Genomic DNA, 55,392 nt, shown 5'->3' on the forward strand with positions numbered 1-55,392 from the left:
ACCCCTCGGCGGTGAGGAGCGAGCTCGAGGAGCCCGAACTCGAACTCGACTCCGTCGAACCTTCCATCGACTCGCCGCTGCTCTCGGTCGATTCGCTCTCGCCGCCGCTGCTCGCTTCGGTTCCCCCGCCCCCGTCGCCCGACTGCCCGCTGCATCCCGCGAGACCGGCTGCGCCGACCGCGCCAGTCGTTGCGATGAAGTTCCGCCGCGATACCAGGTCGCTCAGACGATTACCCTCGTCCGTCATCACCTGAGTGAAGCCGAGATTTGATTAAAGCGGTTTATAATACCCGTATCGAGTCCTCACCGGCGTTCGGGAGCAGAAAGTTCGAACAGAGACGACCCCATCGATATATCACGAACATACGACTCACTCTCACTCATACGTCTCGATACTCTATATACACGCTCTCGTCACACGCCGTCACGACTGGCGCGGTGTGTCGGAGCGCCGCAGGCAGAAGCCGAACGACGGGCGCGCACACGACAGACGCGGACGAGTCGAGTCGCGTGGTGGGCCGTTACTGGAAGCCGATCCGGCCGTCACGCCGCTCGGTGAACGACTCGCGGCCGCCACCTTTGAACTGGTCCTGCATCCGCTCGTAGTAGTCCATCAGGTCGTCGGTGATGGTCGGCCGCACCGACTCCAGCGCCTTCCGGAAGTGACGCATCTCGATCTCGTCGGCGTCGGTGTCCTCGCGGAGTGCTTCGATGGCCGCTTCGCGCGCGATGGACTCGAGGTCGGAGCCGACGTACCCTTCCGTGATCTCGCTGATCTCACGCAGGCTGACGTCCGGCGCGAGCGGGCTGTTGCCCGTGTGAATCTTGAGGATCTCTTCTCGACCCTCCTCGCTCGGTTCGCCGACGAGGACGAGCCGGTCGAACCGGCCCGACCGGATGAGCGCCGGGTCGATCATATCTGGTCTGTTCGTCGCACCGATGACCATCACGTCGCCCATGTCTTCGAGGCCGTCGAGTTCGGTCAGCAGCTGGTTGACGACGCGCTCGGAGACGTTGTTCCCCATCTCCTGTCCGCGCGAGGGGGCGAGCGAGTCGAGTTCGTCGAAGAAGATGACCGTCGGCGCGACCTGCCGGGCCTTCCGGAACGTCTGCCTGATGGCCTTCTCCGACTCGCCGACCCACTTCGAGAGGAGCTGCGGTCCCCTGACGGAGATGAAGTTGGCGTTCGTCTCGTTGGCGACGGCCTTCGCGATGAGCGTCTTCCCCGTCCCGGGGGGGCCGTAGAGGAGCACGCCCTTCGGCGGTTCGATGCCCATCCGCTCGAACCGTTCGCGTTCGCGCAACGGCCACTCGATGCTCTCTTCGACCTGCTGTTTCGCCGCCTCTAGCCCGCCGACGTCGTCCCACGATATCTTGGGCAGTTCGACGAGGACCTCCCGCATCGCCGAGGGCTCCACCTCACCGAGCGCGCCGTTGAAGTCCGCGCGCTTGACGATCATCCGGTCGATGAGCGAGGGCGGGATGTCCTCCTCGTCGAGGTCGATCTCGGGGAGGTAGCGGCGAAGCGCCTTCATCGCCGCCTCCTTGGTGAGCGACTCGATGTCGGCGCCGACGAAGCCGTGGGTCTCGTCTGCGAGGTTGTCGAGGCTCACGTCGTCCGACAGCGGCATCCCGCGGGTGTGGATCTGCAGTATCTCCTTGCGCCCCTCCTCGTCGGGGACACCGATCTCGATCTCGCGGTCGAACCGACCGGGGCGACGGAGCGCGGGGTCGACGGAGTCGACGCGGTTCGTGGCCGCGATGACGATGACCTGGCCTCTCGTCTCCAACCCGTCCATCATCGTCAGCAGCTGGGCGACGACGCGGCGTTCGACCTCGCCCGTGACGTCCTCGCGTTTGGGGGCGATGGAGTCGAGTTCGTCGATGAAGATGATGGAGGGCGCTTCCTCGTTGGCGTCCTCGAAGATCTCTCGCAGCTGTTGTTCGGACTCCCCGTAGTACTTCGAGATGATCTCGGGGCCGGCGATGGAGAAGAAACTCGCGGAGGTCTCGTTGGCGACGGCCTTCGCCAGCAAGGTCTTCCCAGTCCCGGGCGGGCCGTGCAGGAGCACGCCCTGCGGCGGTTCGATGCCCAGCTTCTTGAATATCTGGGGGTGTTTCATCGGGAGTTCGACCATCTCCCGCACGCGCTGAATCTCGCCCTGGAGGCCGCCGATGTCCTCGTACGTGATGCCGCCGCCGGTCTTCTCGAAGCCCGAGATGGGCTCCTCGCGGAGTTCGACGTCGGTGTCCTCGGTGACGAGACAGACCCCGTCGGGTTCGGTCTCGACGGCGATGAGCGGAATCGCCTGCCCCGGCGACCGCATGAACGGGTGGTTCGTCGAACTCATCACCGGGACGATGTCGCGTTCGACGACGGGCCGTTTCAGTATCTGTCGCTTCACCATGCCCGCGGCGTCGGAGCCGAACTGGACCGACGCCTCTTCGGGCGGGGCGAGGACGAGTTTGTCCGCCTTTTTCGCTTCGGCCTTCCGGATGGTCACGCGCTCGCCGATACCGACGTCGGCGTTTTGCCGTGTGAAACCGTCGATTCTGACGGTATCGGTGTTCCAGTCCTGCCGGTCCGCGCGCCACACCTTCGCCGCCGTCGTCTCACCACCTTCGATCTCGATGATGTCACCAGGGGAGAGCTTGAGATGGAGCAACGTGTCCGGGTCAAGACGGGCGATACCACGACCCGAGTCGTTCGGGTACGCTTTCGCCACTTCGAGTTGCACTTCGTTCATGATTGATCCGCGAGGATTCCTCCGTAGATGTCCGTTTTTCGGCGACGCCGCTTCATAAGTGCTTTGTTAGGGGGGGTACCGGCCGTCTTCGCGGCCGTTCGCGTGTGTGTCACCGTATATCACGGTATGTGTGGACGGTATTAATCCCTACCGACAGGGGCACCGACTGCACGTATCGAGACCGCGTCGTGTCGGGCGCGACGCGATGCCCGACAGTATTTGAGCCTCGGTCGTCTCCACTCGCCTATGCGAACGCTCGCCTTCGACGGTCGGACCGGGGCCAGCGGTGACATGATACTCGCCGCACTCGTCGCGACCGGTGCCGACCCGGCCGTCTTGTCGCCCGTCGAGGACAGCCTCGACGTCGAGTATCAAATCGGGGAGACGACGCGCAACGGCATCGCGGCGACCACCGTCGACGTCGTCGTCTCGGGGGCGTCGACGGACGAGGTCCGTGGGGCGAACAGGGGTCACGACCACGACCACGACCACGGCCACGACCACACGCACGACCACGACCACGGCCACAGCCACACGCACGACACGGACACTGCCGAGGGTGCCGGCCCCGTCCGAACTCACGCCGCGGTCCTCGACATCGTCGCCGGCATGGACCTCGACGACGAGGTCGCTCGGCGCGCCCGCGCAGTCGTCGACCGACTCGCGGAGGCCGAGGCGACGGTTCACGGGACGTCCGTCGACGACATCCACTTCCACGAGGTCGGGGCCGACGACGCCATCGCCGACATCGTCGGCTGCTGTCTCCTCCTCGACGACCTCGACGTCGACCGCGTCGTGACGTCCCCCGTCGCGGGCGGCGGCGGTTCCGTCGCGATGAGCCACGGGACCTACCCCGTGCCCGCCCCCGCCGTCGTCGAACTCGCCGCCGGCGCGGCGTGGCGACTCGTCGGCGGCCCCGTCGAGCGCGAACTGCTCACCCCGACGGGGGCGGCGCTCCTGGCCGAGTTCGCCGAGGGGGTCGACGCGCTCCCCTCGCTGAACGTTTCGGCGTCGGGCTACGGTGCGGGGACGAAGTCGTTCGAGGAGCATCCGAACGTCCTCCGGGCCGTCGTCGGTGACGGCGCTGGGAGGTTGCGACGTGACGACATCACCGTCCTCGAGACGAATCTCGACGACGCTGCACCCGAGGTTCTCGGTGGACTCCAGGAGTCGCTCGTGGCGGCGGGCGCCCGGGACGTCTCCGTCCTCCCGGCGACGATGAAGAAGTCCCGCCCCGGCCACCTCGTGAAGGTCATCACAAAGCCGGAAGACGCCGAGCGGGTCGCACATCGACTCGCGGTCGAGACGGGTACCCTCGGCATCCGCGAGCACGGTGCGGGTCACCGCTGGGTCGCCGAGCGTGCGTTCGAGACGGTCACGCTCGATATCGCAGGCGAAGCGTACGACGTCTCGGTCAAGGTCGCCTCGACGACGGACGGGGAGGTGTACGACGTCAGCGCGGAGTACGACGACGCGGCCGCCGTCGCCCGAGAGACCGACCTCCCCGTCCGAACGGTCGTCCAGCGGGCCGAGGCCGCGGCGAGAGAACGCCTCGACTGACTACGCCGTCTCGTCGCGGTGTTCGTCGAGCGCCTCGTCGACGTCCAGTTCGCCCCTGGCGACGCGGCGGGCGAGTTCCTCGTCGATGGTCCGGTCGCCGCCCGAGCGCTGTCGCGACTCGTCTTTGATCCGCTGGAGTTCGCCCGCCGTCGGCTCGACCTCGCGCGAGTCGACGCGTTCGCCGTCGAGTCGGGCGATGTTCACGGCTGCGAGGACGTCGCCCATGCCGCGCGCGCCGGTGCCGAGGTAGGGGGTCGTCCCCGTCTCGTCGACGAGTTCGACGGGCACGTCGTCGAGTTCGTTGACGATGCGGCTCCCCTGCAACCGGGCCCCGTCGCCGACCCGGACGAGCGGGTCGGCCTCGCCGTCGACCTCGCGGCGGATGACCGCCACGGCGTCGGCGAGCGGGACGTGGAACGCGGCCACGACGACCGCACCCGAGAGGACGGCGATGCCCGGCCGGGTTCCGGGGTCCACGCCGACGACCGTCCGACCGCCGCCCCCGCGGAGGACAGCGAGCGCCTCTTCCACTGCGCGCCGGGCGTCGTCGCCGCCGCTCGCCACGACTCGCTCGACACCGTCGGGCACGTCGACGTCGTCGACGTCGTCGTGAGCGACGATAACCACGCGCGTCCGGTCGGGGAGAGCGCCGCCCGGTTCGACCGTGGTGAAGACGGTCCCGCGGTCCCGGAGTTCGGCGACGGCCTCGTGGTAGAGTTCGAAATCGGCGGTGGCGACGACGATCACACTCCGCAGTTCGTCGGCGCTCGAATAAAACGTACCGAGCGAGACGCGTCGCTCCGCGCGTGGGCGACGGCGAAAAGTGGTGTCTCGTCTTACTTCGTGTCCGCGCGGACGAACGTCACCGGGCACGGCGCCGAGAGCATGACCTCTTGGGCGACGCTGCCGAAGACGGCCTTCCCGGTCGGCGAGCGCTTGCGTCCCCCGACGAGCACGAGGTCCGTGTCGAGTTCCTCGGCGACCTCGACGACCTTCTCACCGTAGTGGCCGATGGCACCGCGAATCTCGTAGTCGACGCCCGCCTCGTCGAGCAGGTCGGCCAGTTCGCGGACCGGCGAGTACCGGACGGCCACCGCGTCGGGGCTGACGTCCGCCGCGTCGCGGTCGAACCCGAGCGTGTCGACGCGCGAGTCGAACTCCTCACGGGTGAACACGTGCGTGATGACGACTGTCGCCCCGGCGGGGCCGGCGATGTCGACCGCCTCCTCGCCGAGTCGGGTCACGCGTTCCGCGTCCTTCGGCCCGAGGGCCACGAGGACGCTGTTCAGACCGGTCTGCGCTGTCTTCGTCTGCGGTACTGGCTGTTGGCTCATATTTCACTATACCTGCCCCGACGCAATAAACCTTCCGAGTAATTTACTCGAATTTGAGTAAAAAATTATAATGTTCGTTCGTGTCGTTCACCCGTTCATCCGAGGTGTTCTGGACGGGATTTGTGGACATGTCTACACGTCTGGGCCACCGAGGTGCGCTGTTCGCCCCCCGGCGACAGCGCCGTCACGACCGGGGTGTCGGTTCGTCGCTCGTCCGGCCCGTACGGGTACACGCACCACTGGTCTGGAAGCCCGTTGATGCGAGGGATTAAATCGGGCTGCGATGCTACCTCTCCCTGTGAGCGACCCCCTTCCGACCGGCTGTCAGCCGCTCGACGACCTCCTCGGTGGCGGACTCGAACGCGGGACCGTCACACAGGTGTACGGCCCGCCTGCCGCCGGCAAGACCAACGTCGCGCTCTGTGCCGCCGTGCGTGCCGCCGCAGACGGTCTGGCGGTCTACGTCGATACCGAGGGACTGTCGCCGGCGCGCTTCGAGCAGGTCGCCGCCGCCGTGGGGGACGTCGACGACATCGCCTCCCGGGTCATCGTCTCGAACGCCCACGACTTCGAAGAGCAAGAACAGGCGGTCCGGGACGTCGCGGAGTTCGCCGAGCGCGCCGACGTCGTCGTAGTGGACTCGGCGACGGGCTTCTACCGGCTGGAGCGTCACGATGGCGACGAAGGCGAGGTGCTCCGGCGGGTCGCCCGGCAGGTCACCCACCTCCTCTCTCTGGCGCGCCGCCACGACCTCGCCGTCGTGCTGACGAACCAGGTGTTCACCGACCCCGACGCCGACCGAGTGCGGCCGCTCGGCGGGAACACGCTCGAACACTGGACGGGCGTCGTCCTCCGACTGGACCGCTTCCGTGGGGGGAAACGACGGGCCACGCTCGAGAAACACGGGTCGAAGCCGGCGGGCGAGACGGCGACGTTTCAGATTACGGACGCGGGGCTCGAGGCCGTCGAGGAGTTCTGAGTCGGATGAAAACGGCGGTGTGACGCGCTTACAGGTCGCCCAGCTTGCGGAGGAGCTGACCGCGGTAGCGCTCGTCGGCGTTGACGCCCTTCATCTCCAGCACGTTCCGCTCGAGTTTGTCGAGCGCGACGTGGAAGGCGTGTTCGGCGCCGTACCCCTCACCGGAGCCGGCCACCTGCCCGTGGCTCGTGCGGAGCCGGATCTGACACTGGATGAGCGGCGTCCCGCGGAGCTTCTCCTTGTGCTCGTGGAACCGGACGTGCGCGTGGTGGACCTGCATCTGCTGGTACTTGTCGGCCACCTCGGTGATCGAGTTCGTGATCTCGTCGCGGGAGATGGTGTCGAGCAACGAGACGTTCGTGACCTGGACGTCCATGCGCTCTTCTTCGGTGAAGGTCAGCGCGCGGAGCACGTCCGTCTTCGTCACCACGCCCGCGACGACGCCGTCGTCCTCCTCGGGCGTGACGATGAGTCCGGCGATGTCGTTCTCGAGCATCCGTGCGACCGCGTCGCGGACGGACGTGTCGGGCGCCGTGGTCAGGACGGGGCTCGTCATCAGGTCGTACACCGGCAGGTCGAGCATCCGGTCGATGTCGCCGCGACGGTCGTGTCGCCCCTGTCGGCTGTCGTTGCGCACGACGAAGTCGACGATGTCGTGCGTCGTGATGACGCCGGCGAGGCGGCCGTCCCCGTCGGTGACCGGCATGCGGGAGATGCCGTGCTCGCGGAGGAGGTTGATGGCGCGCCCGACGCGGTCCTTCTCGCCGATCTGGACCACGTCCTCGGTGAATATCTGTTCGACCACCAGCGCGTCGAGGTTCTCGATGACCGCCTCGAGGATGGCGTCCTCGGTGATGACGCCGACGAGTTTCTCGCCCTCGTAGACGGGCGCGAGCTTCACGTCGCCCTCGACGAGCATCCGCGCCACCTCCCGGACGTCCTCGTGTCGGTCGATCTTCGGTGCCGAGCGCACCAGCGCAGCCGCCTTGGTGTTGTCCTCGACGTGGGACTTCACGAGCTGCTTCTCGCCGATGACACCGACGTAGCTCCCGTCGTTGGTCACGATGAGGCCCTTCGGGTTCTCCCGGTCGAAGATGGACCGGATCTTGCCGAGTCGCTTGTCCGCGTCGACCTCGATGAAATCAGGAAGGGCGATGTCAGAGATATCCATAGTCCAATCCGACTCTACACCACGGGCACTCTTGAAGCTTCGTTCCGTTTCCACCGCGCAACACTGACTCGCTGTTCTCTTGTCGCCCGAGCAGCGCCCCGACACCGACCGGTCCGGCGCGGGCGGGCCGACACCGCCCCAGGTCCGTGTCAGCGCACGCTCTCACCACCGCCAGCTGTGACCCTCAGAACAGCGGTGGTCTCCCGTGTGGTCGTGGCGCTGCCACTCGCAGTATTTGGTGTACGAACAGACCGGACAGACCTGGAGACACTCGCTCATCGACACTCTGAGACGACATAACGACCCGAGAGTAGATAACAGCGGCGTACGCCCCCGCCTGATACGCAGCGAACTCGACGACTCTGCCGGTGGGCCGAACGTTCCGGCCGCCTGCTCGCTTCAGTCTCGCTTGACGCCGGGGTTGGTGACGGCGCCGTTCGCCGCGGAGTCGAACGCCTGGCCGTACTTCGCGAGCACGCCGCCCGTGTAGGTCGGCGGGTCCGGCTCCCACGCCTCTCGACGACGCGCCATCTCCTCGTCGGAGACGTCGACGGAGAGCTCTCGGCTGGGGATGTCGACGGTGATCTCGTCGCCGTCTTCGAGGAGGGCGATGGGGCCGCCCACCGACGCCTCGGGCGCGACGTGCCCGATCATCGGTCCGCGCGTCCCGCCCGAGAACCGCCCGTCGGTGATGAGCGCGACGTCCTCCTCGTGACCCTGACCGACGACGGCCGCGGTGACACCGAGCATCTCGCGCATCCCCGGCCCACCCTGTGGCCCCTCGTTCCGAATGATGATGACGTCGCCAGACTCGATCTCGCCCTCCTGGACGTACTCCATGGCCGCCTCCTCGTTCTCGAACAGACGGGCCGGGCCGACGTGGTGGAACGCGTCGTCGCCGGTCACCTTCAGGACCGCCCCGTCGGGTGCGAGGTTCCCCTTCAGGATCTTGATCGCTCCCTCCTCCTGTTTGGGTTCGTCGACGGTGTAGAGGAAGTCCGCGTCGATGTCGTCGTCGTCCCGGAGGTCGAGCGTCGCCAGTTCCTCCTCGATGGTCCGTCCGGTGACGGTCATCGCGTCGCCGTGGAACAGCCCCGCGTCGAGGAGTCGGCGGACGACGACGGGGACGCCGCCGATCTCGAAGAGGTCGTTCATGACGCGCTGGCCGCCGGGCTGGAGGTCGGCGATCTTCGGGGTTCTTCTGCTGATCTCGTCGAAGTCGTCGATCTCGAGGTCGATTCCCGCCTCGCGCGCGAGCGCGAGCAGGTGAAGCACACCGTTCGTCGACCCGCCGATGGCTGTCTGCAGCGCGATGGCGTTCTCGAAGGACTTCCGGGAGAGGATGTCGGACGGACGGCGGTCGTTCTCGATACAGTCGAGGACCAGTTCGCCGGCCTCGCGGGCGACGTCGTACCGCTCCTCGTGTTCGGCGGGTGCGCCGGCGCTTCCGAGCGGTGCCAGGCCAAGGGCTTCGGAAATCGAAGCCATGGTGTTCGCGGTGAACATCCCGCCGCACGAGCCGGCACCGGGACAGGCGTGGCGCTCGAGGTCGTCGAGTTCCTCCGCGCTCATCTCGCCCTGTGCGTAGCCCCCGACCCCCTCGAACACCTGGACGATGGTGACGTCGCGGCCGCCGTGGTGTCCGGGCATGATGGAACCGCCGTAGAGGAAGACGGAGGGCAGGTCGGTTCGGATCGCGGCCATCATCATTCCGGGGAGGTTCTTGTCACAGCCCGCGACGGTCACGAGGCCGTCCATCCGCTCGCCGAAGGCGACGAGTTCGACCGAGTCGGCGATGACTTCGCGGGAGATGAGCGAGGCCTTCATCCCCTCGGTCCCCATCGAGATGGCGTCGGAGATGGTGATGGTACCGAACTCGATAGGCATCCCGCCCGCGCCGTCGACGCCGCCGATGGCCGCGTCGGCGACGTCGTCGAGGTGGACGTTACACGGCGTGATGTCCGCGGCGGGGTTGGCCACGCCGACCATCGGCGAGGAGAGGTCCTCGTCGTCGAACCCCATCGCGCGGAACATCGCACGGTGGGGTGCGCGCTCGGCACCCTCTGTCACGTCGCGACTCGGGAGGTCGGCCTCCTTCCGCCCGGAGAACTGTTCGGCGTCGTCCCGGTCCCGCTCGGGAGATTCCTGCTGGCTCATAGTCGGGGGTTGCGCCGCGGACGCTTAAATGACCGTCACTGCCGGCAACGTCCGTCGCCCCGCACGCCTCACTCCTCCTCTTCGTCCTCGTCTCGCCGCGCCAGTCCCGCGAGGTGGCCCGCCGCCTCGACGGCGATGTCGCCCCCGAGTCGGGCCGCGTTCTCGCTCCCCGGCAGACAGAACACGGGGGTCGACTCGACGATGCCCGCCGTCGCGCGTGTCGCGACCACCATGACGCCGACCTCGTCGTACGACTCTCTTCTGAACAGTTCGCCGAACCCGGGGAGCCGCTTCGAGAACAGCCGTTCTGCGGCCTCGACGGTCACGTCGTCGGGCGTCACGCCCGTCCCGCCGGTCGTCACGACGACGTCGACGTCGTCACGCTTCGAGAGCTGTGACAGCACCGACTGGACGTTGTCGTACTCGTCTGTGACGAGGTCGCGTGTGGCGACCTCGTGCCCTGCGTCCTCGAACGCCGCGGCGATGGCGTCACCCGCCGGGTCGTCGTCGAGCGACCGTGAGGTGGAGACGGTGACGACCGCCGCACCCAGCGTCTCGACGTCATGGTGGTGGTGACCGTGTGCGTGGTCGTGTGCGTCACCGTGTGCGTGGTTGTGGTTGCCGTGTGAGTGCGACTCGTCGCCGTGTCCGCCGTCGAGTTCGTGCTCGTCGCGCCCGGTGAGTGGCCTGTCGTCGCTCATGACCATCCGTTCTGGGTCCCTCGACAAAACTCCCATCCCTCGGGCGAGTTCGACAGTGGTCGAACTACCGGACGACGATACGCGTAACCATACTGTTTTATCACTGTGGTTTGACCGCCCCGATGATGAAGGCCGTTCAGTTCTCGGAGCACGGCGACCGTGACGTCATCGAGTACGGCGACTTTCCCGACCCCGAAATCGACAGCGACGAGGTCCTCGTCGACATCAAGGCGGGTGGGCTGAACCACCTCGATATCTGGACCCGTCGGGGGATGCCCATCCTCGACCTCGACTTCCCGCACATCCCGGGGAGCGACGGCGCGGGTGTCGTCCAGGATATCGGCGACGAAGTAACCCGATTCGAGGTCGGCGACCACGTCGCCGTCCAGCCGGGCAAGTACTGCGGGAAGTGTGAGTTCTGCCGCGACGGCGAGGAGTCGATGTGCGTCTCGTATCACCTCATCGGTGAGCACATCAGAGGCGTCCATTCCGAACTCGCCGCGGTCCCCGAGGAGAACCTCGTCAAGGTCCCCGACCACGTCGACTGGGAGACGGCGGCGTCGGCGTCGCTGGTGTTCCAGACCGCGTGGCGGATGCTCATCTCGCAGGGTGAACTCGGGCCGACCGAGAAGGTGCTCGTCCTCGGTGCGTCGGGTGGCGTGGGCCACGCGGCCGTCCAGATCGCCGACTACGTCGGTGCCGAGGTGTACGCGACCGCCTCCACGGAGGAGAAACTGGGCTACGCCGAGGACTGTGGTGCCGACCACGTCATCAACTACGAGGAGGACGACTTCGCGGCCGAGATTCGCGACCTGACCGGCAAACGCGGCGTCGACATGGTCGTCGACCACATCGGCGAGGCCACCTACCCGAACTCGCTGAAGTCGCTCGCGAAGGGCGGCCGCATCGTCACCTGCGGGGCCACGACCGGCGGGAATCCCGGTGCCGGCCTCAACCGAATCTTCTGGAACCAGCTGAAGGTCATCGGGTCGACGATGGCCACCCCTGGCGAGATCGACGACGTCCTGCCGCTGGTGTGGGACGGCACCTTCGAATCGCACGTCCGTGCGAGCCTGCCGATGAGCGAGGCGGCCCGCGCACACGAGATGCTCGAGAACCGTGAGGGCTTTGGCAGCGTGGTCGTAAAGCCCGATAGTGAGCTCTGAGACGGACGACGGATACGTTCACCGACCGGACGCAGGCGACGACTCCGAGCGACCGGTCGGGGACGAACGTGAGGAACGCGCCCCGCTCCCGGGTCCCGAACCGACCGGCTTCGGCGACCGCGGCTGGGTACTCGTCGCCACCGTCGTCCTCTGTTTCCTCGTTATCCCCGGTGTCATCTATCTCCGTCCCGCCCTCCCCGGCGAGGCCGGGCTGTCGTTCATTGTCGCCATGCTCATCCTCCCGCTCGTGCCGGCGGTCCTTTTGGGCCTCACCGCAGTGTGGTCTATGCGCGAGAGCCGCCGGCGGTGAACTGGCCGCGGCTCCCCGACCTCTGTCTCGGGCTCCGTGGGCGCGGACGTCGGTGTCGGGCCGCCTCTCGGTCTGGTGTCGGGCCGTTCGTCGTCCGTCCGTCAGGCACGGACCACCGCACGGCGCACGCTCGCCGTCGACGACACACCCCGACTATCTCTCCCCGGTCTCCTCGGTCACGCTGTTACACCGCAGACAGAGCACCGTCTCGGCGACGTAGTTCACGTCGTGCGAGCCGCAGTCGGGACAGGTGAATCGGCCCACGCCGTACTCCGTCGACCCACGAGGCGCGTACAGCATTCCCTCCTCGACCCGTGCCGCTAGCAGTTCCCGGACGCGGCTCCGAACGAACCGGATCCGTCGAGCGAGCGCGTCGCTCCCAGTCCCGTGAATGTCGTCCCAGCCCACGTCGTCGGGGCGAGAGAGGTGGGTGACGAGGTCGGTCCCGGCCTGCAACAGCGGGCGCGTCGTCGCGCCCGCCGGGTCGTCGACCGCGGCGGCCGCGTACCCCTCGGCGGCCCGGTCGTACGCCTCGGTCGCCCGCTCGTCGTCGCCCGCGAGGCTTCGGCAGTGTCCGAGCAACTCGTCGCAGGCGGCGGCGTCAACCCCGTCGCGGACCCGCTTTTGGTCGACGGCGACGAGTGCGCCCTGCATCGCCCGGTTACGCGCGGCGTCCTCGACGCCTGCGAGCCGGTAACACAGGCCCGCTCGGACGAGGTGGCAGACGGCCCTTCCCGCCGAGGGGCGCTCCGCGTCGAAGGCCTCGCGCCGGAAGCCCTCGTGGCCGGCGAGCGTCCCGTACGCCGCGAGCGTGTACTGTCTTCCCGCCGTCTGCCACGCCGCCGTCGCCGTCGCGCGAATCGCCCGGTCGGCGTGGTCGAGGTCGGTTTCGGGGTCCATGCCCGGACCGAGGACGCCGAAGACATGTGGGTTTCGGTCACCGTTCGCGCCCCCGGGTGTGAGTATCGTTTTTACGGCGGCACGAACACTACTCAGGTGATGACCACGCGTCTCCCCGCCCCCGGAGGATGTCGGTGCGAGTGACTACTCGGCGCACGGGCCGCCCACCGTCGGCACTCCGCACCCTTCGTCGATGAGGACCCGTATCGACTGGCGCGTCAGCTGTCGGCTGGTCGGGACCATCCTCAAGTGGCTGTGGGTGCCGCTCGCGCTCCCGCTCGCCCTCGCGCTCCTCGACGGCACCTCGCCGCTCCCCTTCCTGGCCCCGATGGCCGGCACGCTCGTCCTCGGCACGGCCCTCGAACAGCTGACCGACTCGACCGAACTCGGGCTGCGAGAGGGCTTCCTGATGGTCTCTCTGACCTGGCTGAGTGTCGCCCTCGTCGGCAGCGTGCCGTTCGTCCTCGCGGGCGAGGGTGCGCTCGGAGAGCCGGTGAACGCGCTGTTCGAGAGCATGAGCGGCATCACCACGACCGGGGCGACGGTAATCGTCGACTTCGAGATTCACTCGCGAGCGGTGCTCCTCTGGCGAGCGACACTCCAGTGGCTCGGCGGAATCGGCATCCTCGTCGTCGCGACGGCCGTCCTCTCGCAACTCTCGGTCGGGGGCGCACAGCTCATGGAGACCGAGACGCAGGTCAAAGACGTCAACAAACTCACGCCCCGAATCTCCGAGACGGCCGCTCTCCTCTGGAAGCTCTACCTCGGGCTGACCGCGCTGCAGGTCGCCGTCCTCTACGGACTCCACCTCGTCGGACTGGCCCCCGAGATGACGCTCTACGACGCCGTCGCCCACGCCTTTACCACCATCTCGACGAGTGGGTTCTCGCCGCGCGGGGAGAGCATCGCCGCCTTCTCCCCGGCGGTCCAGTGGGCCGTCATCCCGTTCATGATCCTCGGGGCGACGAGCTTCGTCCTCATCTACTTCGTCCTCCGAGGCAACACCAACCGCCTGCGCGAGAGCGACGAGTTCCGTTTCTACATCGGGGTGCTCGCGTTCTTCTCGCTCTCTATCGCCGGCATCCTCTTCGTCGACGGCGCGCCCCACACCTCCGTCGAGTCCATCGCCCGCCACTCGCTGTTTCAGGTGGTCTCCATCGTGACCACCACGGGATACGCGACCACGGACTTCAACCTCTGGTCGTCGGCCGCCAAACACCTGCTGTTCGTCTGTATGTTCATCGGGGGGATGGCCGGCAGCACCACCTGTTCCATCAAGGCGCTTCGGTGGCTCGTCGTCCTGAAGGCGTTTCGGCGTGACCTGTTCACCGTCGCCAACCCCTCCGTCGTTCGTCCCGTCAGGCTGAGTGGACGGGTCGTCGCCGAGTCCACCATCCGTGACATCTACGCGTACACCCTCGTCTCGCTCGTCTTCTTCATCTTCGCCACCATCTTCGTCGTCGTCGACGCCTCACGGGTGCAGTTGACCGTCACCGAGTTCGAGGCGATGGGCGCGGCGGCCGCGACGTTCTTCAACGTCGGGCCGGGCTTCGGCATCGCCGGCCCCTTCGCGAATTACGAGTCGTTCCCCTCCAGCACCAAGCTCGTCATGACGTTCCTCATGTGGCTCGGCCGCATCGAAATCATCCCCGTTCTGGTCGTCCTCACGCCGTCGTACTGGCGGTCGTGAGTCGCCTCGTCGCCTCTTCGTCGTTCACTCGGCCCGCTCGCCTGTCAGCCACGCCTCGACTCGCTCCGCGATGAACGCGTGGCCGGCATCGTTCGGATGGACGCCGTCTTCGGTCCGCCCGAGCCACTCGTCGACGGGCCGCGCCACCGGGAGGTGTGTGGCCACGACCGCAGCCAGCGCGTCGTCGTACGCGAGCGACCGGTCGGGCTGGCTCTCGTCGAAGGGGACGCTTCCGGGGCGGTCCAGTCGCAGGAGCGGTACGAGGCCGACGAACGCGTGGCGGTCGACCCGGACGTCCGTGTCAAGGAACGCGTCGAGGTCCGCCGCCGCGTCGCGGAAGGTCGTCTCGGGGACCCGCGGTTCACCGCCGCTCAGTTGTGCGTCGTTGTGGCCGGCGTGGACGAGCACGACCGTCTCCGTCTCCCGACCTTCGTCTTCAGCCACGCTCTCGTGGAGGGCGAGGTCACCAGCCGTCGCTCGCTCGGAGAGTGACGTCAGCGAGACGCCCATCCCGCCGTGCCGTTCGACGGCCCTGACGCCGCCGAGCCGGTCGGGCCACCCCGTGTCGCTCGTTCGCTCGCCGTGCGGGACGCTGTCGCCGAGGACGTACAGAGTCGTCACGACTCGACCGTGGGACCGCCCCGTCTAAGCGGTTCTCACCGCGGGCACGCTCGCGGTGTGCGTACTCCCGATTCGTCTCGATTTCTGCGAGTCTGATTCTCGATTCGGATACTCGAAGCCGGTAGAACAGTGGTTCTATAAAAATCGTCGCGGCAACGCTTTTCACGATGCGTAATGTGACAACATGTTGCACAGCATGTTCGAACAGTTCTCAAGCGGATACTACCTCGGACGACTGTACGTCGAACCCCACGACGGCGACCACGCCGTCATCCACCGTGACGACCACGTCCGGGTGAACGAACACCTCTACACCACGGGCGAGGGAGTCGAGCGCACGGACGCCCCGCTGGTGATGAAACTGGAGAGCGGCGGTCACTTCCCCGTTCTCGGCGACGAGACCGTCCCGACGGGGACACTCGCGGTCCCCGAACCGCTCGCCCCCGGTGACCTCCCCGACCGGCGAGAGGTCCTGCTCGCCAAGGCCGACCGGGCCGCCGAGCTACTCCGATACGCCGGCTGGTCCCCGGCCGAGGGTCGCTGACCCGGCCGGATATCAGTCGTCGATACCGGGGACGGACGGTATAAGTGCCCTCCCCGACCTTCCTCGTGTATGCTCGACGAGTTGCTCGGTCGCGCCGAGTTGAAAGAGCGTATCGCCGACCTCGAAGCGGAGGTCGGCCACCTCGAAGCCCGGTACGAGGCCGAATCCGACCGCCGAGCGGAGGCGGTCCGGGCGCGACAGGAAGCCGAAGAGCGCGTCAACCGCCTCGAGGACCGCATCGCCGACCTCGAGGGGCGACTGGAGGCGGTCGACGACGACGACGAGGTGTCCTTCCGCGGTCGTGAGACGCTCGCCGGCGAGCGCCTCCACTCGGTCCTCGCCCGCCTCCGTTCGCTGGAGACCGACGCGGAGGGAGCGCTCACGGCCTTCGTCGCCCCCGACTCGCTTCCCGACGTCGTCGCGGACGCCGTCGGCGACGGCGCGCCGCTCGTGCGCCGCGCCGCCCCGTGTCTCGTCTGCGTCGACGACGCCGGCCTCGTCGCTGTCACGCTCGCCCCGCCGGCACCGCCCGACCCGTTCGCGACGTGGAGCGACGGCTTCGAACTCGACGACGGGTGGTTCCTCCCACGGACCGGCGACGTACTCGCGCTCGTCCGTTCGGACCTGTTCGTCGTCGGGCAGTACGGGAGTGACCGCGACGGGGAGTGGTCCGTCGTCGACACTATCGAGAGCGACGTCAAGAGCACTCACTCGAAGGGCGGCTTCTCGCAGGGACGCTTCGAGCGCCGTCGCGACGCGCAGGTCGACGAACACGTCGACCAGTCGCTCGACGCGCTCGATGCGCTCGCCCCCGCTCCCGGTCGACTCGTCGTCGTCGGCGAGAAGACCGTCCTCGGTGCCTTCGAAGCGCGAGCGGACTACGTCGCGCGGGTCGACGCCACCGGCGACCCCCGAGCGGCGTTCGAAGCCGCCGTCGACGACTTCTTTACGACACGGCTGTCGCTGTTGTGAGCCGTCTCTGGGCAGGTGTGGCTGTCAGTCGGCACTCGCGACATCGCACGGCGTCGTGCCGAACACCCGCGGGCACCGTGCGGCGGTCGTCAGGTCACACGCCGCGATGGCCGCGTGCTCGTACGTGAACGTTCGGTCGGGTCGGCTCGTCCGTCCCCGACCGCGACCACGATGAACTGAATTTAAGAACAGCCTCCTCGTGGGGCCGATATGAACGCCAGACCCACCCGAGTCGCGGTCCTCGCGCACGACCTCTTTCCGCATCGTGCGAAGACGGCGACCGGCGTCATCCGTTACGCCGACTACGACGTCGCCGCCGTCGTCGACCGCGCCAACCCCGGCAGCCGAGCCAGTGACCACCTCTCGCTCGCTGCCGACCGCGACGCGCCCGTCGTCGAGTCGATGGAGGCGGCGCTCGCCGTGGACGAGGAGATCGACGCGCTCGTCATCGGTATCGCTCCCATCGGCGGCGGCTTCGACGAGTCCTGGCGGCCGGACGTCGAACACGCCCTCGAACAGGGAGTCGACGTTATCGCCGGCCTCCACTACTTCCTCGCCGAGGACGACGCGTTCGCGACACTGGCCGACGAACACGGCGCGACCATCTACGACGTCCGCAAGCCACACCCCGACCTCACCGTCGCGGAGGGGCGGGCGGACGAGGTCGACGCCGACGTCGTCCTCACGGTCGGGACGGACTGCTCTGTCGGCAAGATGACCGTCTCGCTCGAACTCACCCGCGCGGCACAGGAACGCGGTGTCGACGCCGCGTTCATCCCGACGGGACAGACCGGCATCATGATCGCCGGGTGGGGTAACCCCATCGACCGGGTCGTGAGCGACTTCACCGCGGGTGCCGTCGAGGAGATGATTCTCGAGAAGGGCGACGAGCACGACGTGCTGTTCGTCGAGGGGCAGGGGAGCATCGTCCACCCCGCCTACTCCGCCGTCACCTGCGGTATCCTCCACGGGTCGATGCCCGACGCGATGGTGCTGTGTCACGTCGCTGGCCGCGACGCCATCCACGGCTACGAGGACACTGCGATTCCCGACCCGGAGACCTACGTCGACCTCTACGAGGACCTCGCCGCGCCCGTCCACCGCGGCGAGGTCGTCGCCGGCGCGGTCAACACCGCCTCGCTCGACTCGGACGAGGAGGCCCGCGCGGCACTCGAGGCGTTCGGGTCGAGCATCGACGGCCCCGCCACGGACCCCATCCGCTTCGACGCGGACGAGGTGCTCGATGCCGTTCTGGGTGACGACGAACCATGATCTCGGGCGAGTTCGAGCGGGTCTCGCTCCCGCTCGCGGACGCCTTCACCATCTCCCGAGGGACACAGGAGGAAGCCGAAAACGTCGTCGTCCGCCTCACCGACGAGGGCGGGATGACGGGTCACGGCGCGGCCGCGCCCTCCCCACACTACGGCGAGACCGTCGAGACCGTCGAGGCCGTCCTCCCGGCGCTCCTCGAGGAGGTCGAATCCGTCGGCGACCCACACGCCATCGCGCGCATCGAGCGCCGAATAGAAGCGCGGGTCCGGAAGAACCCGGCCGCCCGCGCGGCCGTCTCCATCGCCCTGCACGACCTCGCGGCGAAGCGACTCGGGGTGCCGCTCTACCGGCTGTGGGGCCTCGACGCCGACGAGTGTCCGCCCACGTCGTTCACTATCGGGCTCGATTCCACGGAGCGAGTGCGCGAGAAGACCGAAGCGGCCGTCGAGGCGGGCTATCCGGTCTTGAAGCTCAAACTCGGGACGGACCGGGACGAAGAGTTGCTCGACGCCGTCCGCGAGGCCGCCCCCGACGCGACGCTCCGCGTCGACGCCAACGAGGCGTGGACGCCCCGCGAGGCGGTCGAGAAGTCCCACCTCCTCGCCGACCACGACGTCGAGTTCGTCGAACAGCCGGTCCCCGCAGAACACCCCGACGGACTCCGGTACGTCTACGAGCGCTCGCAGGTGCCGGTCGCCGTCGACGAGTCGGTCGAAACACTCGCCGACGTCCCGCAGGTCGCAGACTCCTGTGACATCGTGAACCTGAAGCTGATGAAGTGCGGCGGGCTCGTCGAGGCCCGACGGATGATACACGCGGCGCGCGCCCACGGCCTGGAAGTGATGCTCGGCTGTATGGTCGAGACGAACGCCGCCATCGCCGCGGCCTGCCATCTCGCGCCGCTGCTCGACTACGCCGACCTCGACGGGGCGCTCCTGCTCGACGAGGACGTCTACGACGGCCTCGACCTCTCCGACGGCGAGATTCGGCTCCCCGACGACCGGAGCGGGACGGGTGCGAGCCCCATCTGAGACCCGGCCGACACCTCACTCCCAGTCGATGGACTCGTCGCGGTCGGTCGGTCGGAGGATGAACGGGCCGATGGAGAGGGTCCGCTTCGCCACCGTCGCGATGCGGAGCACGTACGAGAAAAGCAGCATGAACGGGACGAGCGAGACGGCGGCGGCGGCGACGACGACCCAGACGAGGGCGTCGACACCGAGGAACGTTCCGGTGATCGTCTCGGGGTTGTCCAGATAGAGGACACCGCCGATGCTCACGACCAGCGCGGGCACCGCCGAGAGCAGGATGCCGCGCGAGAGGTTGACCAGTTCCCACTGGAAGTACAGCGTCTTGATGTGTTCGCGTGCGGGGCCGAAGAACCGGAGTGTCTCGACGAGCGCGTCGAGCGCGTCGAGTGCCTCCTCGGACAGCGCCGTCTCGTACTCACCGCTGATTCGCTGTGCTTCGTATATCTTCCACGAGTAGTTGAAGTTCAGCGCCGCGCTCAACACGTCGAAGGTGCCGAACTGTTCGCCCTCGAGCGCCTCGGTCACCTCGTCGGCGTTCTCCGCGAGGCTGGTGGCGTACGCCGAGACGCGCTCGCAGGCGTCGGCGTCGTCACAGTCGTCCACGAGGTCGTCGAGGCGGCGCGCCCGGGTGCCGATTCCGTCGACGAGCGACCGGAGGAACGCCGAGGGCTCCGGCGGACTCGCCGGGACGTCGAGGGCTGACGCCACGTCCCGACGGAACTGGACGGTCCCCTGCATCCGGTCGCGCTGGTCGCCGAGCGGGCCGAGTTCCTGTGAGAGCACGAGCTGGTTGAGCGAGACGACGAGCGTCACGCCCGTGATGAGCGCCGTCGTCAGCGCCTGGAACAGCGTCTCGATGGGGTCTTTGGCGTTGGCCGAGGCACGCAGCGGTGCGGGGTCGACTGCGCCGAGCACGACGAGTGCGGCTGCGACCAACAACAGGGGGATGCCGGCGACGAGACGCCGGTCTGCACCGAGAAGCAGCCAGAGCTTCACGCGGTTCCCGCCGGCTCGTTCCCGGAGGGTGTCACTCGGCGCGTCGTCGCTCTTGGCGGGCATGCGGACCGATTATGTGGGGCGTGTGAAAGCTTCGGTGGTTCACGTCCTGTGGTTACGCCCACTCGATTCGGGGGACAGCACCCGCATCGTCGTCTCGATGTCGTCCGCGGTCGCGCCACGCGGGAACGCGATGGCCACCTCGTCGAGGCCGTCGACGGCCCGGAACCTCGCCAGTGCCGCCTGCGCGTCGTCGGGTGTCCCCGATACGGCGAGGTCGTCGACGAACGTCTCGACCACGTCGCGCGCCGCGTCGCGGTCGCCGTCCTGCCACGCCGCGTGTGCGCTCGCGGCCGGGTAGCCCTGACGTTCGAGTGCGTCCCGGTAGAACGTGCCCATCCCGCCGACGTAGAACGCGACGTGGGTGGTGACGAGACGCCGGGCGTGTTCTGCTCGCTCGCTCACCGCACAGGGGAGGACGAGCGTCGTGTGCACGTCGTCGACCGCCCGCCCGCCGAGCGACGCGCCCCGCTCGAGGTCGGCGAACCGACTGCGGAGTCCGTCGGGTGAACACATGATCGCGTGCCAGCCGTCGGCGAACCGCCCCGCGAGTTCGACCGCCTTCGGGCCCATCCCACCCACGTCGACCGGCGGCGGCGTCTCTGGCGGGTCACACCGGAGCCGAAACCCGTCGAGTTCGAAACAGTCGCCGTCGTAGCTCACCCGCTCGCCCGAGAGGACCTGCCGAACGATGTCGACGTACTCGCGGGTCCGGCGCAGGGGCCGTTCGAAGTCGACGCCGTGCCACTGTTCGACGACCGCCGGACCGCTCGGCCCGAGGCCGACGCGGAACCGCCCGCCAGCGGCCTCCTGAAGGGTGGCCGCAGTCTGTCCGACGAGCGCCGGCGACCGCGAGTAGACGGTGAACAGGCTGGACCCGAGCCCGATACGCTCTGTTCGCTCGGCCAGTACGGCGAGTGTCGTCACCGCGTCTCGCCCCCACGTCTCGGGGAGCCAGACGCGTCCGTAGCCGAGTCGTTCCGCACGAACCCCCAGGTCGACGAGTCTGTCGAGCGACGACTGTGCGGCGACCGGGAGGTGGACCGCGAGGGACGCCGCCGTCTCGCGCTTCATCGCTCGGACTCGCCCACCGCACCGGTGTCGGGCCACGGCCACTCGACGACCGGAGCGCCGCCCGCGTGGTCGTAGTACTCCCGCTGCATCCCGACGATGGCGTCGGGCAGTGAGTCGCCGTCCGCGATGCGGGCGCGGACGGCGGCTTTCTTCCACCGGCTCGGCGTCCGTCCCGTCTCGTACCGTCGTTCGACCGGCCGGAGGAACTCGTCGGCCGTCGCCCGGTCGAACCCCGCGTCGGCGAGCCCGCGACGGGCGTACTCGAACACCTCGTCGTAGACGTGCTCCCGCTCGTCGGTCCGCTCGCCCGCGGCGTCGACCCACGCGAGGTCGGCGCTCAGCCCCGCGTCGACTGCGCGGTAGAACGTCTCCTCCGCGTCGGTCCACGGGAGCGCCGGCAGCGGGTGTTCGCCCGTGACGAGTCCGCGGAGCAAGCCGACGACGAGCGCGTCCAGCGCCATCGTCTCGTCGACCGTCGGCTGCGTCGGGAGCGGGCGGTACTCGAGGCGGACGGAGGCCCGGAGGTCGTCGCCGTCGGCACCCTTCGGAATCTCCCCCCCGAGGACTGCACGCACCCACCGCCAGTACGTCCCCCGTTTGTGCGTCAGCTCCGGGAACGGGTCGGGGTACTCCTCCGCGGGGTCCGGCTCGGAGAGGAACGGCGCGTACGTCTCGTCGGCGACCAGTCGCGTGACCACCTCCTCGAGGGTCTCGAGGTCTGGCGGGACCCTGACCTTGCCGGCCCCGGGCGGTGCTGCGGCGTTCATCGAGCCCTCGAACACCGCCACCCGCAGTTCGTGCGGCGTCTCGTCGACGATTCGGGTCGCGGCGTCACCGTCGACCGACTCGTACAGGTCCGCGGGGAGGAACGGGGAGTTGGTCGCCAGCGCGAGGACGGGACCCAGCGTACGGATGGCGACGTTGAAGTAGGTCGGAAAGTCCTCGCCCGAGGGGACCTGGAGGTGCGGCTGCATCGACGTCGCGAGCGACTCCACCAGGATGGAGGGGAAGTCGTGTTCGACGCCGGGGACCGAGAGGGTCACCGCGCCCCCCGCCCGCCGGATAGTCTCGTTGTCCAGCGCGTGGTAACGGGCGTCGGTCCGCATGTTCCGCGCGACACGGACCCCGTCGGTCTCTTCGACGCGCCCGAGGTACGCCGCGCTCCCTCCCGTGGGTGGAACGGTCCACATCGCGTCGAGGACGAGTTCGCAGTCGTGCGCCGCGAGGCTGTCGCGGGTCCGCTCGTACCGTTCTTCGAGCGCCGCGCGCTGGTGCCGGAGTCCCGCCGCGGTGAAGCGGTCGGGCTCCGTGTGGAGTTCGACGTTGTGGACGCCGAGTTCCTTTCCGCACTCGCTCTCTTCGAACACCTGCTCGGGGACGGTCGTCGGCCGCCCCTCGCTGTCGACGGCGTACGCCTCGAGTTCGATGCCGACGGCGTACCCGCCGGTGTCGAGGCGGCCCTCCCGACAGTGACGCGCGAGCCGGAGTGCCTGCTCGGCCACTCGTCTGTCGAACTCGACCCGCGTCTCGGCGTCGAGCGACCGGACGATGGTGTCGACGAGTCCCGTCTCCGACGTCGTCTCCGCGGTCTCACGCTGTCCGCGCGGTCCTGCTCCGTCTCGCCCGGCGGCGTCTCCTGTCATCGCCTCGGCTCAGTTGTCTTCCTCGTTCTTCAGTTCCTCCAGCTCCGCCTCGACGGCCGGGTCGTCGGTCTCGACGTCGGCCTCGGCGTCGGCTTCGCTCTCTCCTTCGGGTTCGGCCTCGACGTCGGCCTCGGCGGTGGACTTCCCGAGTTCCGCCTTCAGCGTCTCCAGTTCGGTGTCGACCTCGCTGGAGGCGCGACCGGCTTCGAGTTCGCGGTCGATGGAGTCCTTGTCCGAGAGCGCGCTGTCGAACGCGCCGGTGTCCTCGAGTTCGTCCATCGCCGCCGCGCGTGCTTCCATCTCGTCCGTCCGCTCCTCCGCGCGTTCGATGGCCCGCGAGACGTCTTCCATCTCGTCGCCCGCACCGGTCATCGCCTCGGACACTCGCGACGAGGCCTCGGCGGCCTCGTAGCGGGCCTTCATCGTCTCCTTCTTCGTGCGGAACTCCTCGATGCGCGACTGGAGTTTGTCCTTCTTCTCGACGAGGTCGTCCTGTGTCCCCTGCAGATCGGCGATCTGCGTCTCCAGCTGCTCGATCTGCTCCATCTTCGACTGCTTCTTCTCCAGCGCCTGCCGCGCGAGGTCTTCTCTGTCCTGGCGCACGGCCTCGCGTGCCTGCTCGTTGTGCTTCTCGACGTTCTCCTCCAGCCGGCGCTTCTGTATCTCCAGTCGTTTCTTCTGTGTCGTCAGGTCCGCGATTCCCTGTTTGACCTGCTGGAGTTCGTCTCGCATCTTCTCGTAGGAGTAGTCCAGCGTCTCGGAGGGGTCTTCGGCCCGGTTGAGGACGGCGTTGAGCTTCGACCGGATGACGTACGACGCGCGTGAGAGGATTCCCATATGCCCTCTGTTGGGTACCCCTGGGTTAAAACCTCACGCGGCCAATACGACGGGGCCGCCCCGTCGGTCTCCGCGCTTCCCGCTCGTCGGAGCGGCTTTCACGCCCCCGCTCGTTCGACCCGCATGGAGGTCCTCGTGCACGGTGGGAGGGACGTGCGTGCGACGCTCGACGGCGACGTGGGCGACGCCTGCGTCGTCGCCTGCCCACCCCACCCCCAGCACCGCGGTTCGCGAAGCGACGAGCGGCTCCGAGCCGTCTCCCGCGCCCTCGTCGACGCCGGCGTCGACTGTCTCCGCATCGACTACGGCCCGTGGGCCGAGGGCGTCGGCGAGGTCACCGACGCCATCAACGCCGTCTCTCACGCCCACGACGAACTGGGCTACGGTCGCGTGGGCCTGTTCGGATACAGCTTCGGTGGAGCCGTCTCACTGCTCGCGGCCACCGAGTGCGCGGCCGACGTGCGGGCGGTGAGCGTCGTCGCGCCCGCGGACCGCCTCTCCTCGGAACTGGACGCCGTCGCCGCCGTGAAGACGCTCTCGATTCCGCTGCAGGTCGTCGCCGGGCGTCGCGACACGACCGTCGAGTGGGAGCGGGTGGCCGCGGCCGCTCGCGAACAGGGTGGTGACGTGGTCGAACTCCCGGCCGACCACTTCTTCGTCGGGCAGGCGGGCACAGTCGCCGACCGGGTCGGGCCGTTTCTGGTGGACGCACTCGGCTGACTTTTTGTCCCGCTCGTCCGTAGCCCACGGTGTGCCCCCCGCTCACGACACCACCCCCCGGTACGAGACGACCATCCCGCTCGTCTCCCGCGGCCTCACGCTCTTTCTCGTCGTCACCTCCCTGCCGGTGCTCGGACTCATCGCGTTTCTCACCGCCACCGAGAACGACCCGTGGTGGGTCGTCGCGCTCGCGGCGCTCCTCCTCTTCGGCCCGCTGTTCGTCGTGGGACAGCTCCGACTCCACGTCGAACTGTTCGAAAACGAGCTTCGCTACCGGGTCCGACCCTGGCACCGCCGCGACCGGGTGCTCGCGGTCGACGACGTCGCGAGGGTCGAGCGGCTGTTCCAGCGGCCTCGGTCGAAGGTCACGCTCCGCCGCGTCAACCTCGGCCGCGACTGGATCGACTGGAACGGCGACGAGGTGCGATACGTGCTCTCGGGCGACTCGGGGCTCAGACTCGAACGGGACGGGGACCGTGACCTCGTGTTCTGGTTCGAAGCGGCGGACGAACTGGCCCGGGCCTTGGAAGACGCGCGGGACTGACGATCAGTTGTACTCGCGCCAGCGGTACCCGCACTCCTTGCACTTGAAGAAGCGCGTCGGCGGTTCGTCCGCCGCGCCGGTCTGCTTGATGGTGTACCACGCCGCGCCGTGGCCGCAGTCGTCACAGGTGACGTCCTTCGCGGTGGGTTTCCCCTCGAAGTTCGCCTCCTCGCTCGTCTCGATGACCTCCGAATCGCTCTGTGCCTCGGTCGAGGTGTACTGGGCGGCGAGGTCGTCGTCCTGCTCCGACGTCCCGCCGCAGTCGTCGTCGGTACAGACCATCTCGCCGCCTTGTGAGACCATCATCGAACCGCAGTCGTCGCAGAACTGCATACCCGCCGTACCGGCAGGAGACACATCAGTCGCTCGGAGTCTCTCCGGTCAGGTCGCGCTCGCTGGTGCCCTCGCGGGGCACCGCCGTCCCGTCGGTGTCGACGATGCCCTCGACGACGGGACAGTTGCGGACGCGGAACTGCTCCCTGTCGACGACTTCGACGACCGCCGCGCCGTCGTACGAACAGGCCACCGCCGGCGGGGCGCTGAAGAAGTGACACGACTCGCAGTAGTCGCCCTTCGGGACGATGTGGTCGTCACCGACCGTCGATTCGACGGCCTCCGTCGGGTCGATGTCGGCACCGAGCGCGTCCGCCCGTTCGTCGTCCCCCTCGTCCGTCAGCACCGACTCCCAGACCGCGTCGGTGTCGACGTCGGCGACGTCCATCTCCTCGAACAGTTCGTCGCCCTCGGCACTCGCCGCGCGCTCGTCGTCGGCACCGCCGAGACCGCCACGTTCGGCCTCGACCTCGTCCGTCACGTCTCCCGGGTCGTCCCCGTCGCCCTCGTCGCCCTCGTCGGCCGAGCCGTCCCGCCGGCGTCGCGCGTCGCGTCGCTCGCGGACGCGCCTCGCGAGGTCGCCGAGCGGTTCGTCGGGGTCGCCCTCCTCAGACATTCTTCGACTCTCCCAGGAGCTCCGTCGCCGCGTCCGCCGGCCTGCTCGCGTCCCGTCCGTCGCCGGCGTCGTGCTGGCCGTTGTGGGCCCGCTCGTCCGGGTCGTCCGGGTCGTCACCCGCCAGCAACGCCGGGGGGCGGCCGGTCACGAGCGTCCCGGAGCCGAACAGCCGACCGGCGGACTCGACGCCGACGAACCCGGTCTCACAGTGTGGACACGCCGGTTCGGTGAGCAGGGCGATGGCCACGGAGCCACCGCACGCCTCGCACTTCGCCTTCGTCGTCCCCTGTCGGTTCGCCGCCGCCTTGAGGTCGGCTGCGGCGTCCAGCCGGGTGACCTGCTGCTCGACCTGCGCGGTCCGACGACGCAGCGACACGACGACCTGTGCGAGTCGCGTGAGCTTCCCGTCGAGGTCGTCCGCCTCGTCGGTGAGGTGCGATAGGATCTCCTCGTAGTTCTCGAACCCGCGGTCGACTCGCGTCTCGACGTCGTCGAGGCGTGTGTGAACCGCCTCGTGGTCGTGGTCGGCCGGTGCCTTCGCGTCCGCCTCGCGTTTGACCTGGATGACGCGTTCGCGAACGTCGGTTATCTTCTCTTCGAGGTCGTCTTCGACGGCCTCGACGCGACTCTCGAGGTCGTCGCGCGGTTCGCCGAGGGCGTCCTCGACGCCCCCGAGTCGGCCCTCGAGGTCGGCCAGCCGGTCGGCGAGTCGGTCCAGTTCCGATTCGATATCGTCGACCGGCGGCATCTCGTCGCCCGCTCCCGTCGCGTGCTCCTCGACGAGGCGGTACAGCGCCACCGCCCGAGACAGGACGTCAGCGGGGTCCTCGTCCGACGCGGCGACCTGCTCGTCCACCCACCGTTGTAGCTCGGCGGGTAGCGTCTCCTCCGATTCTCCGGCCATCTCGCTTGTGGGTTTCCGTCACCCCTCTTAAGCGTTGGCCGCCGATTATCGAATCTTACGAACGTCGCTGATGTCGAACCCGCCGTCGTGAATCTCGGTCTCGAACTGGACGATGTTCTCGTCTTCGAGTTGCGAGAGGACGCCGCGGAACTCCTGGACGACCATCGTCCGCGCGCGTTTCGAGCCGCCGGCCTCCCACTCGAAGAGGAACGTCCCGCTCGTCGCGTCCTTCAACAGGCCGAGTTCGGCGTCGTCGAGCGTCTCGCGGTTCACCAGCAGGAGGATGAGCCCACCCCACCGGTGGGAGGCCTTGTTCAGTCCCTTCACGAGGAGCGCGATTTCGTTCCACGACAACTGGTCCGCCTCGGCTGCGACCAGGTCTGTGACCGAATCGACGACGACGAGGTTGCCCGCGGCGTGGTCGGAGAGGTAGGTCCCGAACGCCTCGAGGACGTCGTCGTGTTTCCCGCCCGCTCCGAGGTCACGGAGCGCGCTCGCCTCGCCGAGATACCACTCGCGGGGGACGGGGCTCGGATGGAAGTACTCCCGGGAGAAGTCGGCGAACTCGATGTGCTCCGTGGCGCGTTCGACCAGTTCGTCGTCCATCGTGAAGTTCATCTGCCGCGTGAGGTACGCCTCGTCGGTGGTGAACGAGACGTAGTGTACCTCCGGGGGAGTCGCTGCCGTCTCTTTCAGGGAGCCGTAGTGAAGTTCGAAGAGGTCATCGTCGACCCCGGCGATGGCGTTGATGATCGTGCTGGTGTAGAGGAACTCTCGCCCCCCGGCACCCGACTCGCTCGCGAGGAGCACCACCGACCCCGAGGGGGCCCCGCCGCCGATGAGCGAGTCGAGCCGAGAGACGCCGAACGGGACGCTGTCCATACGCCCCGTGTGACCCGCGAGTACAAGAGCGTGTACCCGCCGAGAATCACTCGTGATTCTCGAGGGACTCGACCACGGCACCCCGGTTCCGTCCCCGAACCACTCGGACCCGTCCGTCCACGCCCGCCGCGTCGAGGGCTCGTTCCCCCGCCTCGTGTGCCCGCTCGGCGTTCGCCTCGTCCGTGACGCCGTACACCGCCGGCCCCCACGAGGACTGCCCGGCACCGAACACGCTCGCCGTCTCCGAGAGCGTCGCGACCAACTGTCCGACCGGCGGCCGATACGTCCCGCCCTGTTCGTCGGCGTACCACGCGCCGTTCAGCCGCCCCACCTCCTCGACGGCCGACCCGAAGTGTTCCGCGTTCCCCGTCGCGACCGCGGGGAGCACCTGTCGGGTCAGGACGCCGGCGATGCGGTTCGACAGCGTCGGGTCGGCCCGCTCGACGACGGCGCGCATGCTCGCGTCCTCGGCCTCGCCGCTCCGCCCCGAATCCAGGTCGGGGAAGACGAGCAGGAATCGCCAGTGGTCGGGGAGCGAGTGCGCCGCCGCCACCGGCGGGACCGTCCAGTCGCCGTCGGCCGGGCGCGCGGTCGTGAACCGCGCCGTCGGGTGCCCCGCGTCGACGACGAACCCACCCCGCTCGAACGTCGCCACCCCGACACCCGAGCGTCCCCCACGACCCAGTTCCGGCGCGAACCGCCTGACTGACGGCTCGACGCCGTGTGCTCGCGCGACAGCCGAGAGCGTCGAGAGCGCCAGTTGCGTGCCGCTCCCGATGCCGATGTGTCGGGGGAGACGACGGTCGACGCGCACGCGAGCCCCGGGAACGTCGAGCAACGAGACCGCTCGCCGGGCGTACTCGTGTGCGTCGGGGTCGTCGCAGTCGACGCCCTCGGCGGGAGCGGCCGACACCACCGTTCGTGGCTCACTGAGCGCCACCCCGAGCCCGCCGTAGAGTCGCTCGTGCGACAGGCTCAGGTTGGTGAAACCGAAGTGGAGTCGGCCGCCGGTCGAGACCCGCACGTCCATACCCCCACTTCGACGGACGGCGTAAGTCCGTTCGGGTTTCGTCTCTCGCTAGCCGCTCCCCGGGAGCGGACAGAGACTCGCGGTGAACACGACCACGTCGTCGCCGTCGTTGCGCGCGCCGTGTGAGACGCCGCGCTCGTGGAGGACGACGCCCGGTGCCGACACGCGCTCTTCGTCGTCGCCCTGGATGACCGTCACCTCCCCCTTCAGGACGTGAAACACGTTCGTGCTGTCGCCGTGTTCGTGTGGCTCCAGCGTCGCGTCGGGCCCCAGCGCGAACGCCTTCACGAGCACGTCGTCGGTCACCACGAGCTCTGCGGTCTGGACCTCGCCCGCCTCGGGCGAGAGGTCGTCGAGGTCGAGTCTGTTGAGTGTCACGACTCTCCTCAGGTCGTTCGTGGAAAAAAGCGTGCGGGTCCCACCGACTCGACGCTCGAACCGGCCCGTTCGCCGTCCGTCCACGGTCGGACACGATCCGTGGTGCGCCCGAGTGGTCTCCTCTCCTCCCCTCTCCCCCCGAGTGGACGCGCCACTCCGGCGGTCCGCACAGCGAACGGGTGACCGGGAGGGCCGAGTCGGTTGCGTGGGAACCCCTGTCGTCGTTCCGGGTCGCGTCGCGTCAGGCGGGGGTGGTCGTCACCGCACTCACACCGGCCGCGACACTCGCGTTCGCCCGTGTGTCGCTGTCGCTGTCGGTGTCGCCGTCGGCCGAGGCGTCTGAGCCGCCAAGAACCCCCGAGAGCGCCTCACCGAGGCTCCCGTCCAGCTCGCCCGACAGGAACGAGCCGACGGTGTCGTGCACCTCGCTCACGCGGTCGGGCACCGGCGCGGGGAGACGCTCCGGCGGTCCACGCTCTCCCCGTGTGTCGGCCGCCGGCGCGGTCGAGTCACCCACCGCGGTGGCGTTCTCGGACCGCTTCTCCTCGGTGCTCTGCGCTCCCGTCTCGTCGCGGGCCGACGCACCGTCTTCGGCTGCGACGTCGGCCCGTGCGTCGACACTCGCGTTCGCCGCCGTCGAGTCGTCGTCGGCCTCGGCGTCGGCGTTCGCGGATGCCTCGCCTGCGTGGCTCACGGACGGGCCGGTCGGTGTCGCGGCGGCCGCTCCCGTCGTGACGAGGACCGCGGCCAGCGCGACTGCAACGAATCGGTTCGCGTTCATTGCACCCGACGCTGGTGGCCGGACGGGTTTCAACCCGGGCGACGAGAAGCCCGGATTCAGGCGTTCTTGCCGCCGTTTAAGCCGAGTTAACCCCGATTAATCCGGGCAAACGGTCGTGGCTGCGCCTCGCGACGTGTTCGCGAGGCAGTCGGTGGGGGTGACCGACGCGCCCGCGCGCCGGTCGACGCGGCTAGTCGGCGTGGCGGACGATGTGGATGTCGTACGCCGCGTCCTCCGAGAGTGGGTTCCCGACGCTCGAGAGGGGGCTCGCCACCCGACCGGCGTTCTCGCTGCCGACGAAGAGTATCTCGACGTCCTCCTCGTGGGCGACCTGGCGGATCTTCCGGACGACGTCGAGCGTCGTCGTCGCCACGGGGTCGTCCTCGCCGTCGAGTGGTTCGTGACGGAACCGCGCGTTCGGGGCGATCTCGTGGGCCTTCGTCTCGAGTCGGGCGGCGATGGCCTCGATGTCCGACGGCGTCTGCTCCGTGAGCCAGCCGCGCTCGGCCGCGTAGTCGGTACTGTCGGGGATGACCGTCAGCGCGACGACCTCGGTGTCCATGAACGCCGCGAACTCGCTCGCGCGCTTCAGTGCCGCACGCGAGAGCGGTGAGTCGTCGAACGGAACGAGAAGTGTCATCGGTCAGTGTTCGCGAGGCACGTCAAGAAACTATCCGGTGGCCGCGAACCCTGCCGGCTTACTCGCCGACTAGCTCTTCGGCGACGAGTGCCGGGCTGAACAGCGCGGGGTCGAGCGCCAGGTCGGCCTGCGCGCGGGCGAACTCCGGGAGCGAGTCGGTGGCGTACGTCACCACGCGCACGTCGGCGTTCGTGTCCTTCGCGACCGAGATGGCCGTCGCGTCGTCCATATCCGTGAGGAGGAACACGTCGGCCGTCTCGATTCCCGCCGCCGCGAGCGACTTCCGGGTGGCGATGCCGTCGACCCGCCGCACGTCGGCCCCGGCGTCGTCGAGCGCCGCAGCCACGTCACCGTCGTCCGCGCCCGCGAGGACTACGCGCAGGCTCATTCGTACTCGATGGTCGCGGGCGGTTTGTGCGTGACGTCGTAGACGACGCGGGCGACGTTGGGGAGCGTTCCGGTAATCCGCGACTGGATGCGCTGGAGCGTCTCCCACGGGAGGTCCTGTGCCCGCGCGGTCATCCCGTCGCGTGACTCGACCGAGCGCACGGAGACGACCCAGCCGTGGACGCGGTTGTCACCCTTCACGCCCGTGGCCTTGCCGATGACGGCCGCGAACGCCTGCCACGGCTCGTGGGCTTCGACCTCCTCCTCGACGATGTGACACGACTCGCGGGCCACCTCGAGTTTCTCCGCCGTGATTTCGCCGATGACCCGGACGGCGAGTCCCGGGCCGGGGAACGGCATCCGCTCGGAGATGATCTCCTCCAGGCCGAGGTCGCGGGCCACGTCGCGCACCTCGTCCTTGTAGAGGTCGCGAACGGGTTCGACGATGCCCTCGAAGTCTACCACTTCAGGGAGGCCGCCGACGTTGTGGTGGGACTTGATGTTCCCCTCCGACTCGATGCGGTCGGGGTAGATGGTCCCCTGGACGAGGTAGTCGGCGTCGCTCTCTCTCGCCATCGTCTCGAACTCGCGGATGAACTGCTCGCCGATGACGTGGCGCTTCTCCTCGGGGTCAGTGACGCCCGAGAGCGCGTCGAGGAACCGCTCCTGTGCCTCGACGATTTCGAGCGATTCCATGAACGAGAACGTCTCTCGAATCTGGTCGGTTTCGCCCTTCCGCATCAGGCCGGTGTCGACGTACACGGGCGTGAGGTCGTCGCCGAGCGCCTCGTACGCCAACGTCGCGGCGACGGAGGAGTCGACCCCGCCCGAGAGGGCGATGATGGCGTGACCGTCGCCCACTGCCGCTTCGATCTCGGCGACCGCCTCCTCGATGAACGACTCGGTGTCGACCATCAGGCGGTCACCTCCTCGCTCGCTGCGGTCTCGTCGCGTTCCCCGATGACCGCGTCGAGGAAGCCGACGAACGCCGGCGACGCCCTGTCGGGGCGCGACCGGAACTCGGGGTGGAACTGCGTCCCGAAAAAGAACGGGTGGTCGTCGCGTTCGAGAATCTCCATACGGGGACCAGCCGTCCCCGAGAACACGAGTCCTTCGGATTCCAGTCGCTCGATGTAGGCGGGGTTGACCTCGTACCGATGTCGGTGCCGCTCGACGCAGGCGTCGCCGTACAGCCGCTGTGCGAGCGTCTCCGGCTTGATCTCTGTCTCGTGTGCGCCGAGGCGCATCGTCCCGCCCATGTCGTCGAGTTCCTTCTGCTCGGGGAGGATGTCGATGACGGGATGGGGCGTGTCGGGGTCGAGTTCGGCCGAGTTCGCACCCTCGAGTCCGAGGACGTTCCGCGCGTGTTCGACGACGGCCATCTGGAAGCCAAGACAGAGACCGAGGAAGGGGACGTCGTGCTCGCGGGCGTGACGGACCGCCTCGACCTTCCCTTCGGTCCCGCGGACGCCGAAGCCGCCGGGGACGACGACGCCGTCCGCGGCTTCGAGCCGCTTGCGGTGGCTGTCGCGCATCTTCTCGGCGTCGACCCAGCTGACGTCCACCTCGACGCCGAGTTCGATTCCGGCGTGCTTCAGCGACTCGTGGATGCTCATGTACGCGTCCTCGAGCCCGTACTTCCCGACGAGCGCGACCGAGATGGGCTCGGCCTCGTCGCGGTTCCGCGTCACGAGTTCGCGCCAGCGGTTGTCGCGCTCGGCGTGCGGGAGCGCCTCCTCGGCGAGCGCCAGTCGCTCCATCACGTACTCGTCGAGCCCCTCGTCTTCGACCATCAGCGGGACGTGGTAGATGTCGTCGACGTCGGGGTTCGAGAACACCGCCTCGTTCGGGATGTCACAGAACAGGGCGATCTTCTCTTTCGTCTCGGCGTCGAGGCGCTGTTCGTTCCGACCGATGATGACGTCCGGGTGCAGACCGATCGAGCGGAGTTCCTTCACCGAGTGCTGGGTGGGTTTGGTCTTCTGCTCGCCGTTCTTCGAGTCCGGGACGAGCGTCACGTGCATGAACAGCAGGTCCTCGTCGTCCTCCTCGCTGGCGAACTGCCGGAGCGCCTCGAGGAAGGGCATCCCCTCGATGTCGCCGACGGTGCCGCCGACCTCGACGATGCAGACGTCCGCGCCCTCGGCAGCCTCGCGGATGCGTCGCTTGATGTCGTCGGTGATGTGAGGGATGATCTGGACCGTCTTCCCGAGGTAGTCACCGGCGCGTTCGCGCTCGATGACGTGTTTGTACACCTTGCCGGTGGTGACGTTGTGGTCCGAGGTCATGTCCACGCCCAGGAAGCGCTCGTAGTTCCCCAGGTCGAGGTCGACCTCGCCGCCGTCTTTTAACACGTACACCTCCCCGTGCTCGTAGGGGTTCATCGTCCCCGCGTCGACGTTGAGGTACGGGTCGATCTTCACAGCGGTGACGTCGAAACCGGCGTTGGCGAGCAGTCTGCCCGTACTCGCGGCGGTTATCCCCTTTCCAAGTCCGGACATTACACCTCCCGTGACGAAAACGAACTTCCGACCCAGTGTGGGGTCGTACCCTGTTTCGGGTTCCTTCGGCATACCGACCATCCGCAACGACTCTTGAAAATCGTTTCGGGAGCGAACCACGGGTGTCACCGGCTCACGAGCCGCATTATCGGCTACACTGACACGACACGCTGGACGAACGGTCAGTTCTCCGGCCCCGATTCGACAGCTTCTCCCGCCCGCCGCGAGTAGTCTCAGAGCGTGCCCATCGCCGACTACCACGTCCACTCGAACTACTCCGACGGCCGGTTCCTCTGGTCGATGGTCTCGGCCGCCGCCGACGCCGGGTTCGACGCCGTCGGCTTCGCCGACCACTGCACGGTCTCCGGCCGTGAGGAGATGCAACGCACCCGCGCGCGGATGGGGTTCAACCTCGACCACACCTACGAACGCCGGCGCGAGGCCATCGACTCCTTCGGCGGACGCTTCGACATCGCGGTCTACGACGCGGTCGAGATGGACTACGACCCACGCGACGAGGCCGACATCGCGGCCTTCCTCGACCGCGCGGGCTTCGACTACGCCGTCGGGAGCGTCCACTACCTCGACGGCGTCAACGTCCACTTCGAGGGCCACTTCGCCCCGAAGTCCGAGGCCGAGCGCCGGGACCTCGCCACGCGCTACGTCGACAAGCTCGTCGCGCTCGTCGAGTCGGAGCTGTTCGACATCGCCGCCCACCCCGACCTGCTCGAACGCAATCCGGCCTTCCGGGGACTGCTCGACCACGACGATTACGCCCGCATCGCGACAGCCTTCGGTGACTCGTCCACGGTCCCCGAGATAAACGCCGGGCGCGTCCTCGACGACTACGGCGCGTTCCACCCCACCCACGAGTTCCTCGAAGTCCTCCTCGACCACGGCGTCGACCTGACGCTCGGGACCGACTCGCACGCGCCCGAAGAGCTGGAACCGCGGGCGCGGGAACTGACGCGGGTCGCCGAGGAGTACGGCATCGACCCCGTTCGCGTGGTCTAGCGGTCGGCCCCTCTGTCGGTCCCCCACCGACCGCGAACCACAGCTTTCACCCCCCTGTCCCGCCCACCTGTCGACGATGACGCTCGAACTCCCCGACATCGGCCTCGGCACGTACCGGATGACTGACCGCGACGAGTGCGTCCGTGCCGTCGAGACAGCCCTCGACGCCGGCTACCGCCACGTCGACACCGCCCAGATGTACGACAACGAGTCGTTCGTCGGCGAGGGGCTGGCGAACGCCTTCGACGCGGGAGGCAGCCGCGACGACGTCGTCGTCGCCACGAAGCTCGACACCGACAACACCGGCTACGACGACGCCGTCTCGACCGCCCGCGAGAGCCGAGAACGGCTCGGTCTCGACGTGGTCGATCTGCTCTACGTCCACTGGCCGCTGGAGGCGTACGACTCAGACGAGACCCTCCCCGCCCTCGACGACCTCGTCGACGACGGGGTAGTGAGAGAGATCGGCCTGTCGAACTTCCTTCCGTCCCAACTGGACGCGGCCATCGACCGTCTCGACCACGACCTGTTCGCCCATCAGGTCGAGATGCATCCACTCCTCCAGCAGCGCGAACTCCACGAACTGGCGAAAGAACACGACCACTACCTCGTCGCGTACTGTCCCATCGCCCGCAATCAGGTCGCCGACGTCGACGTGTTGCAGGAGGTCGCCGACGCCCACGACGCCACCCCCGCGCAGGTCTCGCTGGCGTGGCTCGCGTCGAAGGAGAACGTCGTCCCCATCCCGAAGGCGTCCTCGCCCGACCACATCCGGGAGAACATCGCGGCGATGGACCTCGAACTCGCCCCGGCGGAGGTCGAACGCATCGACGCGCTCGACGGCGAGGTGGAAGAACGGATCGTCGACTTCCCGTCGGCACCGTGGAACCAGGCGTAACTCAGACCCAATCCCACGCCGCCCGGAGGTCCCGGCGGAGCGCCTCGTGTTCGAGGAGCGCGAACCCACAGAGCACGACGAGGAATCCGAGGGCGGTCGTCGCGGCGATGGACTCGCCGAGCACCACCGCGCCGGAGACGGCGGCGACGATGGGGACCACGTAAGCGACGAGGTTCGCCCGGACCGGGCCGGCCTCGCGGATGAGCGCGAAGTACGCCGGAAACGCGAGGCCCGTCGAGACGGTCCCGAGCCAGACGACGGCAGCGACGGCCTCCGGCGTCCAGGCCACCCCGAGCGGTTCGCCCAGGAGGTGACTCAGCGCGTGCGAACAGAGCGCGCCGACGACCATCGCCCACGCGGTCAGCGCGAACGACGACATGCTCGGCCGAACGCGCCTGAGGAGGACGCTCCCGAAAGCGACCGAGAGCGCGGCGACGACCACGAGCGCCTCGCCGAGTCCAGAGCCCTGGAGGAACTCCGGCGAGGGTCGAACGACGACGACCAACCCGGCGAAGCCGAGGACGAGACCGACGACCCCGAGCGGCGAGAGTCGGTCGCGGAGCACGACGACGGCGAACGGGGCCGTCGCCAGCGGGACGATGCCGTAGACGACCGCGGCCGCGGCGCTCGTCGTGAACTGCTGGCCGATGAAGAGCAACGCCCCGTTGAGCGTGACGAGGAACACTCCGGCGATGCCCACCCCGAGCAGGTCGCGGCGGGTCCGCGGGAGCGCTCCCACGACGCCTCGACGCCGGACGAGGAGCGCGAGGAGGAGTCCCGCACCGAGGTCGAAGCGGAGGGCGGCGAACAGGACGGGCGGGATGGTCGCCACACCCGCCTTGATGCCGACGAACGCCGTCCCGAACGCCAGCGCAGCGACGACGAACAACAGCGCGGTGCGGCGGGTCATCTCTGCTGTGTCGCCCCTCACTCCGTCTCCGGTTAGCCCTGACGCTTCGAAGATGCAACCCTCGATTCCCTGGGCGGAACACGCGGTCGAACGCGCGCCGAACCCGTATCGGCTTCGGGATAGTTTCTCGACGCTCTGTGTAAGTATTACGTGTTTACCCCGGCGATAAAGACTGTCTGAGTGAACAATCAAAAATTATATGCGTAATATAATTCAATATCGTACATATGGGGACTGCCATGGTGGCCTGCCCGTACTGCGGGCAAGGGATCGAGGCACCGACGACAGACACCGGGCGCATTGGTGGGGTGCGCCGGCGGCTGAAACAGGAGTATCGGCTCGCCCGGCACACCTGTCCGGAGTGCGGGCACGACTACGACATCCACAACCGCTGACGACGGGCGCGGCCGGTCGTTCGCGCCCGGAACTGTTCTTCACTGGCGCTCTCGCCGAACCGTGTCTGCCCGGTGGTCTAGTGCTCAGCCCGTGGCTCGGCGGCCCACCGCCGTCGGTGCCGTGAGCGTTCACGTTCCGAGAGCCTCGCCGTCCGGGTGAGAACGCCGCCACCGGTCGTCTCTGTCTGGTGCGGTCAGCCCGTGTTCTTCATCCCGGCCGCGATGCCTTTCACCGTGAGGCGGAGGGTCTGTTCCTCCTCGGGGGTGCGGTGGGTCTGTGCCAGGAGGTACGTCTGGAGCAGGTTCAGCGGGTCGACGTAGGGGTTGCGGCGGGTGAGGCTCTCGTCGAGCCACTCGCGCTGTAAGAGTGAGTCACGGCCGCAGATGGCGAGTGCGTGGTCGACCGCGCGCTCGTACTCGTCGGAGAGTCGGGGGAAGAACGTCTCGCGGAGCTCGGCGTCGGCGAGGTCGGCGTACTCGGCAGCGATTTCGAAGTCGGTCCGGGCGAGCGAGAGAGTGGCGCGGTCGAGCGTCGTTCTGAAGAACGGCCACTCGTCGTACATCTCCTGTAGGGTCTCGACGCTCCCCTCTTCGAGGAACGCGTCGATGCCCGACGCCAGGGCGTACCAGCCGGGGAGGATACAGCGCGACTGGGTCCACGAGAACACCCACGGGATGGCGCGGAGGTCCTCGACGGTGCGTTCACCCGACCGCGACGCAGGGCGGGAGCCGAGGTTGAGGTCCTCGATGACCGCGATGGGCGTGGCCTGTCCGAAGTACGAGACGAACCCGTCGGATTCGAGGAGGTCGCGGTACTCCGCGCGTGCGGCGGTCGCCATCGTGTCCATCGCGTCGGTCCACTCCTCGGGGACCTGTTCTTCGGGTTCGCGGATGGCGTTGCGGCGCGCGCGCACCTGCGCGTTGAGCATCTGTTCGAGGTTTCGCTCGGCGATGCGCGGGTTCGCGTACTTCTCGGCGATGGCCTCGCCCTGCTCGGTGAACTTGATCTGGCCGGTGACCGTCTCGTTCGGCAGCGCGAGCATCGCGCGGTTCATCGGGCCGCCACCGCGAGAGATGGAACCACCGCGGCCGTGGAACAGCCGCATCGTCACGCCGAAGTCGTCGGTGATGTTGGCGAGACGGCGCTGGTTCTTGTAGAGGTCCCAGTTCGCGGCGAGGAAGCCGTTCTCCTTGTTCGAGTCGGAGTAGCCCAGCATGATCTCCTGGACGTCGTTCCGTGCCGACAGGGCCCGCTCGTAGGCCTCGTTCTCGAACAGCGTGCCCATGATGCGACGGGCACCGTTGAGCGCGCTCTCGGTCTCGAGCAGGGGCACGATGTCGAGCCCGCAGTGGTCCGGGAGCGAGACGACACCCGCTTGGTCGGCGAGGAACAGCACCTCGAGGACGTGCGAGGGCTCTTCGGTCATCGAGATGCAGTAGGTGTCGATGGCGCCGACGCCGTACTCGCGCTGCCAGTCGCCGAGCTTCTTGAAGCGGCGCAGGACGCGCTCGGCCGTGTCTGACACGTCGCCCGGTTCGTCGAGGTCGACGAGGTGTTCCTCCTGGAGGACGGCCTCGGTCAGGACGTCGACTCGCTCGTCTTCGTCCATCGCGTCGTAGTCGATGCCGACCTGGTCGAGCGCCTCGCTCACGGCCTCGGTGTGGTTCTCCTGGTGGTCGCGGAGGTCCAGGCTCGCGAGCGTGAAACCGAAGGTGTCGACCTGTCGGCGGAGCGGTTCGACGTAGGTCGCGGCGACCTGTTCGGCCCCGGTCGAACAGAGGCTCTCGTGGATGACGTCGAGGTCGGCGAGCAGTTCGGCGGGGTCGGTGTAGCCGTCCGGGCGGACGTCGGAGATGCGCCGCAGCCGCTCGCGCATCAGCTTCAGCTTCTGTCGGTAGGGCTCGCTCGGGTAGCGCGCTTCGACCTCCTCGCCGACGACGGGGAGTCGCTCCCGGTCGGCCTCGATGGAGTCGAGCAGCGCGTCACCGACGTCGACCCGCCGGGCGTCCTGGCTCAGGATGCCGGACAGTCGCTTCAGCGCGTCGAGGTACTTCCCGATGACGACGTCGCGCTGGCGTTCGAGCGTGTCCGTCGTCACCTCGGGCGTGACGAAGGGGTTGCCGTCGCGGTCCGAGCCGGCCCACGACCGGAACTCGAACAGCTTCGGCACGTCCACGTCGGGGTACTCCTCGTGGACGACGTCCTCGAACTCCTGGTACACCTCGCCGACGACGTCGAAGAGGATGTTCTCGAGATACCACTGGACGTTCCGTGCCTCGTCTTGTGGCTCCGGCCGACGGTCGCGGACCTGTGAGGTCTGCCAGAGGCTCGTCACCTCGGCGTCGACCTCCTTCCAGCACTGTTCGGCCTCCTTGTCGGTCATGCGGCGCTCGTCGAGGACTTCGAGGTCCCGCGCGATGGACCGCAGTTTCGCTTTCACCGTCTTCCGGCGCGCCTCCGTCGGGTGGGCGGTGAACGTCGGTTCGATGAGCACGTCGTCGAGGACACCCTGGACCGTCTCGGTGTCGGCGTCGGCCGCCGAGAGCGCCTCGACGGTCTCTTCGAGGCCGTCTTCGAGCGTGCGCGCCTGCGACGCCTCCCGGTTCGCCCGCACCCGTTCGCGCTCTTCGGCGAGGTTGATCAACTCGAAGTAGGTGGTGAACGCCCGTGCGACGACGCTCGCCCCGTCGGGGTCGAGTCGGTCGATGACGTCACGGAGCGACTGGCGCGAGTCGGCCTCCCCCGCGCGGTACGCGATGGCGGACGTCCGGAGGTCCTCGACCGTCTCGAACGCCGCGGTCGACGACTGGTCTTCGAGGACGTCGCCCAGGAGCGCGCCAAGCTCCCGTACGTCCTGCCTGACGTCTCTGGTGTGTAGGTCCATACCAGCCTGGTATGTGGTCCCCAGTGTAAAACCCACGAGTTTCGGTCGGAAAATTGCCTCGTTTATGAGTAACTTCCTACAGAGCCCTCAATAGCGCTCACGAGCCGATGCTGCCGGGTCGGCCGGTGGTTCGGCCGGCGCGAACCTGGCCCGGGTCGGCCGGGAGGACGGTGTCGCCGTCACCGGGGACTCGCCCCCGGTGAGCGGTCGCACACTTCGTCACCCTTTTTACCGGCGGCACCAACGATTCCACATGAGCGATAGCGACGACAAGTACCCCACAGAGTCCGGCCGTCGCCGGTTCGTGAAAGGCGTTGTCGGTGGCGCGGCGCTCGCCGGCGTCGGTGCCGCTGGCTCGGCGGCAGTCAACTCCGCGACCACCTCCCCCGGTGCGGGTGGCGGTCCAACGGAGGCGTACGCCATCGAGAACACGGCCGGTCCCGCCCCGCGTGGGATGCCGCTCATCCCCGTCGAGATCGACTCCGAGGGTTACCTCAAGGGTGTCTGGCCCGACGTGTCGACGGAGATGCAGGGCGGTATCGAGATCGAGGTCGCCGAGACCGAGGACTTCCGCGGGAGCGGCGTCACCTACTCCTCCGAGTGGTTCCAGTACTGCGGCGTCCAGTCGTACCCACAGCTCGCGCCCTCGTACGACGGTGACAACTTCTTCCGCGCGGACTCGGGCGCCTACTCGTGGCAACAGGAGGTCTACAGCGCCGGCGACAGGCTCCACGTCGACGACTTCTCCGACTACCAGGAGTGGGGGAACGGCATCGGCACCGCCGGCATCGGCAAGCCCGCCACCGGCACGTGGCGCTCGCAGGACTCCGAGGACAGCATGCCGATTCAGGTCATCAAGAGCGACGTCGTCGAACAGCGGGCTCCGGAGGTAGGCGGCTTCTTCGAGGCTGCGACCCAGGACGGCTTCGTCGCCTGGCTCAACAAGTGTACGCACTTCTGCTGCGTGCCGGGCTGGAAACAGTCGGCCGACGCCGCGAAGTTCGGCGACGCCGACGGGGTCTACTGCCAGTGCCACCAGTCGCTCTACGACCCGTTCTCCGTCGTTCAGACGCTGTTCACGGCGCTGCCCCGTCCCGACTGAGCCGAGTTCGTCTCTTCTGTCGCCCCCGCTCAGACCGCTCAGACACCTCCGCCGCTCACCGGCGGGAACAGCGCCAGTTCGTCCCGCGCGCTCACCGTGGATTCGAGCCCCTCGCCGCTCGTCTCGACGTTCTCTCCGTTCCGCAGGACGTTCACGTGGTCGTAGACCGTCCCGTCCTCGTCGAACACGCGGCCTTCGAGCCCCGGATTCCCCGCGACGAGCGCGGCGAGCGCGTCTCCGACGGTGGCGTCCTCGTCGACGTCGACGGTCACGTGACCGCCACCGGCGTACTCTTTCAGGTCGGCGAACAGCTTCCACTCGAGTTCCATACTCCTCTCTCGGATGTCGGGCGCAAAAGAGCGTTGCGCCCCTCGCGGCTGGAGCGACTCACCGACGCACCGCGCCGAGCACCCGCCACGGCCGGAGGTCGACGACCGAGACGAACACGAGGAGGGCGAACGCGGCCGGTGCCGTTCGGAACCGGGGGTTCCCCGAGAGCGGGCCCCCCACGACGAACGCGAGGCTCAGTGCGGCGAGGGCGTAGCCGACACGCCCGACGGTCGCCCGCGGGGTCTCGGGTGTGAGCCAGGGGACGAGCGCGACCCCGCCACCGACGAGGAGCAGGCCGACGGCGACGGCGACCCCGAGCGACCCCGCGAAGAGGCCGACGCCGCCACCGCCGAAGACGGCGACGCCGAGGACGTGGTTGAGGAGCACTCCGCGCCGGAAGACGGACCAGTACCCCCCGGCGAACGAGAGGCGGTCGCTCGTGATGGCCGGCCACGAGCGCCCCGTCGAGAGATGGCCCTGACGGAAGGCACCGACGACGAGCGGCGTCGACACGACGAGTACCAGCGCCAGCGGCTTGACGACGGTACCAGACTGCGGCGACCGGAACACCAGCCACAGCACCGGTGCCGAGAGCAAGAACACCTGTGCGAGGCCCTGGTAGCCGCTGACCCAGAGCCAGCGACCGACGGCCTCGGTGAGCGAGTCGGTCGCCGCCGTCGACTCGGCGGCGAGACGCTGGTCGTCGTTCGTCTGGAGCCAGTCTGACCGCGGGGACATCGTCCGTGCGTACGGACAGACCCCTGTAAAGCGTTTTTCAGGGTTCGCTTGCAGAAATTTCGTTCTCCTCGTTCGACTCGGCCGCCGCGGTGGGGTCGACGCGACGTGCGGTGGTCAGTCCGCCGTGGGCTCCGTCCGCTCCGCCGTCGGGGGAACCTCGACGACGACGCTGGCTCGCGTCTCGAGTCGCCGCAGGACGTCGGGCCGAGCGACCACGTAGAGGGTGTCCCCGGCCTCGACGGTGCGTGCGCGCGGGGGAATCGCCTCGACGGTGCCCGTCGCGGGGCGCACGGCGGCGACCGTCACGTCGAGCGACCCCAGCGTCTCGCCGACGACGGCCGACGACTCGGGGACGGTGACCGTCGCCATCGTCTCGTCCGCCGCCCGGAGCAGGGAGGCGAACTCCCTGTCGGCGCGGGGTTCGGCCGGGAGCGAGACGAGACGGTAGGTCGTCGCCGTGTCGACCTGTTCCGCGTCGTCGGCGTCGGCGGCCACGGTGACGATGTCACCGCTCACGGCCCGCAACTCGGCGGTGAAGAGCCGTTCGGGCGGCCTGTGGACCTCGCGGTTCCCCGTCGTCTCGCCGTCCGTTCCACCGCCCGCGTCGACAGCGTCCGGTTCGTGCTCGACGCGTGCGGCTCGCCACACCTGGACCAGGTCCCCCGGACTCGCGGCGTTCGCCGGGTCCGCCCGCATGGAGACGGCGACGGTCCCGTGCCCGAGTGTCGGACCGAGACCCGCGGCACGACTCCCCACTGCGAGGAACTCCACCACGCCGCTGTCGGTGAGTTCGACGTCGACGTAGCCGACGCGGTAATCGTCTTTCAGTCGGGTCACCAGCCGGTCGCGGAGCTCCTCGACCGTGAGCCGGTTCGGGAACAGCAGGGACTTCCCGCCCATCTCCGCTTTCAGCTCCGCCGAGACGGGGTCGTAGCTCTCCATGTCCTCGATGTCGTCGGCCTCGGGGAGCGTCACGGCGGTGACGCGCCCGACGGTGCGGACGATTCGCGAGACCTCCGCGTCGAGTTGCTTCACGCCCGCGACGGCGAAGACGTCCGTCGCCAGGCGGTCACCCACCCGCCGCCCGACGGGCGCGGCGACCCCCGCCAGCCCGATGGCGACGACGTTGAACACGACCGCGTCGAGTTCGAAGATGCCCGCGGACGTGCCGCCGACGAGTTGACTGAACAGCCCGACGGTGTTGAGATACAGCGCCACGACGGAGAGACCGAGCACCGTCGAGACGCCGATGGGCACCACCTCGCGGGTGTACCACCGGAAGACGAGCGCCGCGACTCCCGACACCACGCCCGACGCGACGACGAACGCCACGAGTCGGCTCACGTCCTCGACGAGACTCGGGTCGTCGAGCGCCACGCTCTGTAAGGCGACGAGGGCGCTCACGCGGCGACCTCCACGAAACTGGAGAGCGCGTCGGGCCGTCCGACGGCGAAGAGTTCGTCACCCGCCGCGATGGCCTGTGACCCCCGCGGGGTTATCCGCCACGTCCCCTCGTGACGGACGGCCAAGATTACCACGCGGTAGCTGTCGCGGACACTCACCTCGCCGAGGGTGACCCCGTCGAGGACGCCGTCGTCGCGAACCGTGAGCTTCCGGAACCGGTATCCGCCGCGACGGAGCAGCGTGACGAGTTCGAGTTCCCGCCGGATACCCCGGGAGCGAACGACCAGGCGGTCGGCCGCGGCCGTCTCCAAGAGCGCCGTCGCGTCCGACCGGCTGACGGCGAGCGTGACGCGGCCCTCACCGCCCGTCACCGTCGGGGAAACGGGCGGTGTCGGCGCCGCCGTGTCGGTGCCGCCGTCCGTCGCCACCGACTCCTTCTTCTCTCCCTTCGGGTTCGTCTTCGCGCTGAGGACGGTGCCCGCGACCGTCCGGTCGCCGGTGGTCACCTCGACCTCGTCGCCGGCCGCCAGCCCGGTCGGTAGCAGGGCGGTCACCGACACCGCCCGTTTCCCCGACGGGATGCGTTTCGACAGGGCACCGACGGGCGGCGCGGCGCTCACCGTCGCCCGCGCGTTCTCGTCGAGGCGGACCGCCACGTCGGCGAGGTCGAACTCGGAGCGGAGGCGGTCGGCGAAGCGCGTCTCGAGTTCGACGAGGGGGACGTCGGCGGGGAACGTCCACTCGCCCTCGCGGATGCTCCTCCGGAGGTCCGCCGACAGGGCGGGATACCCTTCCATGTCACCGACCTCCCCGGAGACGGTGACGCGGACCTCGCCGCGGCCGCCGACGAGTTCGATGACGTCCGTGTTGAGCGTTCGCTCCGTGAGCTTTCGGAGGTTCAGCCGCTTCGGGACCGACGCGCCGAGTCTGTCACCCTGGCTGTGGGCGTACAGCGACAGCATCAGGACGACGAGGATGGCGACGATGAACCGCTCGCCGGAGCCGATGATGGTCGGGTCGTTCAGCGCCATCAACCCGCCGTTCGCGCCCGCGATGGCGAGCGAGAGGACGACCACACCCAGCCCGGGTATCGTCACGTTCGTGACGTACTTGAAGACGAAGCCGAGTACCCCCGACACCAGTGCCGGGATGATGCCCGTGAGGAGACCGAGGTAGAGTCCGAAGAGGAACTCGACTGGAAGCGAAGCCATAGTCGCGCACACTCGTCTCGTCGGTATACAAGTTGCGCCCGCGGTTCGCCGTACTGCACGGCTGTTCTCCCCCGTGCTGTCGTGCCGGCGGGCCTGCGGCGTCCGTGACCGAGCCGTTTATTACCGACACTCTACCCACGAGGGGTATGGTCAGTCGCGACTGGATCGGGGGGCGCGCGTCGGTGGTGTTGACCTTCGCCGTCGCCATCGCGTCCGTCATCACCGGCATCGCCAACATCGGTGCCCCGCCCCGTCCCATCGGTCCGGTCGCGGCGCTCGTCCCCGCGTTCGTCCCGGTCATCGCCGGCTTCACGGGCGCGCTCACGGGATTTCTGCTCCTCGCGGCCGCGTTCGGTCTCCGGCGGGGACTTCGAGCGGCCTGGTACGTGACGATGGTGCTGTTTCCCGTCACGGCGCTACAGGGCGCGCTGCAGTCGAACGAGCGCGCCGTCCCGCTCGTCGCGCTGTCCGCCGTCGCCTTCCTCGTCCTCGGCCTCAACCGCAAGCGATTCCACCGTGACCTCGACTTTTCCACGACGGAACTCGCCGCGCTCGCCGCCATCATCGGCGCGCAGACGTACGGCACCGTCGGTGCCTACGCGCTCCGCGAGCAGTTCAACGGGCTCGACACCCTCGTCGACGCCTTCTACTTCGCCCTGGTCACCGGCAGCACCGTCGGCTACGGCGACATCACCCCCTCGACCCCCATCGCACGGCTGTTCGGGATGTCCGTCCTGCTGGTGACGGTCTCCTCGTTCGCGGTGGCACTCGGTGTCCTCCTCACGCCCGCAATCGAAGCACGCCTCTCGAAGGCACTCGGACGCATGACCGAAACACAACTCGACCTCCTCGAAAACCACGTCCTCGTGCTCGGCTACGGGGACCTGACGGAACCGATTCTCGAAGAACTCGCGACGAAAGCGCGCTACGTCGTCGTCACCGACAACGCCGACCAGGCGCGACTCCTCTCGGACCGCGGCATCGACGTCTTCACCGCGGACCCCTCCGACGCGGACTCGCTCGAGCGCGCGCGCGTCGGCACCGCCCGCGCCGTCGTCGTCGCCACCAGCAACGACGCCGAGGACGCCCTCGCCATCCTCACCGCGCGACAGTTGAATCCGAACGTCAGAATCGTCGCGGCGGCCTCCAATCGGGAGAACGTCGACAAGCTGAAACGCGCCGGCGCGGACACCGTCATCAGCCCGACCACGCTGGGCGGGCACCTGATGGCCGAGTCGGCGCTCGGCGGCGACTCGGAGAAGGTCGAACAGCAGGTGATGGAAGAGGAGCCGTCGAAGGACGAACCCGTCGACGAGGACGAGCGTGGCGACGGAGAGCACGGTGACAGCGGGACCGAACGGGAGAACCGCTGACCATCGTCGGCCGCGTCCGAGTCGCCTGTCGCGTCCCGGACAGTGAGGCTGCGCGGCGGACGCTGTCCGGCCCCTCGACGCTCCGACGCGCGTTGTGGTTGGTCAGTCGTCGAGGGAGTCGACGCCGTGAAACTCGAATCTGGCACCGCCGTCTCGACCGTCGACGACCGCCACCTCCCAGCCGTGGGCCTCGGCGATTCGCTTGACGATTGCGAGCCCGAACCCTGTCCCCCCGGCCGCCGAGGTGTACCCCGGCTCGAACACCGCGTCACGTATGACCGCGGGGATGCCCGGCCCGTCGTCTTCGACGTAGATGCTGTCGTCGTCCCCGCGTCCGACACGCACGGTGACGGTGTCGCCGGCGTGTTCGACGGCGTTGCGGAACAGGTTCTCGAAGACGTGTCGCAGGCGGTCCTGGTCGCCCCGAATCGTGAACTCGTCTTCGATCTCCAGCGACGCTTCGGCCGTCTCCACTCCCCCCCAGCACTGACCGACCAGGTCGACGACCTCGATTTCGCAGGAGTCGCTCACCGACTTCCCCTGGCGAGCGAGCGTCAGGGTGTCCGCGACGATCGCCGCCATCCGGTCGAGCGACTCGGCGAGTGGGTCGAGGTGGCCGTGGTAGTCGTCGTCACACAGCTCTAGAAGCAGCGCAGTCCGCCCCTGTGCGACGTTGAGGGGGTTCCGCAGGTCGTGAGAGATGACGCTCGCGAACTCGTCGAGGCGGTCGTTCTTCCGACGAAGCTCCCGTTCTCGCTCCACGCGCTCCGTGATGTCCCGCGCGATTCCCACGATTCGGGTCACCTCGTCGTCGATGATGACGGGCGCGAGTTTCGTCTGCCAGACGCGCTGGCCCTCCGGCAGCGTGAGCGTTTCCTCGTAGGTTATCGCGTCACGAGCGTCGACGCAACGCTGGTAGTTCGCCACGACCTCCCCGCCGAGTTCCTCCCCGAGCACCTCCCGAGGCGTCTTTCCCTGCACGTCCGCCGTCGAGAGTCCGGTCGACGCCTCGTGAGCGGGATTCAGCCGCTCGTACCGGAACACGGCTGCCGTGTCTGTGGTCTCGACGTCGACGAGGAAGACGGCGTCCTCCGCGTTGTCGAACACCGCTTCGTACTCCTCGGAGAGCTTCTGTAGCTCTCTTTCGCGGCGCTTGCGAGCGGTGATGTCGCGGCTGATGCCCATCACGCCGACGACGTCGCCGTGCGCGTCGTGGTAGGGGTACTTGTCGTCGAGGAAGGTGTGGCGGCGGCCGTCGATGTACCGGACCGCCTCGCGCGAGTCGGCCTCGTCGCGAGCGACGATTCGCTCGTCCACCTCGCTGATCTCGGCCACGCTTTCCGGGTCGAACAGTTCCGTGTCGCACGTGCCGACGGCGTCTTCGGGAGTGAGGGCGAACAGGTCCGCGGCGGCCTCGTTCATGAGCCGATACCGTCCCTCCGTGTCCTTGATGTAGATCGGGGTGACGGTGTTCTCGACGAGAGCCGTGAGCTGCCGATTGGTCTCCGCGAGGTCGCGCTCGAGACGTTTCTGCTCGGTCACGTCGGCGAAGTAGACCGTGAGACCGCCCTCGTCTGGATACACGCGGACGTCGAACCAGCGGTCAAGCTCCGCGTTGTAGCGCTCGAACGACTGCTGTTCTTGGGTCGCCATCGCGCTCTCGAGTTTCGTTTCGGCGACCGTCCCAGTGGTTCCGGGGAACGCCTCCCAGACGGTCCGGCCGAGTAAGTCGTCGGCGGGGCGGTCGAGGATGCGCTCGGCCTGGGGGTTCACGTAGGTGTAGCGGAACCCCGTATCGAGCGAGACGATGCCGTCGGTGACACGCCGTAGTGCGTCACTCCGTCGGAGACGGCGGTCCGATGCACCCTCAGTCATACTCGTGTTTGGGTGGCTCGGGTGAAAACGGTTCTCTCAGCCCGTTGAACGGTACGCCGTGGTCGCGCTGTCACATCGCTCGGCCCGCGAGTCGGCTCGACCGCGCCGCTCGGCTCAGGGGTTACCGCGGTCGACGACGGCCACGTCCGTCTCGATTTCGGTGATACGCTCGAACGTCGGCGGTGACACGAACCGCGAGGCGGCGGACCGGTCGCCGCTCGACCCGATGACGACGAGGTCGTACGTCTCCGCGTTCGCGTCGAGATACGACGTCACGTCCGACCGGGCGACGCGCGTCTCGACCGGCCGGTCGACCGTCTCGACTAAGTTCGCGAGCCGCGTCTCAGCCGGCCGTCGCTCCACCTCGGTCCCGATACAGGTGCAGACGCTCAGCGTCCCCCCGTCGCCGACGAGTCGCTCGGCGAAGTCGATCATCGCGTGCGCGGAGTCGCCCGGGCGGGCGACCATCACCAGCACCCGTTCCCACGCGCTGTCGCGCGAGACCGGGCGGAACGCGACGGCGTCGTAGGGGCCGCCGAAGACGCCGCGAACGTACTCGGTGAGCGCGCCGTCGTCGGCCTCGTACGGCGTCACGACGAGGTCACACCCGGTGTCTCGGACGGCGCTGAGTGTCGCGGTGGTGTCGTCGCCCTCCCCGACGACCACCTCGCAGGTGAGACCCGACGCCTGCAGGTCGGCGGCGACCCGTTCGAGCCGAGTCGTCACGGCCCCCGCATCCTCGTCCGAGCCGTCGACGAGGCCGAAGAGAACGACCTTCCCGGCTTCGTGGGCGGCAGCGAGTCGCGAGGCGAACAGGGCCGTCCGCTCTGCGGCCCACTCCGGTCCGCGCATCGGGACGAGGACCCGGTCGGCCGCCGAGACCGTGCTGTAGAGGTAGCGGGCGCGCTTCTCGTAGAACTGCTCGCGCCAGACGTAGAACACCGCGGCGACGAGCGTGCCGAAGACGGCGACGCTCAGCACGTACGACTGCGGCGTCGCCCGGTCGGTCACGAGGACGAGAAGCGCCGTCGAGAACGCCGCCGGCTCCTCCACCTTGAGGGCCCACGTCGCCCCGCCGGTGAGGAGAATCGAGAGCGCGGCCGCCGCCGGTAACACCCCGAACGTCCCCGTCGGCGGCCCGTAGACGAGCTGTGAGAGTTCGAGCGCACCCCAGCCCGCGAGCGCCCCGACGGTGAGGCCGACGACGAACTTCACCGGCGAAGCGTACCGGCCCTCTGGGTCGGCGAAGAGCGTGTACGTCCCCGACGCCAACGGGGGGAAGAGCAGGAACGAGAGCTCGATGAGGGCGTTCGAGATGATCGTCACGCCACCAATCAGGAGTGGGACGAAAAGCAGGATCGAGAGGTGGATGAGGTTGCTCGTGTTCTCGATCCAGCGACGGAACTCGGTGAGTTCGCGGCGTTCGATTCGGCGGAGCCGCCGCCAGACGCCGACGACGCGGGCGAGGAACCTCTCGCGGTCCACGGCCGTGGCCCCTTACAGCTCGGTGACGGCGTCGAGGGTGAGCGCGATGGCCCGCTCGACGTTGTTCTTCGCCTTCTCGGGCAACTCCTCGTCGGAGTCGGCGCCCTTCTGGGTCCCCTCGACGAGGTTGCCGTCGACGGTGCAGATGGCACCGGCGCGGAGCCCTTTCCGTCGCGCCAGGGTGAAGACGGTCGCGGCCTCCATCTCGACGCTCAGGATGCCCGCCGCCTCCCACTCTCGGACGTACTCGTCGGTCTCGGCGTAGTACGCGTCGTCGGAGGCGATGGGCCCCACGTGGACGTCCTCGTCGTTCGCCTCGGCGCTGTCGACCAGCGCCCGAAGCACTGCGAAGTCGGGAACCGCGGGGAACTCCACCGGCTCGTACCGCTTCGAGGTCCCCTCGTTCTTCGCCGCCCCGGACGCGACGATCATGTCTCCGATCTCGATGTCTCGCTGGAGCGCTCCGGTCGTCCCGACACGGACGAACGTCTCGACGCCCACGCGTGAGAGTTCCTCCACCGCGATGGCCGCGGAGGGACAGCCGATACCCGTCGAGCAGATGGTCAGGTCGCGACCCTCGTAGCTGGCGTTGACGACGGTGTACTCACGGTTGCTCGACACGTGTTCGACGTCGTCGCAGTGGCCCGCGATGCGTTCGACGCGCCCGGGGTCGCCCGGCACGAGCGCGAGGTCCGCGACGTCACCCTCCTCGACGAGGAGGTGCGGTTGTTTACCCATACCCGGCGTCGCGTTGGAGACGGTAAAAAACGCGCGGGTGCGACGCGGACGGGCGCTACTGTCCCCGTCGCACGCGCATCGACGCCACCGCGTCCCACGAGAGCGTCGCGCGGGCACCGCGTGTCTCGGCGGCGAGCGCCCCGCAGGCGTTGGCGACGGCGAGCGCGTCGTCGGCGTCGGTCCCGTCGAGGGTCGCGGCGAGGTAGCCGGCGGCGAACGCGTCGCCCGCGCCCGTCGTGTCGACCGCGTCGACGTCGAACCCCGCGTGCGTGTACCGTTCGCCGCCGGTGCGGACCTCGGCCCCGTCCGGGCCGTGCTTGACGACCACTGCCCGGCCATCGCGGACGGCCAGTCGGCCCTCGGCGGTCGGGTCCGTCTCCCCGTCGGCGAGTGCGACCGCCGCCTCCCGGTCGTTGAGAAAGAGCACGTCGACCAGGTCGAGGACCGCGTCGAAGTCGCGGGCACCGACGAGGCGGCCGGGGTCGACGCTCACCGTCAGGCCGAGGTCGCGGGCGAGCGTGGCGAGGCGGCGGGCCGTCTCCGGCGACTGCCCCGTGAGGTGGAGGTGGTCCGCGCCGTCGATGCTCTCGACGGAGAGCGCGTCGGTGTCGAACGCCTCGTTCGCGCCCTCGCACCCGAACACCATCACCTCGCCCGCGTCGTCGACGGCGATGTACTTCACCGCCGTCGGACGGTCCGAGACGACCTGCACGCCGGTCGTGTCCACGCCGGCAGCGGCGAGTTCGTGCCGCGCCTCCGTGCCGTACGAGTCACCGCCGACGCTTCCCAGGAGGGCGGCGTCGAGGCGAAGGCCGACCAGGCCGCAGGCGACGTTGGCGGCGCTCCCGCCGCCGGCCGCGCGCACCTCGCGGACCTGCGCCTCGCCGTCGGGGGCGGGCAGGTCGTCGACGTGCATCGTCACGTCCCAGTTGACGTGGCCGGCACAGATGACGCGCGGCATCGTTGTACCTCTCGTACCCGTCACTGCCCGCGGTGAAAACTCCTGTGTCGGGTCGGCGACGCTCGGCCGACCTCGATAGTCGGCTCGAACACCCCGCCACGCGACCGCGCACCGCTCACGCGATGGCGAACAGGAGCAGGTTGTGTGCGCCCGGCCCCAGCCCCACGGCCGCGACGAACCCCAGCAACGCCGCTCCCTCTCGGGGCTCTTCTTGCATGAGGTCCGCGAAGAGGACGACGACGCCACTCACGAGCACGAGCTTCACGAGGACGAACAGCCAGCCGCTGCCGATGACCCCCGCGGTGGGGAGGTCCGCCGCGAACTCGATGATGTACCGCGAGAGCGGCGTGCGCTCGCCGAAGCCGAGGATGTCGACGCCGACGGCCGTCGAGACGGCGTCGACGGCGTGGCTCACGAGCGCGACGACGCCGACCCAGCCGGTGTGGTCGACGCGCGGGACGGCCCGAGAGAGCAGCACCCACGCGACCGCCCCGACAGCGAGGCTCGCGAGGAGTGCGACGCCGGACCAAAAGGGTGCGAAGGTCCCACGGGAGAGGCCGACCGCGATGCCCGACCCGTACGTCGGCACGAACGCGGTGACACCCGACATGGCGAGGACGCGCGGCACGTTCTGGACGGTCGCATCGGCGACGAGCCACACCCCGCCCGCGAGGACGGCCATCGTCGCGTAGACGGCCGGCGTGCCGCCGAGCGGGCGGACGAGCGACGGGAGCGCATCGACGACGTACAGCGCGTGGACGCCCGACCCGGCGAGGATCCACGGGACGAGCGCGACGACGTGCCGCTGGTCGACCGCGAGGTCGCGACGGGTCACGCCGACGGCGACGACGCCGATGCCGACCGCGAGCGCGAGCAGATACGGCAGCGGCGGGAGGGCGAACCCCTCCGGGAGGAACTGCAGGAGCGTCATCGTCATGCAGGTTCGACTGTGACCTCGGAGTAAACCACTTACGCTCTTCCCGCTCGGACCCCGGCGTTTTTATGAGCGGTTCGCCTCTCTCGGGCTATGAACCGGAGCCAGTTCGCCGCCCGCATCGACCACACGGTCCTCGGCCCCGAGACCCGACCGTCGGACGTCGAGCGTGTCGTCGACGAGGCCGAGGCGCACGGCATGAACGCCTGCATCCCGCCGTGTTACGTCGCGGCCGCCCGCGAGCAGGCCCCCGACCTGACCATCGCCACCGTCGTGGGGTTCCCCCACGGCCAGCACGCCACCATCGCCAAGCGCGAGGAGGCCGCGACGGCCTGGCGCGACGGTGCGGACGAACTCGACGTCGTCATCAACGTCGGTCGCCTCCACGCCGACGAGGACGGCGAGGTCCGCGACGAACTCGCCGAGATCGTCGCCGCCGTCCCCATCCCGGTGAAGGTCATCATCGAGACGGCGCTCCTGAGTCGAGAGGAGAAACACCGTGCCTGCAAACTCGCCCGCGACGCCGACGCCGCGTTTGTCAAGACCTCCACGGGCTTTGCCGACGGCGGTGCCACGGTCGAGGACGTCGAACTCATGGCGGAGTACCTTCCCGTCAAGGCCAGCGGCGGGGTCGGCAGCTACGAGGAGGCGATGGCGATGTTCGACGCCGGCGCGGAGCGCATCGGTGCCTCGTCGGGCGTGGCTCTCGTCGAGGGGTTCCCGGCGGACGAGTAGCCCGACCCCCCGACCCCCGACTCACTCCGACTCCGACTCAGGCTCCGTCGAGCACCAGCACTGCCGTCGTCTGGTTCCCCTCCTCTGCTCCGATACGCGCAGTGACGTACACGCGCCCGTCGGCGACGCTCATCGGTCCCGCGTAGCCGCCGGTTGGGTGCGAGAAGCGGAGCGTCTCCTGGCGGATGGCCCCGTTCGAGAACCCCCCGTCCGGCTTCAGCGCGTACAGCCGCTTCCCTGTCGTGAAGACGGTGTCGCCGGCGACGACGGGCGTGTGGTCGCCCGTCGTGCCGACGTCGAACGCCCACTGTTTCGCTCCGGAATCGGCGTCGAGCGCGTGGAGCTTCCGGCCGCCGTCGGCGTACACCGTCCCGTCGGCGACGGCGATGCCACCCTTTGCGAACCCGCCGATTTCGGTGGACCACGCGAGGTTCGCCCGTGTCGTGTCGACGGCGTGGACGAAGCCGTCGAACGTGCCGACGAACACCTGTCGTCCCGCGAGCGTCGGCGGGGTCTGACACTTCGCGGGGAGGTCGACCCGCCAGTAGCCGTCGCCGTACTCGTCGAACGCGTACAGTTCGCCACCCTCGGTGACGGCGTAGACGACGCCGCGACGGTACGCCAGGGTCTCGCGGACCTGTCCGAACAGGTCGTGCGTCCACGCGACCTCCCCGGTTGCGGTGTCGAGACCACTCACGTGTCCCTCGCCGCCGACGAACAGCGTCTCGCCGTCGTGGCCGAGCGTCGGCGTTACGTACGAACCGACGTCCACCTCGGCCGTCCACCGCTTCTCACCCGTCTCGGCGTCGACGGCGTGGACGCGCTGGTGGCCGTTCGCGAGGTAGACAGTCCCGTTTCTCACTGTCGGCGCGGCCCAGAAGTTCCCCTGCTTCTCCTCGGGCGCGACGGACCACCGGTCGTCACCACTCTCGACGTCGATTGCCCGGAGCGTGTCGGCAATGTGGTACAGGGTTCCGTCCACGACGACCGGTTGTGACGCGTTGAGTCCGCTCTCGAACCGGGCCACCTCCGTGACGTCGCGAATCGACGGGGCGTCGGGCACGTAGTTCGTGTTCGCCTGGTCGTGGCCGGCGGTCGGCCAGTCGGTCTGGTCGCCGGCGGCGTCGGCGGCCGCGTCGTGTCCGCCGTCGGAGCCGAGACAGCCTGTGAGGGAACCCAGACCGCAAGCACTGCAGGCGGCGAGGAACCGCCGTCTCGTCTGCGTGGAGGGCATCGGTTCCGACTGTCTCTTCGACCGACAAGTGTCTTCTCCTCACGGGCTCCCGTCCCCGCGGTTCATATACGATGGCGTGGCCACACCCGCTGTGACCTGACGTCGACCGCGACGTGGTTCGGAGCGCCGCTGCGCTCACCTGTTGCCAGCACCCCGCGTCGCGCCCCCGCTGTCTGCTGGCCGTTCGCCCCCCTCACGCTTCCGTCGAGAGTCGATACCGTCGTGCTTTTGACCGCCCACCGGTAAGCGAGGACGAAGCGAATGGCTCGGTATCACATCGAGACGTACGGCTGTACGTCCAATCGCGGAGAGAGCCGACAGATCGAGTCGGCACTCCGCGACGCGGGACACTACCGCGTCAATGGGCCGGAAGAAGCCGACGTCGCCATCATGAACACCTGCACCGTGGTGGAGAAGACGGAACGGAACATGCTCCGCCGGGCCAAAGAACTCGAAACCGAGACGGCGGACCTCATCGTCACCGGCTGTATGGCGCTCGCACAGGGCGATATCTTCCGCGAGGAGGACGTCGACGCCCAGATCCTCCACTGGGACGAGGTCCCCTCCGCCGTCACGAACGGCGAGTGTCCCACGCCCGGACCGGGCGTCGAACCCGTGCTGGACGGCGTCGTCGGCATCCTCCCCATCGCTCGCGGCTGTATGAGCGACTGCTCGTACTGTATCACGAAGCACGCCACCGGCAAAATCGACTCTCCCTCCATCGAAGAGAACGTCGAGAAGGCCCGCGCCCTCGTCCACGCCGGTGCCAAGGAGATTCGAATCACCGGTCAGGACACCGGCGTCTACGGGTGGGACCAGGGAGAACGAACGCTCCACGAACTCCTCGACCGGGTCTGCGACATCGACGGCGACTTCCGCGTCCGGGTCGGGATGGCCAACCCGAAAGGCGTCCACGGCATCCGCGAGGAACTGGCAACGGTGTTCGCCGAGAACGAGAAGCTCTACAACTTCCTCCACGCTCCCGTCCAGTCCGGCTCCAACGACGTCCTCGGCCACATGCGCCGCCAACACCAGGTGTCGGAGTACGTCGAGGTGGTCGAGACGTTCGACGCCCACCTGGACTACTGGACGCTCTCGACGGACTTCATCGTCGGCTATCCCACAGAAGACGACGCCGACCACCAGCAGTCGATGGCGCTCCTCCGCGAGACCCGCCCCGAGAAGATCAACGTCACGCGCTTCTCGAAGCGCCCCGGCACTGACGCGGCGAAGCTGAAGGGCCTCGGCGGCACGGTCAAGAAGGAGCGCTCGAAGGAGATGTCCGAGCTGAAGATGGACGTCGTCGGCGAGGCCTACGAGGCGATGGTGGGCACGACTCACGAGGTGCTCGTCGTCGAGCAGGGCACGGGTGACTCGGTGAAGTGCCGCGACGAGGCCTACCGGCAGGTCATCGTCCAGAACGCCTCCGAGTACGGGTTGGAACCTGGCGACTTCTGTACGGTCGAGGTCACGGGTCACCAGACGGTGTACGCGTTCGCGAAGCCGGTCTGAGCCACGCTCCCTCGTCGAGGCCGGTGGTGCCACCGATGGACTCTTTGGTTTCACCGCCGGTCTCTCGCTGTGGCCGCTTCGAACGACTGTTCCGACTGGCTCGCCACCGTCGCCCCTGCGTTCACCGTCCTAGTCGTCTTCGGCCTCGTGGTCGCGGTCTCCGGCGTCTGGCCTCCG

The 55,392-nt window shown here is 68.5% G+C and carries 55 protein-coding genes (2 of these 55 only partly in view); 19 read left to right on the forward strand and 36 right to left on the reverse strand.

What is annotated here, in order from left to right:
* Positions 1-247 carry the beginning of a PstS family phosphate ABC transporter substrate-binding protein gene (locus E6N53_RS07665; protein WP_142858167.1) on the reverse strand. Its footprint begins 974 nt before the window's first position, so the window shows 247 of its 1,221 coding nt (coding positions 1-247); it begins with the start codon at positions 245-247; its stop codon lies beyond the left edge, outside the window.
* 274 nt (positions 248-521) lie between these two features.
* A complete protein-coding gene (locus E6N53_RS07670; protein WP_142858170.1) occupies positions 522-2,747 on the reverse strand; it encodes a CDC48 family AAA ATPase in 2,226 nt (741 codons plus the stop codon).
* Between the two features lie 246 nt (positions 2,748-2,993).
* Here E6N53_RS07670 and larC point away from each other — a divergent pair, with 246 nt between their 5' ends.
* Entirely contained in the window at positions 2,994-4,307 is a 1,314-nt protein-coding gene (larC, locus tag E6N53_RS07675; RefSeq protein ID WP_142858172.1) for a nickel pincer cofactor biosynthesis protein LarC, read from the forward strand.
* On the opposite strand, the gene E6N53_RS07680 is transcribed toward larC, so the two are convergent.
* Complete coding sequence (locus E6N53_RS07680; protein WP_136589426.1) at positions 4,308-5,054, reverse strand: hypothetical protein; 747 nt, start codon at positions 5,052-5,054, stop codon at positions 4,308-4,310.
* Positions 5,055-5,143: 89 nt separating this feature from the next.
* Positions 5,144-5,641 (reverse strand): universal stress protein, encoded by a 498-nt coding sequence (locus E6N53_RS07685; RefSeq protein ID WP_136589425.1) that lies wholly within the window; start codon positions 5,639-5,641, stop codon positions 5,144-5,146.
* Between the two features lie 283 nt (positions 5,642-5,924).
* On the opposite strand from E6N53_RS07685, the gene radB reads away from it, so the two are divergent.
* Positions 5,925-6,620: a DNA repair and recombination protein RadB gene (gene radB / locus E6N53_RS07690; RefSeq protein ID WP_136601011.1), complete on the forward strand. Its 696-nt coding sequence runs from the start codon at positions 5,925-5,927 to the stop codon at positions 6,618-6,620.
* 28 nt (positions 6,621-6,648) lie between these two features.
* On the opposite strand, the gene E6N53_RS07695 is transcribed toward radB, so the two are convergent.
* From E6N53_RS07695 to E6N53_RS07705, 3 genes are all read right to left on the reverse strand, one after another.
* Positions 6,649-7,791, reverse strand: a complete 1,143-nt coding sequence (locus E6N53_RS07695) for a CBS domain-containing protein (RefSeq protein WP_136589423.1) — start codon at positions 7,789-7,791, stop codon at positions 6,649-6,651.
* 399 nt (positions 7,792-8,190) lie between these two features.
* Complete coding sequence (ilvD, locus tag E6N53_RS07700) at positions 8,191-9,948, reverse strand: dihydroxy-acid dehydratase (RefSeq protein WP_142858174.1); 1,758 nt, start codon at positions 9,946-9,948, stop codon at positions 8,191-8,193.
* 68 nt (positions 9,949-10,016) lie between these two features.
* Entirely contained in the window at positions 10,017-10,649 is a 633-nt protein-coding gene (locus tag E6N53_RS07705) for a MogA/MoaB family molybdenum cofactor biosynthesis protein (RefSeq protein WP_142858176.1), read from the reverse strand.
* 125 nt (positions 10,650-10,774) lie between these two features.
* Between E6N53_RS07705 and E6N53_RS07710 the strand changes: the two genes are divergently transcribed.
* On the forward strand, positions 10,775-11,815 hold the full coding sequence (locus E6N53_RS07710; protein WP_142858178.1) for a zinc-binding dehydrogenase: 1,041 nt from the start codon (positions 10,775-10,777) through the stop codon (positions 11,813-11,815).
* A complete protein-coding gene (locus E6N53_RS07715) occupies positions 11,805-12,125 on the forward strand; it encodes a DUF7977 family protein (RefSeq protein WP_142858180.1) in 321 nt (106 codons plus the stop codon). The genes E6N53_RS07710 and E6N53_RS07715 overlap by 11 nt, the downstream gene beginning before the upstream one ends.
* A 153-nt stretch (positions 12,126-12,278) precedes the next feature.
* Here the strand turns inward: E6N53_RS07715 and E6N53_RS07720 are convergent, their stop codons facing one another.
* Positions 12,279-13,025 carry a hypothetical protein gene (locus E6N53_RS07720; protein WP_236642318.1) on the reverse strand — a complete coding sequence of 249 codons (747 nt, stop codon included), beginning with the start codon at positions 13,023-13,025 and terminating at the stop codon, positions 12,279-12,281.
* 193 nt (positions 13,026-13,218) lie between these two features.
* Here E6N53_RS07720 and E6N53_RS07725 point away from each other — a divergent pair, with 193 nt between their 5' ends.
* Positions 13,219-14,715: a TrkH family potassium uptake protein gene (locus tag E6N53_RS07725; protein WP_136589418.1), complete on the forward strand. Its 1,497-nt coding sequence runs from the start codon at positions 13,219-13,221 to the stop codon at positions 14,713-14,715.
* A gap of 24 nt (positions 14,716-14,739) precedes the next feature.
* Here the strand turns inward: E6N53_RS07725 and E6N53_RS07730 are convergent, their stop codons facing one another.
* Positions 14,740-15,336 carry an SGNH/GDSL hydrolase family protein gene (locus E6N53_RS07730; protein ID WP_142858182.1) on the reverse strand — a complete coding sequence of 199 codons (597 nt, stop codon included), beginning with the start codon at positions 15,334-15,336 and terminating at the stop codon, positions 14,740-14,742.
* Positions 15,337-15,532: 196 nt separating this feature from the next.
* On the opposite strand from E6N53_RS07730, the gene E6N53_RS07735 reads away from it, so the two are divergent.
* The 4 genes from E6N53_RS07735 (at position 15,533) to E6N53_RS07750 (ending at position 19,155) form a co-directional block, all read left to right on the forward strand.
* Positions 15,533-15,880 (forward strand): DUF5802 family protein, encoded by a 348-nt coding sequence (locus tag E6N53_RS07735; RefSeq protein WP_136589416.1) that lies wholly within the window; start codon positions 15,533-15,535, stop codon positions 15,878-15,880.
* 69 nt (positions 15,881-15,949) lie between these two features.
* Positions 15,950-16,852 carry a Vms1/Ankzf1 family peptidyl-tRNA hydrolase gene (locus E6N53_RS07740; RefSeq protein ID WP_142858184.1) on the forward strand — a complete coding sequence of 301 codons (903 nt, stop codon included), beginning with the start codon at positions 15,950-15,952 and terminating at the stop codon, positions 16,850-16,852.
* Positions 16,853-17,062: 210 nt separating this feature from the next.
* Positions 17,063-18,124, forward strand: coding sequence for an N-acetyltransferase DgcN family protein (locus tag E6N53_RS07745; RefSeq protein ID WP_136601016.1), 1,062 nt, complete (start codon positions 17,063-17,065; stop codon positions 18,122-18,124).
* Positions 18,121-19,155, forward strand: a complete 1,035-nt coding sequence (locus tag E6N53_RS07750) for a dipeptide epimerase (protein WP_142858186.1) — start codon at positions 18,121-18,123, stop codon at positions 19,153-19,155. The genes E6N53_RS07745 and E6N53_RS07750 overlap by 4 nt, the downstream gene beginning before the upstream one ends.
* Positions 19,156-19,170: 15 nt before the next feature.
* On the opposite strand, the gene E6N53_RS07755 is transcribed toward E6N53_RS07750, so the two are convergent.
* The 4 genes from E6N53_RS07755 to E6N53_RS07770 are packed head-to-tail and all read right to left on the reverse strand — an operon-like array spanning position 19,171 to position 23,765.
* On the reverse strand, positions 19,171-20,214 hold the full coding sequence (locus E6N53_RS07755; protein WP_136589412.1) for a DUF7972 family membrane protein: 1,044 nt from the start codon (positions 20,212-20,214) through the stop codon (positions 19,171-19,173).
* Positions 20,215-20,253: 39 nt separating this feature from the next.
* Complete coding sequence (locus E6N53_RS07760) at positions 20,254-21,285, reverse strand: TIGR04024 family LLM class F420-dependent oxidoreductase (RefSeq protein ID WP_142858188.1); 1,032 nt, start codon at positions 21,283-21,285, stop codon at positions 20,254-20,256.
* Positions 21,282-22,928: a glutamate-cysteine ligase family protein gene (locus E6N53_RS07765; protein ID WP_201741095.1), complete on the reverse strand. Its 1,647-nt coding sequence runs from the start codon at positions 22,926-22,928 to the stop codon at positions 21,282-21,284. Before E6N53_RS07765 ends, E6N53_RS07760 begins: the two co-directional genes overlap by 4 nt.
* Before the next feature lie 9 nt (positions 22,929-22,937).
* Positions 22,938-23,765, reverse strand: a complete 828-nt coding sequence (locus E6N53_RS07770) for a PspA/IM30 family protein (protein WP_136589410.1) — start codon at positions 23,763-23,765, stop codon at positions 22,938-22,940.
* Between the two features lie 123 nt (positions 23,766-23,888).
* On the opposite strand from E6N53_RS07770, the gene E6N53_RS07775 reads away from it, so the two are divergent.
* Together E6N53_RS07775 and E6N53_RS07780 are read left to right on the forward strand one after the other, a co-directional pair.
* A complete protein-coding gene (locus E6N53_RS07775) occupies positions 23,889-24,485 on the forward strand; it encodes an alpha/beta hydrolase (protein WP_142858190.1) in 597 nt (198 codons plus the stop codon).
* Positions 24,486-24,516: 31 nt separating this feature from the next.
* Complete coding sequence (locus E6N53_RS07780) at positions 24,517-25,029, forward strand: hypothetical protein (RefSeq protein ID WP_142858192.1); 513 nt, start codon at positions 24,517-24,519, stop codon at positions 25,027-25,029.
* 3 nt (positions 25,030-25,032) lie between these two features.
* On the opposite strand, the gene E6N53_RS07785 is transcribed toward E6N53_RS07780, so the two are convergent.
* The 11 genes from E6N53_RS07785 to pyrG form a co-directional block, all read right to left on the reverse strand.
* Positions 25,033-25,362, reverse strand: coding sequence for a transcription factor S (locus E6N53_RS07785; RefSeq protein WP_136589407.1), 330 nt, complete (start codon positions 25,360-25,362; stop codon positions 25,033-25,035).
* A gap of 25 nt (positions 25,363-25,387) precedes the next feature.
* On the reverse strand, positions 25,388-25,978 hold the full coding sequence (locus E6N53_RS07790; RefSeq protein WP_142858195.1) for a DUF8135 domain-containing protein: 591 nt from the start codon (positions 25,976-25,978) through the stop codon (positions 25,388-25,390).
* The gene (locus E6N53_RS07795; RefSeq protein ID WP_142858197.1) at positions 25,971-26,882 is read right to left on the reverse strand and encodes a hypothetical protein; all 912 of its coding nucleotides are present in this window, start codon (positions 26,880-26,882) and stop codon (positions 25,971-25,973) included. Before E6N53_RS07795 ends, E6N53_RS07790 begins: the two co-directional genes overlap by 8 nt.
* A gap of 45 nt (positions 26,883-26,927) precedes the next feature.
* On the reverse strand, positions 26,928-27,764 hold the full coding sequence (locus tag E6N53_RS07800; RefSeq protein WP_142858199.1) for an RAD55 family ATPase: 837 nt from the start codon (positions 27,762-27,764) through the stop codon (positions 26,928-26,930).
* A 46-nt stretch (positions 27,765-27,810) separates the two neighbouring features.
* Complete coding sequence (locus E6N53_RS07805) at positions 27,811-28,794, reverse strand: beta-ribofuranosylaminobenzene 5'-phosphate synthase family protein (protein WP_142858202.1); 984 nt, start codon at positions 28,792-28,794, stop codon at positions 27,811-27,813.
* 48 nt (positions 28,795-28,842) lie between these two features.
* Complete coding sequence (locus E6N53_RS07810; protein ID WP_142858204.1) at positions 28,843-29,172, reverse strand: cupin domain-containing protein; 330 nt, start codon at positions 29,170-29,172, stop codon at positions 28,843-28,845.
* A 241-nt stretch (positions 29,173-29,413) separates the two neighbouring features.
* The gene (locus tag E6N53_RS07815; protein ID WP_142858206.1) at positions 29,414-29,953 is read right to left on the reverse strand and encodes a hypothetical protein; all 540 of its coding nucleotides are present in this window, start codon (positions 29,951-29,953) and stop codon (positions 29,414-29,416) included.
* 190 nt (positions 29,954-30,143) lie between these two features.
* Complete coding sequence (locus E6N53_RS07820; protein ID WP_136589400.1) at positions 30,144-30,593, reverse strand: universal stress protein; 450 nt, start codon at positions 30,591-30,593, stop codon at positions 30,144-30,146.
* Between the two features lie 58 nt (positions 30,594-30,651).
* Complete coding sequence (locus E6N53_RS07825; protein WP_142858208.1) at positions 30,652-30,981, reverse strand: DUF7126 family protein; 330 nt, start codon at positions 30,979-30,981, stop codon at positions 30,652-30,654.
* The gene (guaA, locus tag E6N53_RS07830) at positions 30,978-31,895 is read right to left on the reverse strand and encodes a glutamine-hydrolyzing GMP synthase (protein ID WP_142858210.1); all 918 of its coding nucleotides are present in this window, start codon (positions 31,893-31,895) and stop codon (positions 30,978-30,980) included. The genes E6N53_RS07825 and guaA overlap by 4 nt, the downstream gene beginning before the upstream one ends.
* Entirely contained in the window at positions 31,895-33,553 is a 1,659-nt protein-coding gene (pyrG, locus tag E6N53_RS07835; protein ID WP_142858212.1) for a glutamine hydrolyzing CTP synthase, read from the reverse strand. The genes guaA and pyrG overlap by 1 nt, the downstream gene beginning before the upstream one ends.
* A 174-nt stretch (positions 33,554-33,727) precedes the next feature.
* Here pyrG and E6N53_RS07840 point away from each other — a divergent pair, with 174 nt between their 5' ends.
* Positions 33,728-34,495 carry a PHP domain-containing protein gene (locus E6N53_RS07840; protein ID WP_142858505.1) on the forward strand — a complete coding sequence of 256 codons (768 nt, stop codon included), beginning with the start codon at positions 33,728-33,730 and terminating at the stop codon, positions 34,493-34,495.
* Between the two features lie 76 nt (positions 34,496-34,571).
* Positions 34,572-35,393 carry an aldo/keto reductase gene (locus E6N53_RS07845; protein WP_142858214.1) on the forward strand — a complete coding sequence of 274 codons (822 nt, stop codon included), beginning with the start codon at positions 34,572-34,574 and terminating at the stop codon, positions 35,391-35,393.
* A 1-nt stretch (position 35,394) separates the two neighbouring features.
* Here the strand turns inward: E6N53_RS07845 and E6N53_RS07850 are convergent, their stop codons facing one another.
* Positions 35,395-36,303 (reverse strand): DMT family transporter, encoded by a 909-nt coding sequence (locus tag E6N53_RS07850; RefSeq protein ID WP_142858216.1) that lies wholly within the window; start codon positions 36,301-36,303, stop codon positions 35,395-35,397.
* Positions 36,304-36,530: 227 nt separating this feature from the next.
* Here E6N53_RS07850 and E6N53_RS20670 point away from each other — a divergent pair, with 227 nt between their 5' ends.
* Positions 36,531-36,698: a hypothetical protein gene (locus E6N53_RS20670; RefSeq protein WP_161569873.1), complete on the forward strand. Its 168-nt coding sequence runs from the start codon at positions 36,531-36,533 to the stop codon at positions 36,696-36,698.
* A 194-nt stretch (positions 36,699-36,892) separates the two neighbouring features.
* Here E6N53_RS20670 and ppc read toward each other — a convergent pair whose 3' ends face one another.
* The gene (gene ppc / locus E6N53_RS07855) at positions 36,893-39,583 is read right to left on the reverse strand and encodes a phosphoenolpyruvate carboxylase (RefSeq protein WP_142858218.1); all 2,691 of its coding nucleotides are present in this window, start codon (positions 39,581-39,583) and stop codon (positions 36,893-36,895) included.
* 253 nt (positions 39,584-39,836) lie between these two features.
* Here ppc and E6N53_RS07860 point away from each other — a divergent pair, with 253 nt between their 5' ends.
* Positions 39,837-40,685 carry a ubiquinol-cytochrome c reductase iron-sulfur subunit gene (locus tag E6N53_RS07860; RefSeq protein WP_136589393.1) on the forward strand — a complete coding sequence of 283 codons (849 nt, stop codon included), beginning with the start codon at positions 39,837-39,839 and terminating at the stop codon, positions 40,683-40,685.
* Between the two features lie 38 nt (positions 40,686-40,723).
* Here E6N53_RS07860 and E6N53_RS07865 read toward each other — a convergent pair whose 3' ends face one another.
* The 4 genes from E6N53_RS07865 to E6N53_RS07880 all read right to left on the reverse strand — a co-directional run bounded on the left by E6N53_RS07865 (position 40,724) and on the right by E6N53_RS07880 (position 44,368).
* A complete protein-coding gene (locus E6N53_RS07865; RefSeq protein WP_136589392.1) occupies positions 40,724-41,014 on the reverse strand; it encodes a ubiquitin-like small modifier protein 1 in 291 nt (96 codons plus the stop codon).
* Between the two features lie 58 nt (positions 41,015-41,072).
* Positions 41,073-41,753, reverse strand: coding sequence for a DUF8215 family protein (locus E6N53_RS07870; RefSeq protein ID WP_142858220.1), 681 nt, complete (start codon positions 41,751-41,753; stop codon positions 41,073-41,075).
* Between the two features lie 114 nt (positions 41,754-41,867).
* Positions 41,868-43,157, reverse strand: coding sequence for a cation:proton antiporter regulatory subunit (locus E6N53_RS07875; RefSeq protein WP_142858222.1), 1,290 nt, complete (start codon positions 43,155-43,157; stop codon positions 41,868-41,870).
* The gene (locus tag E6N53_RS07880; protein ID WP_142858224.1) at positions 43,154-44,368 is read right to left on the reverse strand and encodes a potassium channel family protein; all 1,215 of its coding nucleotides are present in this window, start codon (positions 44,366-44,368) and stop codon (positions 43,154-43,156) included. Before E6N53_RS07880 ends, E6N53_RS07875 begins: the two co-directional genes overlap by 4 nt.
* A 146-nt stretch (positions 44,369-44,514) precedes the next feature.
* Here E6N53_RS07880 and E6N53_RS07885 point away from each other — a divergent pair, with 146 nt between their 5' ends.
* Entirely contained in the window at positions 44,515-45,741 is a 1,227-nt protein-coding gene (locus tag E6N53_RS07885; RefSeq protein WP_142858226.1) for an NAD-binding protein, read from the forward strand.
* A gap of 102 nt (positions 45,742-45,843) precedes the next feature.
* Here E6N53_RS07885 and E6N53_RS07890 read toward each other — a convergent pair whose 3' ends face one another.
* The 5 genes from E6N53_RS07890 to E6N53_RS07910 all read right to left on the reverse strand — a co-directional run bounded on the left by E6N53_RS07890 (position 45,844) and on the right by E6N53_RS07910 (position 51,722).
* Positions 45,844-47,616 (reverse strand): PAS domain-containing protein, encoded by a 1,773-nt coding sequence (locus tag E6N53_RS07890; protein ID WP_142858228.1) that lies wholly within the window; start codon positions 47,614-47,616, stop codon positions 45,844-45,846.
* A 114-nt stretch (positions 47,617-47,730) separates the two neighbouring features.
* Positions 47,731-49,101 carry an HPP family protein gene (locus tag E6N53_RS07895; RefSeq protein ID WP_136589386.1) on the reverse strand — a complete coding sequence of 457 codons (1,371 nt, stop codon included), beginning with the start codon at positions 49,099-49,101 and terminating at the stop codon, positions 47,731-47,733.
* Positions 49,102-49,113: 12 nt separating this feature from the next.
* On the reverse strand, positions 49,114-49,839 hold the full coding sequence (locus E6N53_RS07900) for a nucleoside phosphorylase (RefSeq protein WP_142858230.1): 726 nt from the start codon (positions 49,837-49,839) through the stop codon (positions 49,114-49,116).
* Positions 49,840-49,894: 55 nt separating this feature from the next.
* Complete coding sequence (locus E6N53_RS07905) at positions 49,895-50,800, reverse strand: ATP-dependent ribose-1-phosphate kinase (protein ID WP_142858232.1); 906 nt, start codon at positions 50,798-50,800, stop codon at positions 49,895-49,897.
* A gap of 115 nt (positions 50,801-50,915) precedes the next feature.
* Positions 50,916-51,722 carry a DUF63 family protein gene (locus E6N53_RS07910; protein WP_142858507.1) on the reverse strand — a complete coding sequence of 269 codons (807 nt, stop codon included), beginning with the start codon at positions 51,720-51,722 and terminating at the stop codon, positions 50,916-50,918.
* A 105-nt stretch (positions 51,723-51,827) separates the two neighbouring features.
* On the opposite strand from E6N53_RS07910, the gene deoC reads away from it, so the two are divergent.
* The gene (gene deoC / locus E6N53_RS07915; protein WP_142858234.1) at positions 51,828-52,469 is read left to right on the forward strand and encodes a deoxyribose-phosphate aldolase; all 642 of its coding nucleotides are present in this window, start codon (positions 51,828-51,830) and stop codon (positions 52,467-52,469) included.
* 37 nt (positions 52,470-52,506) lie between these two features.
* On the opposite strand, the gene E6N53_RS07920 is transcribed toward deoC, so the two are convergent.
* Positions 52,507-53,703: a PQQ-like beta-propeller repeat protein gene (locus E6N53_RS07920; RefSeq protein WP_142858236.1), complete on the reverse strand. Its 1,197-nt coding sequence runs from the start codon at positions 53,701-53,703 to the stop codon at positions 52,507-52,509.
* 261 nt (positions 53,704-53,964) lie between these two features.
* Here E6N53_RS07920 and E6N53_RS07925 point away from each other — a divergent pair, with 261 nt between their 5' ends.
* Both E6N53_RS07925 and E6N53_RS07930 read left to right on the forward strand, forming a co-directional pair.
* Positions 53,965-55,215 carry a tRNA (N(6)-L-threonylcarbamoyladenosine(37)-C(2))-methylthiotransferase gene (locus E6N53_RS07925; RefSeq protein ID WP_142858238.1) on the forward strand — a complete coding sequence of 417 codons (1,251 nt, stop codon included), beginning with the start codon at positions 53,965-53,967 and terminating at the stop codon, positions 55,213-55,215.
* A gap of 69 nt (positions 55,216-55,284) precedes the next feature.
* Positions 55,285-55,392: the beginning of a S26 family signal peptidase gene (locus E6N53_RS07930; RefSeq protein ID WP_142858240.1), read on the forward strand. The gene runs 471 nt beyond the window's last position; 108 of the gene's 579 nt are visible here — the first part of the coding sequence; its start codon is at positions 55,285-55,287; the stop codon falls past the right edge of the window.

This window comes from Salinigranum halophilum (assembly GCF_007004735.1).
Taxonomy (GTDB): Archaea; Halobacteriota; Halobacteria; order Halobacteriales; family Haloferacaceae; genus Salinigranum; species Salinigranum halophilum.

Excerpts from the sequence above, each read along its gene's own strand:
- E6N53_RS07670 (WP_142858170.1), bottom strand. The coding sequence starts at position 2,747 with ATGAACGAAGTGCAACTCGAAGTGGCGAAAGCGTACCCGAACGACTCG.
- larC (WP_142858172.1), top strand. The coding sequence starts at position 2,994 with ATGCGAACGCTCGCCTTCGACGGTCGGACCGGGGCCAGCGGTGACATG.
- E6N53_RS07685 (WP_136589425.1), bottom strand. The coding sequence starts at position 5,641 with ATGAGCCAACAGCCAGTACCGCAGACGAAGACAGCGCAGACCGGTCTG.
- radB (WP_136601011.1), top strand. The coding sequence starts at position 5,925 with ATGCTACCTCTCCCTGTGAGCGACCCCCTTCCGACCGGCTGTCAGCCG.
- E6N53_RS07695 (WP_136589423.1), bottom strand. The coding sequence starts at position 7,791 with ATGGATATCTCTGACATCGCCCTTCCTGATTTCATCGAGGTCGACGCG.
- ilvD (WP_142858174.1), bottom strand. The coding sequence starts at position 9,948 with ATGAGCCAGCAGGAATCTCCCGAGCGGGACCGGGACGACGCCGAACAG.
- E6N53_RS07705 (WP_142858176.1), bottom strand. The coding sequence starts at position 10,649 with ATGAGCGACGACAGGCCACTCACCGGGCGCGACGAGCACGAACTCGAC.
- E6N53_RS07710 (WP_142858178.1), top strand. The coding sequence starts at position 10,775 with ATGAAGGCCGTTCAGTTCTCGGAGCACGGCGACCGTGACGTCATCGAG.
- E6N53_RS07720 (WP_236642318.1), bottom strand. The coding sequence starts at position 13,025 with ATGGACCCCGAAACCGACCTCGACCACGCCGACCGGGCGATTCGCGCG.
- E6N53_RS07725 (WP_136589418.1), top strand. The coding sequence starts at position 13,219 with ATGAGGACCCGTATCGACTGGCGCGTCAGCTGTCGGCTGGTCGGGACC.
- E6N53_RS07735 (WP_136589416.1), top strand. The coding sequence starts at position 15,533 with ATGTTCGAACAGTTCTCAAGCGGATACTACCTCGGACGACTGTACGTC.
- E6N53_RS07740 (WP_142858184.1), top strand. The coding sequence starts at position 15,950 with ATGCTCGACGAGTTGCTCGGTCGCGCCGAGTTGAAAGAGCGTATCGCC.
- E6N53_RS07745 (WP_136601016.1), top strand. The coding sequence starts at position 17,063 with ATGAACGCCAGACCCACCCGAGTCGCGGTCCTCGCGCACGACCTCTTT.
- E6N53_RS07750 (WP_142858186.1), top strand. The coding sequence starts at position 18,121 with ATGATCTCGGGCGAGTTCGAGCGGGTCTCGCTCCCGCTCGCGGACGCC.
- E6N53_RS07755 (WP_136589412.1), bottom strand. The coding sequence starts at position 20,214 with ATGCCCGCCAAGAGCGACGACGCGCCGAGTGACACCCTCCGGGAACGA.
- E6N53_RS07760 (WP_142858188.1), bottom strand. The coding sequence starts at position 21,285 with ATGAAGCGCGAGACGGCGGCGTCCCTCGCGGTCCACCTCCCGGTCGCC.
- E6N53_RS07765 (WP_201741095.1), bottom strand. The coding sequence starts at position 22,928 with ATGACAGGAGACGCCGCCGGGCGAGACGGAGCAGGACCGCGCGGACAG.
- E6N53_RS07770 (WP_136589410.1), bottom strand. The coding sequence starts at position 23,765 with ATGGGAATCCTCTCACGCGCGTCGTACGTCATCCGGTCGAAGCTCAAC.
- E6N53_RS07775 (WP_142858190.1), top strand. The coding sequence starts at position 23,889 with ATGGAGGTCCTCGTGCACGGTGGGAGGGACGTGCGTGCGACGCTCGAC.
- E6N53_RS07785 (WP_136589407.1), bottom strand. The coding sequence starts at position 25,362 with ATGCAGTTCTGCGACGACTGCGGTTCGATGATGGTCTCACAAGGCGGC.
- E6N53_RS07790 (WP_142858195.1), bottom strand. The coding sequence starts at position 25,978 with ATGTCTGAGGAGGGCGACCCCGACGAACCGCTCGGCGACCTCGCGAGG.
- E6N53_RS07795 (WP_142858197.1), bottom strand. The coding sequence starts at position 26,882 with ATGGCCGGAGAATCGGAGGAGACGCTACCCGCCGAGCTACAACGGTGG.
- E6N53_RS07800 (WP_142858199.1), bottom strand. The coding sequence starts at position 27,764 with ATGGACAGCGTCCCGTTCGGCGTCTCTCGGCTCGACTCGCTCATCGGC.
- E6N53_RS07805 (WP_142858202.1), bottom strand. The coding sequence starts at position 28,794 with ATGGACGTGCGGGTCTCGACCGGCGGCCGACTCCACTTCGGTTTCACC.
- E6N53_RS07815 (WP_142858206.1), bottom strand. The coding sequence starts at position 29,953 with ATGAACGCGAACCGATTCGTTGCAGTCGCGCTGGCCGCGGTCCTCGTC.
- E6N53_RS07820 (WP_136589400.1), bottom strand. The coding sequence starts at position 30,593 with ATGACACTTCTCGTTCCGTTCGACGACTCACCGCTCTCGCGTGCGGCA.
- E6N53_RS07825 (WP_142858208.1), bottom strand. The coding sequence starts at position 30,981 with ATGAGCCTGCGCGTAGTCCTCGCGGGCGCGGACGACGGTGACGTGGCT.
- guaA (WP_142858210.1), bottom strand. The coding sequence starts at position 31,895 with ATGGTCGACACCGAGTCGTTCATCGAGGAGGCGGTCGCCGAGATCGAA.
- pyrG (WP_142858212.1), bottom strand. The coding sequence starts at position 33,553 with ATGCCGAAGGAACCCGAAACAGGGTACGACCCCACACTGGGTCGGAAG.
- E6N53_RS07845 (WP_142858214.1), top strand. The coding sequence starts at position 34,572 with ATGACGCTCGAACTCCCCGACATCGGCCTCGGCACGTACCGGATGACT.
- E6N53_RS07850 (WP_142858216.1), bottom strand. The coding sequence starts at position 36,303 with ATGACCCGCCGCACCGCGCTGTTGTTCGTCGTCGCTGCGCTGGCGTTC.
- E6N53_RS20670 (WP_161569873.1), top strand. The coding sequence starts at position 36,531 with ATGGGGACTGCCATGGTGGCCTGCCCGTACTGCGGGCAAGGGATCGAG.
- ppc (WP_142858218.1), bottom strand. The coding sequence starts at position 39,583 with ATGGACCTACACACCAGAGACGTCAGGCAGGACGTACGGGAGCTTGGC.
- E6N53_RS07860 (WP_136589393.1), top strand. The coding sequence starts at position 39,837 with ATGAGCGATAGCGACGACAAGTACCCCACAGAGTCCGGCCGTCGCCGG.
- E6N53_RS07865 (WP_136589392.1), bottom strand. The coding sequence starts at position 41,014 with ATGGAACTCGAGTGGAAGCTGTTCGCCGACCTGAAAGAGTACGCCGGT.
- E6N53_RS07870 (WP_142858220.1), bottom strand. The coding sequence starts at position 41,753 with ATGTCCCCGCGGTCAGACTGGCTCCAGACGAACGACGACCAGCGTCTC.
- E6N53_RS07880 (WP_142858224.1), bottom strand. The coding sequence starts at position 44,368 with ATGGCTTCGCTTCCAGTCGAGTTCCTCTTCGGACTCTACCTCGGTCTC.
- E6N53_RS07885 (WP_142858226.1), top strand. The coding sequence starts at position 44,515 with ATGGTCAGTCGCGACTGGATCGGGGGGCGCGCGTCGGTGGTGTTGACC.
- E6N53_RS07890 (WP_142858228.1), bottom strand. The coding sequence starts at position 47,616 with ATGACTGAGGGTGCATCGGACCGCCGTCTCCGACGGAGTGACGCACTA.
- E6N53_RS07900 (WP_142858230.1), bottom strand. The coding sequence starts at position 49,839 with ATGGGTAAACAACCGCACCTCCTCGTCGAGGAGGGTGACGTCGCGGAC.
- E6N53_RS07905 (WP_142858232.1), bottom strand. The coding sequence starts at position 50,800 with ATGCCGCGCGTCATCTGTGCCGGCCACGTCAACTGGGACGTGACGATG.
- deoC (WP_142858234.1), top strand. The coding sequence starts at position 51,828 with ATGAACCGGAGCCAGTTCGCCGCCCGCATCGACCACACGGTCCTCGGC.
- E6N53_RS07920 (WP_142858236.1), bottom strand. The coding sequence starts at position 53,703 with ATGCCCTCCACGCAGACGAGACGGCGGTTCCTCGCCGCCTGCAGTGCT.
- E6N53_RS07925 (WP_142858238.1), top strand. The coding sequence starts at position 53,965 with ATGGCTCGGTATCACATCGAGACGTACGGCTGTACGTCCAATCGCGGA.